This window comes from Streptomyces malachitofuscus (genome assembly GCF_055571035.1).
Window position 1 is genome coordinate 1 of the sequence record NZ_JBVIGA010000021.1, and the last position, 56,088, is coordinate 56,088.

55 protein-coding genes and 1 pseudogene are annotated in these 56,088 nt (G+C 71.9%); 33 read left to right on the forward strand and 23 right to left on the reverse strand.

Going from position 1 to position 56,088, the window contains the following annotated elements:
• The 4 genes from ACZ44S_RS27355 to ACZ44S_RS27370 form a co-directional block, all read right to left on the reverse strand.
• Positions 1-830 (reverse strand): Re/Si-specific NAD(P)(+) transhydrogenase subunit alpha (locus ACZ44S_RS27355; RefSeq protein WP_466933498.1); only part of this gene is annotated, 830 nt, incomplete at its 3' end.
• A 137-nt stretch (positions 831-967) separates the two neighbouring features.
• Positions 968-1,540 (reverse strand): TetR/AcrR family transcriptional regulator, encoded by a 573-nt coding sequence (locus tag ACZ44S_RS27360; protein WP_466933500.1) that lies wholly within the window; start codon positions 1,538-1,540, stop codon positions 968-970.
• 71 nt (positions 1,541-1,611) lie between these two features.
• Entirely contained in the window at positions 1,612-2,325 is a 714-nt protein-coding gene (locus ACZ44S_RS27365) for a metal-dependent transcriptional regulator (RefSeq protein WP_466933502.1), read from the reverse strand.
• Between the two features lie 8 nt (positions 2,326-2,333).
• Positions 2,334-2,867, reverse strand: a complete 534-nt coding sequence (locus ACZ44S_RS27370; protein WP_466933504.1) for a YbhB/YbcL family Raf kinase inhibitor-like protein — start codon at positions 2,865-2,867, stop codon at positions 2,334-2,336.
• A gap of 149 nt (positions 2,868-3,016) precedes the next feature.
• Between ACZ44S_RS27370 and ACZ44S_RS27375 the strand changes: the two genes are divergently transcribed.
• Positions 3,017-3,691, forward strand: a complete 675-nt coding sequence (locus tag ACZ44S_RS27375; protein ID WP_466933506.1) for a GntR family transcriptional regulator — start codon at positions 3,017-3,019, stop codon at positions 3,689-3,691.
• Positions 3,692-3,740: 49 nt separating this feature from the next.
• Here ACZ44S_RS27375 and ACZ44S_RS27380 read toward each other — a convergent pair whose 3' ends face one another.
• The 3 genes from ACZ44S_RS27380 to ACZ44S_RS27390 all read right to left on the reverse strand — a co-directional run bounded on the left by ACZ44S_RS27380 (position 3,741) and on the right by ACZ44S_RS27390 (position 8,004).
• Positions 3,741-6,194: a phosphocholine-specific phospholipase C gene (locus ACZ44S_RS27380; RefSeq protein WP_466933507.1), complete on the reverse strand. Its 2,454-nt coding sequence runs from the start codon at positions 6,192-6,194 to the stop codon at positions 3,741-3,743.
• A gap of 170 nt (positions 6,195-6,364) precedes the next feature.
• On the reverse strand, positions 6,365-7,402 hold the full coding sequence (locus ACZ44S_RS27385; protein WP_466933509.1) for a CU044_5270 family protein: 1,038 nt from the start codon (positions 7,400-7,402) through the stop codon (positions 6,365-6,367).
• Positions 7,399-8,004: an RNA polymerase sigma factor gene (locus tag ACZ44S_RS27390; protein ID WP_466933755.1), complete on the reverse strand. Its 606-nt coding sequence runs from the start codon at positions 8,002-8,004 to the stop codon at positions 7,399-7,401. Before ACZ44S_RS27390 ends, ACZ44S_RS27385 begins: the two co-directional genes overlap by 4 nt.
• A 74-nt stretch (positions 8,005-8,078) precedes the next feature.
• Between ACZ44S_RS27390 and ACZ44S_RS27395 the strand changes: the two are divergent.
• Positions 8,079-8,543: pseudogene (locus tag ACZ44S_RS27395) on the forward strand (KR domain-containing protein); the annotation flags it as partial.
• A 41-nt stretch (positions 8,544-8,584) separates the two neighbouring features.
• On the opposite strand, the gene ACZ44S_RS27400 reads toward ACZ44S_RS27395, so the two are convergent.
• Positions 8,585-8,824: a hypothetical protein gene (locus tag ACZ44S_RS27400; protein WP_466933511.1), complete on the reverse strand. Its 240-nt coding sequence runs from the start codon at positions 8,822-8,824 to the stop codon at positions 8,585-8,587.
• A 183-nt stretch (positions 8,825-9,007) separates the two neighbouring features.
• Between ACZ44S_RS27400 and ACZ44S_RS27405 the strand changes: the two genes are divergently transcribed.
• Entirely contained in the window at positions 9,008-10,297 is a 1,290-nt protein-coding gene (locus ACZ44S_RS27405; protein ID WP_466933513.1) for a sensor histidine kinase, read from the forward strand.
• Positions 10,285-10,941, forward strand: a complete 657-nt coding sequence (locus tag ACZ44S_RS27410; protein ID WP_466933515.1) for a response regulator — start codon at positions 10,285-10,287, stop codon at positions 10,939-10,941. The genes ACZ44S_RS27405 and ACZ44S_RS27410 overlap by 13 nt, the downstream gene beginning before the upstream one ends.
• A gap of 11 nt (positions 10,942-10,952) precedes the next feature.
• Here the strand turns inward: ACZ44S_RS27410 and ACZ44S_RS27415 are convergent, their stop codons facing one another.
• Positions 10,953-12,053 carry a YeiH family protein gene (locus ACZ44S_RS27415; protein ID WP_466933517.1) on the reverse strand — a complete coding sequence of 367 codons (1,101 nt, stop codon included), beginning with the start codon at positions 12,051-12,053 and terminating at the stop codon, positions 10,953-10,955.
• 187 nt (positions 12,054-12,240) lie between these two features.
• Between ACZ44S_RS27415 and ACZ44S_RS27420 the strand changes: the two genes are divergently transcribed.
• Positions 12,241-13,449: a DUF2235 domain-containing protein gene (locus ACZ44S_RS27420; RefSeq protein ID WP_466933519.1), complete on the forward strand. Its 1,209-nt coding sequence runs from the start codon at positions 12,241-12,243 to the stop codon at positions 13,447-13,449.
• Positions 13,450-13,668: 219 nt separating this feature from the next.
• Positions 13,669-13,746, forward strand: a complete 78-nt coding sequence (locus ACZ44S_RS27425) for a 50S ribosomal protein bL37 (RefSeq protein WP_373287922.1) — start codon at positions 13,669-13,671, stop codon at positions 13,744-13,746.
• A gap of 17 nt (positions 13,747-13,763) precedes the next feature.
• Here the strand turns inward: ACZ44S_RS27425 and ACZ44S_RS27430 are convergent, their stop codons facing one another.
• Both ACZ44S_RS27430 and ACZ44S_RS27435 read right to left on the reverse strand, forming a co-directional pair.
• Entirely contained in the window at positions 13,764-14,378 is a 615-nt protein-coding gene (locus tag ACZ44S_RS27430; RefSeq protein ID WP_466933521.1) for a dihydrofolate reductase family protein, read from the reverse strand.
• A gap of 30 nt (positions 14,379-14,408) precedes the next feature.
• On the reverse strand, positions 14,409-15,245 hold the full coding sequence (locus ACZ44S_RS27435; RefSeq protein WP_466933523.1) for an endonuclease/exonuclease/phosphatase family protein: 837 nt from the start codon (positions 15,243-15,245) through the stop codon (positions 14,409-14,411).
• A 343-nt stretch (positions 15,246-15,588) separates the two neighbouring features.
• On the opposite strand from ACZ44S_RS27435, the gene ACZ44S_RS27440 reads away from it, so the two are divergent.
• Positions 15,589-16,563, forward strand: coding sequence for an alpha/beta fold hydrolase (locus ACZ44S_RS27440; protein WP_466933525.1), 975 nt, complete (start codon positions 15,589-15,591; stop codon positions 16,561-16,563).
• 290 nt (positions 16,564-16,853) lie between these two features.
• Here the strand turns inward: ACZ44S_RS27440 and ACZ44S_RS27445 are convergent, their stop codons facing one another.
• Complete coding sequence (locus ACZ44S_RS27445) at positions 16,854-17,471, reverse strand: NUDIX hydrolase (RefSeq protein ID WP_466933526.1); 618 nt, start codon at positions 17,469-17,471, stop codon at positions 16,854-16,856.
• 261 nt (positions 17,472-17,732) lie between these two features.
• On the opposite strand from ACZ44S_RS27445, the gene ACZ44S_RS27450 reads away from it, so the two are divergent.
• The 7 genes from ACZ44S_RS27450 to ACZ44S_RS27480 all read left to right on the forward strand — a co-directional run bounded on the left by ACZ44S_RS27450 (position 17,733) and on the right by ACZ44S_RS27480 (position 24,985).
• The gene (locus ACZ44S_RS27450) at positions 17,733-18,251 is read left to right on the forward strand and encodes a lytic polysaccharide monooxygenase auxiliary activity family 9 protein (RefSeq protein WP_466933528.1); all 519 of its coding nucleotides are present in this window, start codon (positions 17,733-17,735) and stop codon (positions 18,249-18,251) included.
• 95 nt (positions 18,252-18,346) lie between these two features.
• Positions 18,347-19,246, forward strand: a complete 900-nt coding sequence (locus tag ACZ44S_RS27455; protein ID WP_466933530.1) for an NAD-dependent protein deacetylase — start codon at positions 18,347-18,349, stop codon at positions 19,244-19,246.
• A 484-nt stretch (positions 19,247-19,730) separates the two neighbouring features.
• Entirely contained in the window at positions 19,731-20,420 is a 690-nt protein-coding gene (locus ACZ44S_RS27460) for a hypothetical protein (protein WP_466933532.1), read from the forward strand.
• A gap of 17 nt (positions 20,421-20,437) precedes the next feature.
• Positions 20,438-21,013 (forward strand): toxin-antitoxin system, toxin component, encoded by a 576-nt coding sequence (locus tag ACZ44S_RS27465; RefSeq protein WP_466933534.1) that lies wholly within the window; start codon positions 20,438-20,440, stop codon positions 21,011-21,013.
• 58 nt (positions 21,014-21,071) lie between these two features.
• Positions 21,072-22,259, forward strand: coding sequence for an MAB_1171c family putative transporter (locus tag ACZ44S_RS27470; protein WP_466933535.1), 1,188 nt, complete (start codon positions 21,072-21,074; stop codon positions 22,257-22,259).
• Complete coding sequence (locus tag ACZ44S_RS27475; RefSeq protein WP_466933537.1) at positions 22,252-23,667, forward strand: NAD(P)/FAD-dependent oxidoreductase; 1,416 nt, start codon at positions 22,252-22,254, stop codon at positions 23,665-23,667. Before ACZ44S_RS27470 ends, ACZ44S_RS27475 begins: the two co-directional genes overlap by 8 nt.
• A gap of 238 nt (positions 23,668-23,905) precedes the next feature.
• Positions 23,906-24,985: an alkene reductase gene (locus tag ACZ44S_RS27480; protein ID WP_466933539.1), complete on the forward strand. Its 1,080-nt coding sequence runs from the start codon at positions 23,906-23,908 to the stop codon at positions 24,983-24,985.
• A gap of 22 nt (positions 24,986-25,007) precedes the next feature.
• Here the strand turns inward: ACZ44S_RS27480 and ACZ44S_RS27485 are convergent, their stop codons facing one another.
• Positions 25,008-25,379: a winged helix-turn-helix transcriptional regulator gene (locus ACZ44S_RS27485; RefSeq protein ID WP_466933543.1), complete on the reverse strand. Its 372-nt coding sequence runs from the start codon at positions 25,377-25,379 to the stop codon at positions 25,008-25,010.
• A gap of 80 nt (positions 25,380-25,459) precedes the next feature.
• On the opposite strand from ACZ44S_RS27485, the gene ACZ44S_RS27490 reads away from it, so the two are divergent.
• From ACZ44S_RS27490 to ACZ44S_RS27510, 5 genes are all read left to right on the forward strand, one after another.
• Positions 25,460-25,870, forward strand: coding sequence for a RidA family protein (locus ACZ44S_RS27490; RefSeq protein ID WP_466933545.1), 411 nt, complete (start codon positions 25,460-25,462; stop codon positions 25,868-25,870).
• A 121-nt stretch (positions 25,871-25,991) separates the two neighbouring features.
• Positions 25,992-26,348, forward strand: coding sequence for an LPXTG cell wall anchor domain-containing protein (locus ACZ44S_RS27495; RefSeq protein ID WP_466933548.1), 357 nt, complete (start codon positions 25,992-25,994; stop codon positions 26,346-26,348).
• Positions 26,345-26,959, forward strand: a complete 615-nt coding sequence (locus ACZ44S_RS27500) for a class F sortase (RefSeq protein WP_466933550.1) — start codon at positions 26,345-26,347, stop codon at positions 26,957-26,959. The genes ACZ44S_RS27495 and ACZ44S_RS27500 overlap by 4 nt, the downstream gene beginning before the upstream one ends.
• Before the next feature lie 102 nt (positions 26,960-27,061).
• Positions 27,062-27,553 (forward strand): RNA polymerase sigma factor, encoded by a 492-nt coding sequence (locus tag ACZ44S_RS27505; protein ID WP_190162639.1) that lies wholly within the window; start codon positions 27,062-27,064, stop codon positions 27,551-27,553.
• Positions 27,537-27,953, forward strand: coding sequence for a hypothetical protein (locus ACZ44S_RS27510; protein ID WP_466933552.1), 417 nt, complete (start codon positions 27,537-27,539; stop codon positions 27,951-27,953). Before ACZ44S_RS27505 ends, ACZ44S_RS27510 begins: the two co-directional genes overlap by 17 nt.
• Positions 27,954-28,095: 142 nt before the next feature.
• On the opposite strand, the gene ACZ44S_RS27515 is transcribed toward ACZ44S_RS27510, so the two are convergent.
• From ACZ44S_RS27515 to ACZ44S_RS27530, 4 genes are all read right to left on the reverse strand, one after another.
• Positions 28,096-29,532, reverse strand: a complete 1,437-nt coding sequence (locus ACZ44S_RS27515) for a GH1 family beta-glucosidase (RefSeq protein WP_466933553.1) — start codon at positions 29,530-29,532, stop codon at positions 28,096-28,098.
• An 83-nt stretch (positions 29,533-29,615) separates the two neighbouring features.
• A complete protein-coding gene (locus ACZ44S_RS27520; RefSeq protein ID WP_190162636.1) occupies positions 29,616-30,539 on the reverse strand; it encodes a carbohydrate ABC transporter permease in 924 nt (307 codons plus the stop codon).
• A 12-nt stretch (positions 30,540-30,551) separates the two neighbouring features.
• Positions 30,552-31,547 (reverse strand): carbohydrate ABC transporter permease, encoded by a 996-nt coding sequence (locus ACZ44S_RS27525; RefSeq protein WP_466933556.1) that lies wholly within the window; start codon positions 31,545-31,547, stop codon positions 30,552-30,554.
• A gap of 91 nt (positions 31,548-31,638) precedes the next feature.
• Positions 31,639-32,946: an ABC transporter substrate-binding protein gene (locus ACZ44S_RS27530; RefSeq protein WP_466933558.1), complete on the reverse strand. Its 1,308-nt coding sequence runs from the start codon at positions 32,944-32,946 to the stop codon at positions 31,639-31,641.
• 302 nt (positions 32,947-33,248) lie between these two features.
• Here ACZ44S_RS27530 and ACZ44S_RS27535 point away from each other — a divergent pair, with 302 nt between their 5' ends.
• From ACZ44S_RS27535 to ACZ44S_RS27590, 12 genes are all read left to right on the forward strand, one after another.
• Entirely contained in the window at positions 33,249-34,262 is a 1,014-nt protein-coding gene (locus ACZ44S_RS27535) for a LacI family DNA-binding transcriptional regulator (RefSeq protein ID WP_466933560.1), read from the forward strand.
• A gap of 216 nt (positions 34,263-34,478) precedes the next feature.
• Positions 34,479-35,714, forward strand: a complete 1,236-nt coding sequence (rgt, locus tag ACZ44S_RS27540) for a rifamycin-inactivating glycosyltransferase Rgt (protein ID WP_466933563.1) — start codon at positions 34,479-34,481, stop codon at positions 35,712-35,714.
• 326 nt (positions 35,715-36,040) lie between these two features.
• Positions 36,041-36,391, forward strand: a complete 351-nt coding sequence (locus ACZ44S_RS27545; RefSeq protein ID WP_466933565.1) for a hypothetical protein — start codon at positions 36,041-36,043, stop codon at positions 36,389-36,391.
• A gap of 133 nt (positions 36,392-36,524) precedes the next feature.
• Positions 36,525-37,766: a PP2C family protein-serine/threonine phosphatase gene (locus ACZ44S_RS27550; protein ID WP_466933567.1), complete on the forward strand. Its 1,242-nt coding sequence runs from the start codon at positions 36,525-36,527 to the stop codon at positions 37,764-37,766.
• Between the two features lie 310 nt (positions 37,767-38,076).
• On the forward strand, positions 38,077-38,799 hold the full coding sequence (locus ACZ44S_RS27555) for a S1 family peptidase (protein ID WP_466933568.1): 723 nt from the start codon (positions 38,077-38,079) through the stop codon (positions 38,797-38,799).
• A 164-nt stretch (positions 38,800-38,963) separates the two neighbouring features.
• A complete protein-coding gene (locus tag ACZ44S_RS27560; RefSeq protein WP_466933570.1) occupies positions 38,964-39,266 on the forward strand; it encodes an ArsR/SmtB family transcription factor in 303 nt (100 codons plus the stop codon).
• Complete coding sequence (locus ACZ44S_RS27565; protein WP_466933571.1) at positions 39,263-39,655, forward strand: VOC family protein; 393 nt, start codon at positions 39,263-39,265, stop codon at positions 39,653-39,655. The genes ACZ44S_RS27560 and ACZ44S_RS27565 overlap by 4 nt, the downstream gene beginning before the upstream one ends.
• A 471-nt stretch (positions 39,656-40,126) precedes the next feature.
• Positions 40,127-41,149, forward strand: a complete 1,023-nt coding sequence (locus ACZ44S_RS27570) for a LacI family DNA-binding transcriptional regulator (RefSeq protein ID WP_466933573.1) — start codon at positions 40,127-40,129, stop codon at positions 41,147-41,149.
• A gap of 274 nt (positions 41,150-41,423) precedes the next feature.
• Positions 41,424-42,551: a glycoside hydrolase family 12 protein gene (locus ACZ44S_RS27575; protein WP_466933575.1), complete on the forward strand. Its 1,128-nt coding sequence runs from the start codon at positions 41,424-41,426 to the stop codon at positions 42,549-42,551.
• A 178-nt stretch (positions 42,552-42,729) separates the two neighbouring features.
• On the forward strand, positions 42,730-43,803 hold the full coding sequence (locus tag ACZ44S_RS27580) for a lytic polysaccharide monooxygenase auxiliary activity family 9 protein (protein WP_466933577.1): 1,074 nt from the start codon (positions 42,730-42,732) through the stop codon (positions 43,801-43,803).
• Between the two features lie 277 nt (positions 43,804-44,080).
• Complete coding sequence (locus ACZ44S_RS27585; RefSeq protein WP_466933579.1) at positions 44,081-45,634, forward strand: vWA domain-containing protein; 1,554 nt, start codon at positions 44,081-44,083, stop codon at positions 45,632-45,634.
• A 102-nt stretch (positions 45,635-45,736) separates the two neighbouring features.
• Positions 45,737-47,653 (forward strand): AMP-dependent synthetase/ligase, encoded by a 1,917-nt coding sequence (locus ACZ44S_RS27590; RefSeq protein ID WP_466933581.1) that lies wholly within the window; start codon positions 45,737-45,739, stop codon positions 47,651-47,653.
• Positions 47,654-47,675: 22 nt separating this feature from the next.
• On the opposite strand, the gene ACZ44S_RS27595 is transcribed toward ACZ44S_RS27590, so the two are convergent.
• Genes ACZ44S_RS27595 through ACZ44S_RS27610 form a run of 4 tightly spaced genes read right to left on the reverse strand, consistent with a single transcriptional unit; the run spans position 47,676 to position 51,180 of the window.
• On the reverse strand, positions 47,676-48,248 hold the full coding sequence (locus ACZ44S_RS27595; RefSeq protein WP_466933583.1) for a GNAT family N-acetyltransferase: 573 nt from the start codon (positions 48,246-48,248) through the stop codon (positions 47,676-47,678).
• A 49-nt stretch (positions 48,249-48,297) separates the two neighbouring features.
• Positions 48,298-48,822 carry a DUF1990 family protein gene (locus tag ACZ44S_RS27600; RefSeq protein WP_466933586.1) on the reverse strand — a complete coding sequence of 175 codons (525 nt, stop codon included), beginning with the start codon at positions 48,820-48,822 and terminating at the stop codon, positions 48,298-48,300.
• Entirely contained in the window at positions 48,815-50,038 is a 1,224-nt protein-coding gene (locus ACZ44S_RS27605) for a cysteine desulfurase-like protein (protein WP_466933588.1), read from the reverse strand. The genes ACZ44S_RS27600 and ACZ44S_RS27605 overlap by 8 nt, the downstream gene beginning before the upstream one ends.
• Before the next feature lie 44 nt (positions 50,039-50,082).
• Positions 50,083-51,180 (reverse strand): AI-2E family transporter, encoded by a 1,098-nt coding sequence (locus ACZ44S_RS27610; protein ID WP_466933590.1) that lies wholly within the window; start codon positions 51,178-51,180, stop codon positions 50,083-50,085.
• Between the two features lie 282 nt (positions 51,181-51,462).
• Here ACZ44S_RS27610 and ACZ44S_RS27615 point away from each other — a divergent pair, with 282 nt between their 5' ends.
• The gene (locus ACZ44S_RS27615) at positions 51,463-51,999 is read left to right on the forward strand and encodes an ATP-binding protein (RefSeq protein ID WP_466933592.1); all 537 of its coding nucleotides are present in this window, start codon (positions 51,463-51,465) and stop codon (positions 51,997-51,999) included.
• Here ACZ44S_RS27615 and ACZ44S_RS27620 read toward each other — a convergent pair.
• Positions 51,992-53,197, reverse strand: coding sequence for a glycoside hydrolase family 64 protein (locus ACZ44S_RS27620; RefSeq protein ID WP_466933593.1), 1,206 nt, complete (start codon positions 53,195-53,197; stop codon positions 51,992-51,994). The genes ACZ44S_RS27615 and ACZ44S_RS27620 overlap by 8 nt on opposite strands.
• Positions 53,198-53,323: 126 nt before the next feature.
• Positions 53,324-54,172 carry a GntR family transcriptional regulator gene (locus ACZ44S_RS27625; protein ID WP_466933595.1) on the reverse strand — a complete coding sequence of 283 codons (849 nt, stop codon included), beginning with the start codon at positions 54,170-54,172 and terminating at the stop codon, positions 53,324-53,326.
• Positions 54,173-54,476: 304 nt separating this feature from the next.
• On the opposite strand from ACZ44S_RS27625, the gene ACZ44S_RS27630 reads away from it, so the two are divergent.
• Positions 54,477-55,907, forward strand: a complete 1,431-nt coding sequence (locus ACZ44S_RS27630) for a cellulose binding domain-containing protein (protein WP_466933597.1) — start codon at positions 54,477-54,479, stop codon at positions 55,905-55,907.
• Positions 55,908-56,088: the final 181 nt, after the last annotated feature.

Genomic DNA, 56,088 nt, shown 5'->3' on the forward strand with positions numbered 1-56,088 from the left:
GCGGTCAGCAGGCGCGGCGCGGGGCGGCCGGGGATCAGGGCCGTGGTGATGACGATGTCCACCTCCCGGGCCTGCTCGTGGTAGAGCTCGGCCGCGGCCCGGTCGTAGTCGGCGGTGGTTTCCCTGGCGTAGCCGTCGGTGCTCGTCTCGTGGGCCGTGTTCACCGCGAGGTATTCGCCGCCCAGGGATTTCACCTGGTCGGCGACCTCGGGCCGCGGGTCGGTGGCGCGGACGACGGCCCCGAGGCTGGATGCGGCCCCGATGGCGGCGAGTCCGGCGACGCCGGCTCCGGCGACGAGAACCTTCGCCGGGGGAACCTTGCCCGCGGCGGTGACCTGCCCGGTGAAGAAGCGTCCGAAGACGTGGGCGGCCTCGATCACCGCGCGGTAGCCCGCGATGTTCGCCATCGAGCTGAGTACGTCCATCGACTGCGCCCGCGAGATGCGGGGCACCGCGTCGAGGGCGAGCACCGTCACCCCGCGCGCGGCGAGTTCCTCCAGCAGCTCCGGCCGCTGGGCCGGGGAGATCAGGGACACCAGGGTCGCGCCACTGCGCAGTCCGGCGATCTCCTCGGTGGACGGCGCGTTGATCTTCAGCACGACATCCGCGTTCCAGGCCTCGCCGATGCTCGCCCCCGCCTGTGCGTAGGCTTCGTCGCCGTAGCCGGCGGCGGCACCGGCTCCCGACTCGACGACGGTCTCGTATCCGAGGCCGTGCAGCAGGCGTACGGTCGCGGGGGTCGCGGCGACGCGCGTCTCCCCGGGGGTGGATTCGGTGACGACACCGATGCGTCGGGGCGGATGCGGGTGCGCGGGGTGTTGCGCAGACATATGTGGTCCCCTCGTAAAGGCGTTGGTGGACACGGTGATACGGGATATGCCGACCCCTGGGAAGGGTGGGGCGGGAAGGCGCCCGTATGCAGGCCGTACCCGGCCACCGCGGCGTCACGCTTCGGGGGTGCGGCCGGTCAGGAGGTGGTCGGCCAGGTGCGCAGGAGGGTGTCCAGCGCGTCGAGGATCTCGGTCCAGCTCTCCTGCGAGTCGGGGGAACTGTGGCTGAACGCTCCGGCACCTTCCAGGCCGACGAAACCGCTGAACACGCTGCCCAGAAGGCGCACGGCGTGGGTCTGGTGCGGTTCGGCCAGATGGTATCCGCGCAGGATCGCCCGTGACATCCGGGCGTGCCGCACACCGGCGCTGGAGGCGGCCGCCTCCGGGCTGAGCGGGAACCGGGTGGCGGCGAAGCGGCCCGGGTGCTTGTGGGCGTAGTCGCGGTAGGCGTTCGCGAACGCGGTCAGCGCGTCCTTGCCTGCCCGGCCGGCCACCGCGGCGGACACCAGGTCGGCCAGTTCCTCCAGGGCGAGCAGCGCGATCCTGGTCTTCAGGTCGTGGGCGTTCCTCACGTGCGAGTACAGGCTCGCGGTCCTGACGCCGAAGCGCCGGGCCAGCTCCGAGGGGGTGGTCTGCTCGAAACCGATCTCGTCGGCCATCTCCGCCCCCGCCTTGACCAGGCGTTCCGTGGTCAGCCCCGCGCGTGCCACACCCGTTTCCTCCGCGTCGTTGTTCGAGTCATCCCTGGGACATCATGCGCTTTCCTAATCCGTTTAGGCAATTACCGTGCGGGGTGTGACGGGGAGCGCCGCGCCACGAAGACGTGCGCCGCGGTCCTCGGTGACAGTTCGGCGGGTTCTCCTCCGTCGCCGACCCGCACGCCGTCCGGGGCGCGCGTCACCTGCACGGCCGCGCCGGGCCGCACTCCGGCGTGCCACAGGGTACGCATCAGCCGCGGGTCGGTCTGGATCGGCTCGCCGATGCGCCGAACGACGGCTCTCGCGCCGTCCGGCCCCGGGTCCAGCCGGGTGAGGCTGACGGTACCCTCGCCGGGGAGCGGATCCGCGGGTGCCTTCCCACCGAGCTCCTCAAGTGCGGGGATCGGGTTGCCGTAGGGGGACCGGGTCGGGTTCCGCAGGAGTTCCAGGACGCGGCGCTCGACGGCCTCGCTCATCACGTGCTCCCAGCGGCAGGCCTCCGCGTGGGCCTGCGCCCACTCCAGGCCGATCACATCGACCAGGAGGCACTCCGCCAGCCGGTGCTTGCGCATCACGCGCGCGGCCAAGAGGCGGCCCTCCTCGGTCAGTTCGAGATGCCGGTCGGCGGCGACCCGCAGCAGACCGTCGCGCTCCATGCGCGCGACGGTCTGGCTGACGGTGGGACCGCTCTGGTCCAGGCTCTCGGCGATCCGGGCCCGCAGCGGGGTCACGCCTTCCTCCTCCAGCTCGAGGACGGTGCGGAGATACATCTCCGTGGTGTCGATCAGGCGTGACATGGCGCTCGTCAGGCCGGGGTTTCGGCTGTGGCGGTCAGGACCGCGCGGCCGAGGATGTGGCCGGTCATCGTGAAGCCGAGGACGGCGGGGGTGGTGTCGGCGGGTATGCCGACGGTCTCGACATCGAGGGCGTGCACGACGACGAAGTAGCGGTGACGGCCGTGGCCCGCGGGCGGGGCCGCGCCGAGGTAGCGGGCGGCGCGGGCGTCGTTGGGCAGTTGGAAGGCGCCCTCGGGCAGACCGGAGCCGGTGTCGTCGCCGGCGCCTTCGGGGAGCGAGGTGACGGTGGCGGGGATGTCGGCGACCGCCCAGTGCCAGAACCCGGAGCCGGTGGGGGCGTCGGGGTCGTAGACGGTGACGGCGTAGCTCTTCGTGCCGTCCGGGGCGCCGCTCCAGGAGAGCTGCGGGGAGATGTCCGCGCCGCCGGGGACGCCGGAGGCGAACTGCGCGGGCGGCCAGGGGTCGCCGTCGGTGACCGTGGTGCTCGTGACGGTGAAGGGGGCCGCCTCGGGGAGGCGGGCGAAGGGGTTGTTCGCGGTCATCGCGTCGTTCCTTTCATGACGGTGCCGGAGTGGCACTGCGCGTGGGCCGATGGAGGAACGCGGCGTGCTGCGGGCGCCGTTCGCCGTCGACCTGCAATCGACCATAACACTGATAATCGATTATCAAAGGAATCGTCTATGCTGCCTCCATGACTGACACGGCCTCCACCCCGGCCCCGACGGGCAAGCGGATGCTCTCCGAGCAGGTCCACGCGCAACTGCGGGACGCGATCATGCGGGGGGACCACTCCCCCGGCGACGCCCTGAAACCGCAGGACCTCGCGAAGGAGCGGGGCGTGAGCCTGGCCGTCGTGCGCGAGGCGCTCGTGCGACTGGTCGGTGAGGGCCTCGCCGACCGGCTGCCCAACCGCGGTTTCGCCGTTCCGGACTTCTCCGACCGGCGCTGGCAGGAGATCGCGGAGGCCCGCCGCACGATCGAACCGGTGGTGCTGCGCCTGTCCGTCGAGCGCGGTGACGTCGACTGGGAGGCGCGCGTACGGGCCGCCCATCACCGTCTCGCCCGGACACCGGCGTACGAACCGGAAGAGGGCGAGCACTACAGCGAGGCCTGGGCCGAGGCACACCGGGTCTTCCACCGGACGCTGCTGGAAGGGTGCGGCAACCCCGTGCTGCTGGAGACCTTCGACCGGATGTGGACCGCCGGCGAACTGGCGCGCCGCTGGTCGGCACAGCGCACCCCCGGCCGCGACGGGACCGGCGAACACCGCCGCCTGGAGGAGGCCGCGCTGGCCCGCGACGCCGATGCCGCCGCCGAGTTGCTGGTCCGGCACCTCACGCTGACCGCGGAGGGCCTGACCGGCTGAGAGCACTCCCTGCCGGTACGGCCGGGCGGGCCCGCCGGACCGGCCGGCGTCAGGTCACGGCAGGGGTGACCTCGGTGTGCACGCGTGTGTCGGCGAGCCGGAGCAGCCCGCCGCCCCGCGCGTATGCGGTGACGACCAGCCGGCCTGCGGTGGCGTCGCGGGAGGGGGTGACGGTGAAGCGCACGTCGGCCGCGGCTCCGGCCGCGAGCGTCGCGGGGGTCGTACCGGTCCGTTCGACGGTCCAGCCGGGCGGGGCGGTCAGCGCGGCGGTGAGGCCGTCGAGCCGGTCGCGGCTCCCGTTCCGCAGGGTGATCACGACCTCGGCCCGGTGGCCCTGGAGGAACGGCGTGTTCCGGGTGGGCGAGGGCTCGGGCAGGCCGATGGCCGCGGCGAGTGCGGGGGGTGCGCCGGTCGCCGGGTCGCTCACGCCGGGACCGTCGTGGGGCAGGCGGCCGGTCATGCGGCGCAGGAAGGCCGGGTCGTCGCGGTCGACGACCACGATGTCGTACCAGCCGTGGTCCGCCGGGCGCAGCCGCACCGTGCGGGACGCGCCGGGCCGGAGGGTGACGCTGTGCACGTGGTCGCCGTCGCCGCGGGAGTGGGCCGACTCGCCGACCAGGAGTCTTCGGGTGGTGGCGGACGGGTTGGAGCACACGATCCGCACATGGCGTGCGGTCGGGCGGCCGGCGAGGTGTGCCTCGGCGCCCACGCCGGTGCCGCGCAGCTCCCAGACGGACCAGCCGGGAGCGTGCACCTGGAGGTCGTATCCGGCGTCGCCGTACTCGACCGTGTGGTCGGCTCTGTCGCGGGCGGGCACGGTCCAGGTGCGCGGGGCGGTGCCGTCACCGGGACAGGCGGTGAACCAGGCACCGGCGGAGCCGTCGTTGCCGAGCCGGAGGCGGACACCGGCGGGGGTGACGTCCGGGCGCAGGAACAGCCGGTACGGCAGGGGGCGGGTCCGTCGCGTGCCGGGCTCCTGCTCGGGGAGCGCCTGGTCCGGGGGCGGAACGGGGTTCCAGCGGCCGACCGGCGCCGGTACCGGTCCGGGCTGCTCGACCTCGGGTCGGCGGTGGCCCCGGTGGAAGTCGAAGGCGGAGGTCAGGTCGCCGAACACGCTGCGGCGCCAGGCGCTGATGTTGGGCTCCCGGACGCCGGTCCACTTCTCCAGGAACCGGATGACCGAGGTGTGGTCGAACGCCTCGGAGCTCACGAATCCGCCCACCGTCCAGGGCGACACGATCGTCATCGGCACCCGGGGGCCGGGGCCGACCGGTCTGCCCTGGTACCAGTCCTCGTCGTTGCCGGAGGCCGGCCGGGGCGCCACCGGGGCCGGCACATGGTCGAAGTAGCCGTCGTTCTCGTCGAAGTTGATGAACAGCACCGTCCTCGACCAGGTCTCCGGGTCGCTCGCGACGGCGTCGAGGAGGTCGTACACCAGGTTGGCGCTGCCGACGGGGGTGGAGCTGCTGGGGTGCTCGGAGAGTGCGGCCGTCGGGACCACCCAGCTGACCCGCGGCAGAGTGCCCTTGTCGATGTCGGACCTGATGCGCCGGATGAGCGTGTCGGGCTCGGAGCGGTGGGCGCCGCGCAGGAAGAGCCGGCGTTCGGCCTCCGTCAGGGCGTCGATACCCCTCTGGAACCCGGCCAGTTCGGCCTCGCGCTGTTCCGGGCTCTTGCGCAGCAGGCTGTCGTAGAACTGCTCGGTGGTGGCGTACCGGCCGCCGGCCTCGGCGAGGATCTTCCGGCCGATCTCCTTCCAGGGCCGGAAGTACTCCACCGCGTTGTCCGTGAAGTTGTCCCACTCCTGGTAGATCTGCCAGGAGACGCCGGCGGCCTCCAGGCGCTCGGGGTACGTCGTCCAGGTGTAGCCGGCGTGGCCGGGGTCGTAGGCGGCGTTGGTGACGGCCCGCCCGCCGCCGTCCGGTTCGTCGCCGGTGGTACCGGTCCACAGGTAGTTGCGGTTGGGGTTGGTCGAGCCGTACACGGAGCAGAAGTAGGCGTCGCAGAGGGTGAAGCGGTCGGCGAGCTCGTACTGCAGCGGGATGTCGCGCCGGTCGTAGAAGGCCATGGTGCTCTGCGTCTTGGCGGCCACCCAGTCGTTCCACCAGCCGTTCGCCCGGGCCTGGCCGGCGTCGTCGAAGCCGTGTGCGAGCGCGCCCAGGTACTGGATGTCGCTCTCCGGGCGGCCCGCGTCGACCGCCGCCCGGCGGGCGGAGAACGGCAGGACCGCGCCGCCCGCGGGCCGCGGCTGCTCGAAGACGCCGGCCCCCGAGGGCAGACGCAGCGGGGTACGGTCGCGGAAGCCGCGCACTCCCCGCAGGGTGCCGAAGTAGTGGTCGAAGGAGCGGTTCTCCTGCATCAGGACGATCACATGCTCGACGGCGCGCAGACCACCGCGCGGCATCGGCGCGGCCATCGCCTCGTGCAGCGACGGGGGCAGGAAGGAGCCCGCGGCCCCAACGGCGAGCGTGCCGAGAACCGTGCGGCGGGAAACGTCAGCCATGCGGGGGACGCTACGGCGCGTGCGCCGCACGACGGAACCCCGTACCCCGCCATTTCGCCGGCCGTTCACCGGACGGCATCGGCTGTTCCGCCGCCGGTGCGGGCCGCCGTGGAGGGTGGTCGCCGGCGACGGCGTCGCGACCACACTCCACGGCGACGACCGGTCGGCCGCTATGCCTTCGTGCCGTCAGGCCGCCGGCCGGCCTCGTCGACGACGGCGCTCTGCAGCAGGGCCGAACTGTCCAGGAGCGTTCCGGCCTTGCCGTACGGAGTGTCCTTCGTGAGTCGGCTGCGGTGGCCCAGGTAGGAGAAGTCCCGCCGGTCGAAGACCCACTCGGTGTACACACCGTTCCGCTCGTCGCTCCGGGCGATGCCCAGGCCCCGGCGGCCGAGGGCGTCCTCGGCCTGCGGGGCCTCGGTGACACCGGGGATCTTCGCCGCCGCCCGGTAGAGGGCGGCGGCCGTACGCGGCGGCATCACCTGGCCGAGGAGGTCTCCGATCTGCTCGAAGACGGCCTGGTCGCGTTGCCTGCCCTCGATCCGAGGGGTCTTGGCGTACAGGTGGTCCAGCAGCCGGTCGGGGTCCGTCGGCAGGGAGCTGAGCCACTGGTAGGTGGGACGGCTGAACCCGGCCGGCGTGCCGCCCGTGTCGCCGAGTTCGGCGTTGAGAGGCATGGTCTCGCCGCCGCTCCGGATGAGGCCGAGCTTCTTGAGGGGGCCGGGTTCCTGGGAGAGCCACAGCTCATGGTCCTCCAGCGGGCCGACGACGGCCTTTCCACTGCTCAGGTCCGCGGCGCGGATCCTGGTCGCCGAGTAGGAGAACTGGTCGTCGCGCACAGTGGGGGCCTCACGCCTGCCCGCGGCCTCGGAGATCTGCCGGAGCAGGGCGGCGGCGGGCCGCATGTCCGCGGCCGCGCCGGCATCCGTTCCGGCGGGCGGCTCGCCGTCGTTCAGGGCTATCCCCGCGGTGAGCAGGCCGGCCAGGGCCAGCGCGGTCACCGGTCCGAGGAGCACGGGGCGGAGCAGCCGGCGGGGCGGCCGGGTGGGGTTGGCGGCCTGGTCGCGGTCGATCTGTCGCATCAAGAGGTCCTTGTGACGGAGGTACGTCGCGCTCGGAAGGTCCCAGTCGGCCGGGGCCGGCAGCAGACGGGCGATCTCGTCACGCTCGTCGGACGGCTCGGGGGAAGCGGAGTTCGTCCTGCCGTTCATGTGAGTTCCTTCCGCGCGGGCACGGTCGCGATCGCGGCCGCACTTGTCATCTCTCCGCGGGCGGTGGGCGGTTCCATGTTCTCCTCGGCGAGCCGGGCGAGCTTCTTGCGGGCGCGGGAGAGCCGGGACCGTACGGTGCCGACGGAGACGCCGAGCGCCTGTGCCGTCTGCCGGTAGTCCAGGCCGGACCAGACGCACAGGGCGAGCACCTCCCGTTCGTGACGGCGCAGCCGGTCCAGGGACGCCTGGACGGCGCGCAGCCGGCGCACGTCGTCGAGGCGCCCGGCCGCCTGCGGGGCGAAGTCCTCCATGGGGGCGGGCTGCGGCTGGCGTGCCAGGAAGAGCTGTCGTCGCCGGATGCTGCGCCGGGCGTTGTCCGCCTTGTGGGTGGCGATGCCGAGCAGCCACGGCAGCAGGGTGCCGCCGTCCTCCTGGACCTTGGCGCGGTTGCGCCACGCGGCCAGGAACGTCTCGGACATGATGTCCTCGGCCGTCGACCAGTCACCGGTCAGCCGCAGACCGTGGTTGTACACGGGGCCGGCGCAATCCTCGTACAGCTGGGCGAACGCCTCGCGGTCGCCTTCACGCACACGCCGCCGCAGCTCGTTGTCTGAGTCCCTCACACTTCGTTCTCTCCGTGACACCGGCGGCGTTCCGGTGACCCGCGTCACGCGGCGTGGGCGCCGGGGGCGCACGCCGCGGGCGTACGGACCTGCCGGGGGCCGTCCGGAGGCGTCTCGGCACCCTCTCACGAGGTCGTCGGCCGGATGCCGGACGCACCCCGAGGGCACGGACTCGCCGCCGAACCCGGCGAGTCGGGTGCGCGGGTCACGTCCGGACCGCGGACGTCGGCGACCGGGCGACGCGACGCTCGCCGCGCTGCTCGGTCCCGGTATCGGCGGCCCACCCGCCGGCCGGGGCGGCGCACAGCGCGGCGGTGGTGGACGACGGCATCGTCCCGGCGCTCAAGGCGCACCCGCTGGGGCGGATGCTGCGCCCCAGGGCGGACGCCGCTCTCGCGCTGCACGAGCCGGCCCGCGATCGCGATCCGGTGACGTTCGCGCTGTTCTGCCCGGTGGCGGGCGTCTTCGGCTCCGCCGGTCAGGCCGACCACGCGGCGGCCAACTGCGTGGTGGACGGATCACGCCCGCACCACCGCCCTCGCCGTCCGGCGAGGGCGGTTCACCGGCCGCCGCGCATGCGCCGTACGACGAGCAGCGTGACGCACAGTGCGGTGACCGCTCCGGCGGCCAGGTGCACGCCGATGTCGGCCCCGGTGTACGAGGCCACCGTGTTGCCGAGCACGCTGATGACGAGGACGGCCCAGAGCAGCGTGTGGGCCACTCCCCCGTCACCGGCGCCCGCCGGTGCGGTGCGGCGGCCGGGGGCCGGCGGGAGGTGGGAGGGGTCGGTGTGCGTCATGGCTGCTCCTTCGGGCGACGTGTGCGATCTCCTCGACGCTACGGAGCGGTACCGTGCGTGCCGATCCCTCGGGCCGCCGGATCGGCGGTACAGCAGGCTGTACTCTTCCTCGCTCGCGCTCGGCCCGCGGCACCTGCGGGCTTAGGGTGACTGGCGTATCGGCAGGCCGGCGAAAGGTGAGAGGTGGCCACCCGGCACAACGACAGTTCGGACGGCCGCTCCGGGCCCGGTGCGAGGGAGTCCTTCAAGGAGACCGTCGCGGGCGCCGCGTCCGCCGCGCTGGCCGCGCTCGGGCAACTCGTGGGTGGTCTCGGCACCGCGCTGCTCGCCCTGGTCCTCCTCGGCTTCCTCGTGGTGACGGCGGCGGCCTGCCTGGTGGGCGTGGGGCTGCTGATCGCTCCCGCCGTGCTGCGCGCCCTGCACGCGCTCGCCGGGCGGGAACGGGCCCGGCTCGCCCGCCACGGTGTGGACGTCGTCCCCCCGGAACCGTCGCCGACGCGGCTGCGGCCCGCCCTGGCCGACGCCGCCACCCGCCGTACGGCGGGCTGGCTGGCGGTGCATGCCACCTTCGGCCTGCTCCTCGGCCTCTGCGGACTGCTGCTGCCCATCGCCGCGGTCCGCGACACCGCCTTCCCGCTGCTGTGGCCGCTCGTCCCCGAGGACGCCACCAGCACCTCACTGGGTTTCGGTACCGCCGACTCCTGGGCGGAGGCGTCCGTGGTGCCCCTGCTCGGAGTGGGGTGGATCGCCATCATCCTCGGCCTGACGCCCCGCATGGCCCGCCTCCAGGCCCGGCCCGCGCTGCGCCTCCTGGCGGCGGGAGCCGACGCCGATCTTTCGCTGCGCATCGCCGAGTTGACCGCGACACGGGCCGCCGCGCTGGACGCGCACGCTGTCGAGCTTCGCCGGATCGAGCGCTCCCTGCACGACGGCACGCAGAACCGCCTCGTCACCGTGACCGTGCTGCTCGGCGCGGCGCGCCGCATGGTGGCCCGTGACCCCGCCGGTGCCGACGAGGTCCTCGAACGTGCCCAGTCCGCGGCCGAGCAGGCGCTGGCGGAACTGAGAGCCGTCGCGCGCGGCATCCTGCCGCCCGTGCTCGCCGACCGCGGGCTGGCGGGAGCGCTGTCCGGACTCGCCGCCCACTGCGCGGTTCCGTGCCGGACCGATGTCGAGCTGCCGGAGCGGTGCGCGGCGTCGGTCGAGGCGACCGCCTATTTCGTGGTGGCCGAGGCGCTCACCAACATCGCCAAGCACAGCGGCGCCACCCGGGCCACCGTCACCGTGCGCAGCCGGGGCGGCCGGCTCCTGCTGCGCGTCGAGGACGACGGCCGGGGCGGCGCCGACGAGACGGGCGGTTCCGGCCTGGCCGGCATCCGCCGCCGTATCGCGGCACACGACGGTGTGCTGCGCCTGACCAGTCCGCCCGGCGGACCGACAATCCTCGAGGTGGATGTTCCATGCGGATCGTGATGGCGGAGGACGACCCGTTGCTGCGGGAGGGGCTGGCCCTGTTGCTGCGGGCCGAGTCGCTGGACGTGGTCGCCAAGGTGGGCACGGCGCAGGAGGTCCTGGCCGCCATCGACACCCACCGGCCCGACGTCGCCATCCTCGACGTACGGATGCCGCCCACCCACACCGACGAGGGCATCCGCGCCGCCGTCGAGGCCCGGCGCCGTCACCCCCGGCTCGCCGTCCTGGTCCTGTCCGCCTACGTCGAGCAGAGCTTCGCCACCGATCTGCTCAGCGGCGGGGTCGGCGGGCTCGGCTATCTGCTCAAGGAGCGGGTCGGGCGGGTGGAGGAGTTCCTCGACGCCCTGCGGCGGGTGGCGGACGGGGGCACGGCCATCGACCCCGAGGTGGTCGCCCAGTTGTTCACCCGCTCGCGCCAGGACACCCGGCTGGAACGCCTCAGCCCGCGTGAGCGGGACGTACTGGCCCTGATGGCCGAGGGGTTGGGCAACACCGCCATCGCCGAGCGGCTCGTCGTCACCGACGGCGCCATCCACAAACACATCCGCAACATCTTCGCCAAACTGGACCTGGCACCCACCCAGCAGGTCGACCGCCGGGTCGCCGCGGTCCTGCACTACCTGGAGAACGCCCGGCGCGCCTGACGGCGCCCGCGTCACCGGGAGCCGGTCAGGTACTGCAGCAGAAGGCTGGTGGCGCAGACCACGGTCCACAGGCACGCTCCCAGCAGCAAGGGCCTGGCTCCCGCGCGGCGCAGCCCGCGCAGGTCGGTCATCAGGCCGATCGCGGAGAGGGCCACCGTGATGAGGAGGACGGCGAGCGTACCGAGGGCGGGGCGCAGCTGGTCGGGTACGAGTCCGAGGGTGCTGCCCAGCGCGGTGAGCAGGAACCCGACGAGGAACCAGGGCACCGACCCGGCGGCGTTCTTGAGGGTGGCGCGGCGGGAGCGGGCGACGCCGCCCGCGGCGGCGGTGCGGCGTCTGGCCAGTGCGGCCAGCCACAGGCAGACCGGAATGATCAGAAGGGTGCGGGTGAGCTTGACGACGACCGCGTACTGGCCGGCCTCGTCGCCGTAGGCGGCGGACGCGGCGACGACGGAGGACATGTCGTTGACGGCGGTACCGGCGAAAAGCCCGAAGCCCTGCTGGCTCAGGTCCAGCAGATGCCCCAGGAAGGGGAGGACGAGCACGGCCGCGATGTTGAACAGGAAGATCGTCGACACCGCGTAGGCGACCTCGGCGCTCGCGGCTCCGATGACCGGTGTGACCGCCGCTATCGCGGAAGCACCGCAGATGCCGGTGCCCACACCGATGAGGGTGCGCAGGTCACGCCCCATGCCCAGCAGACGTCCGACGAGGCAGGCGGCCACCAGGCAGGACGCCAGCGAGCCCAGCATGACCGGCAGGGAGCTGCCGCCGACCCGCACGACCTGGGTCAGCGACAGCTGACACCCGAGCAGCACGACCGCCGGTTGCAGTACGGATCGGCCGGCCGTGGCGAGACCGGGCTGGAGGCACCTGCCGGGACGGCGCACCGCCGCCAGCACGACACCGATGACCATGCCCGCCACCGGGCCCCCGACCAGGGGGAACCATGTCCCGGCGACGGTCGCCACCACCGCCACGGCCCCGGCGAGCACCAGCCCCGGCACGCGCCCGCCCCATCGCGGCGGCTTTGTCGTCCGGAGCGCGCCGGTCGTGCGCACCGGGGCCGCCCCGGACCGGACGGAAACCGCACTGCTCGTGTCGTGACTCATGGCGCCCACTGTTTCGGCCCTCCGACCGGGCCGGTAGCCCTGTCCTGGTGAGGAGCTCATAAGCCGAGGCAATGACCGGGCGGACCCAGCCGCCGCGCGGAGCCGCCGCGTTGGCGTGGTGTGCCCGGGGGTGCCACGCTGGAAGTGGTGCTGTGGGCCGCTCCGCTCTCGCCAGGAGGGATGGATCATGGCCAAGCGTCTGGTCGTCTGCTGCGACGGCACCTGGAACTTCGCGGACCAACCGAGCAAGACCAACGTCGCGAAGATCGCCCTGTCCGTGCGCCCGGGAACCGTCGCCGGGAAGGAGCAGCGCGTCTACTACCACAGCGGTGTCGGTACCCACCGGTGGGAGCGTCTGCGCGGCGGGGCGTTCGGGGTGGGGCTGTCCCGGAACGTGGTGGACGCCTACCGGTTCCTCGTCGAGACGTACGAGCCCGACGACGACCTGTTCCTCTTCGGTTTCAGCCGCGGTGCGTACACCGCCCGCAGCCTGGCCGGGCTGGTGCGCAACAGCGGCATTCTGCGCAGGGATCACGCCGACCGGATCCCGGAGGCATGGGCTCTCTACCGTGACCGGATCGAGCAGCCGAACGGCGCGGCCGCCACGCTGTTCCGCCGCTCCTACGCTCGTGAATCGGAGATCGGGTTCATCGGGGTGTGGGACACGGTCGGCGCCCTGGGCATCCCCGTTCCGGGCACCGTCCGGCTGCAGCCGGCGGCGCGGCGGTTCAACCACCGGTGGTCGTTCCACGACACCGAGCTGAGCAGCTGGGTCCGCGCGGCCTTCCACGCTTTGGCCGTGGACGAGCAGCGCTCGGCGTTCCGCCCGGCCCTGTGGCACCAGCATCCGGGCGCCGACGCGCAGGGCCAGGAGCTGAAGCAGGTGTGGTTCGCCGGGGTCCACTGCGATGTGGGGGGCGGCTATGCGCAGACGGGGCTGTCCGACATCACGCTGCTGTGGATGGTCGACCAGGCCCGCCGGCACGGGTTGAAGTTCGACGCCGATGTGCTCGGCCCGGAGGGGCCCCGGGTGATGGCGCCTCAGGAACGTGTCGACTTCCGCGTGCGGCCGGACGGTTCGGGCCCGGTCCATGCCTCGCGGAAGGGGATGTACCGGCTGTCCCCGCCGCTGCACCGGCCCCTCGGGGAGGCGGTGAACGACAAGGGTGAACCCGACGGGAACGAGTATCTGGCCGTGCCCGCCAAGGAACGCCACGACCGGGACACCGGTTACCGGCCGCCGGGGCTGGAGCGCTACCTGGGCAGGCAGGACCGGGTCCGGCTGGAGCCCGTGCTGCTGCCTGGCCTCTTAGCGAGCCTGCCGCCCCTGCCTCCGGCCGCGTCCGGCCCGGAAGCGGCGGCCGACGACCACGACCGGCTCCACCGGGCCCCGTGAGTGCGCTGCGGATACCTTTGCGCAGCGTTCTGCCGGCATGGCCGGTTCACGCTCATGAACTGGCTCGCCCGTGCCTGCGTCCCTCCCCTCCATGTCGGCATTCTCGGCGGCCGAGGCCCGGGTCGACGCCGTGATCTCATGGTGGCCCGTGAGTCGCGACGTCCGCGGCCCGGGGGAACAATGGGCCGTGGTTCCATCGCCGAGACAAGGGAGACGCGGATGTCCTCGAAGAGGCGCCGGAAGAAGAAGTCGCGCCGCAAGCACGCGGCGAACCACGGTAAGCGGCCGCAGTCCTGATCCACCCCGCGCCGGCGTCAGCGGACGTCGTACGTGAGGTGGGTGACGGTGCTGGTGGGCGTCACGGCATGTTGCACCAGCGTGCGCGGAGCGGTGCCGGTGAACAGCGGTGTCCCGGAGCCCAGGACCACCGGCGCCAGGTGCAGCGTCAGTTCGTCGACCAGCCCCGCGGCCAGTGCCGAGCCGACGGTGGCGCCGCCGCCCATGAGCACCACGTCGAGGTCCTCGCCACGGTCCGCAGAGGCCGCTTCCGCCATCGCCCGTGCGGTGGTGACGGCGTCGGTCGGCCCGGTCGTGACGAAGGTCCAGTCGAGGCCGGTGAGGCGCACGGACCGTGGCGGCTCACTCGTCATGACGACGAACGCCGGTTTTCCGACCTCGCCGGCCCCGTAGCCGGTCGTGTCGTCCCAGCCGTGCGGCCCGTCGACCACGTCGAAGAGGCGACGGCCGAGGACGACGGCCCCTGAACGGGCGGTCGCCTCGCGCAGGACGCGGCGGTCCTCGGGGTCGTCGGAGAAGGCCCAGGTGTGCAGGGCCTCGCCACCGGTGCCCAGGCCGTTGTCCGGGCCTGCGTCCGGGCCGGTGACGAAGCCGTCGAGTGAGACGGAGATGTCTGCGATGATGCGTGTCATACCTGTGCAGACTCCCCGGCGCACCTCAGTTCATCGGTCGTGAGTGGATTCCGTCGCGGCTTCCTGCTGCCGCTCCGGCACCCGGGCCAGGTCGAGGTCGGTGTGCAGCGGGTGGTGGTCCGAGTAGGGCGTGGGCTGCACGTGGTGCTCGAGCGGGCTGATGCCCCGCAGGAAGACGTAGTCGAACTTGCTCTGCCAGTCGGTGGTCGGCAGGCAGGTGCCGGTCGGTGAGGGCCGGCACTCGGGGTCGGTGTCCCCGGCCAGTCCCCACATCGGGGCGAGCTCGGGGGCGTCCGGCACGGCGTTGAAGTCGCCGAGCACGATGGCCCGGTCGTGCCGGGCGACCTCCTCGGCGAGTGCGGCGACCTGGTCCGTCCGGAACGTCTCCTGGCGGCGTTGCGCCAGGTGCGTGTTGAACACCCGGACCTCCTGGCCGTCCACGGTGGTGGTGACCGCCATGTATCCGCGGTCCTCGGAGCCCCCGTCCCGGTACTCGACGTTGACGCGGTCCTTCATCGGCGCCGCCGACAGGATCGCCTGACCGTAGCCTCCGGGGTTCCACGGCAGTCCTCCGCAGCGGCCCCAGTTCCGGAGCACCGTCCCGTACTCGACGTGGTAGACCAGCCCGTACAGGTTCTTCAGATGGTTCCGGATCCGCGCGACGTCACGCGCACACGCTTCCTGCAGGCCGATGACCTGGGGCGCGTAGGCGGCGATCTCGGCCGCCCGGTCGACGTCGCTCGTCCCGCAGGGGTTGCAGATGTTCCACGTCATGACCCGGTTCGGTACGACGTCCCTGACGGCGTCGGCGGACAGTGGTCCGGCGAAGGGGACTCCGCCCGGTGCACTGGGACCGAGGAGCATCATGCACGTCACGATCACCGCGCCCGCGAGCAACCGTGGGCCCCTTCCGAACACCGTGGCCTCCCCGTTGTCGACACCTGTGGCGGATGACGTCTCTCGGCACGAGGTTAAGTGACAGTCGTTGACGGCAGCACGTGTTTCCCCGTCAGGGAGGCGGAGTTCCTGACCTCGGCGAGGGCATGACACCGCGGTCACCGCTCCTCCCCTGCCCTTGCCGAGCGGGCACGGGAGGTGGCCGCACCCGCCGATGCGACGTTCACTCCGAAGGAGCAACTGGTGGTGCCGGGGCTGTCTGTGACGTGCAGATTCGTCTCAGCAGTGACTCCCCTCCACCGAAAGAGTGGTCATGAAGCGAATACGGCACGTCGCCGCCCGGCGAGCACTCCCCCTTGCGGTCCTCCTCCCCGCCACCGCCCTGATCGCCGCCGGCCCGTCGCCGGCGTCCGGGAGCGGGAACGACGCCGAGCCCGGCGAGGAGACCAAGCCCACCGTCGTGCTGGTGCACGGGTACTGGGCGGACGGCTCGGGGTGGCACGAGGTCGTACGGAGCCTCCAGGCCGAGGGATATCCGGTGGTCGCCACCGCGAACCCGCTGCGCAGCCTCTCCGGCGACGCCGACCACCTCGCCGCCCGGCTCAGGTCGATCGAGGGGCCCATCGTCCTCGTGGGCCACTCCTACGGCGGCGCCGTCATCACCAACGCGGCGGCCGGCAACCCGAACGTCGAGTCCCTCGTCTACATCGCCGGGTTCGCTCCGGACAAGGGCGAGACCGCCTTCCAGCTGGCCGCGAAGTACCCGGGCAGTCGCGTGACGGACGATCCCACCGCGCCCGTACCCACGGCCCTGAACGCGGTTCCGCTCGGCGGTGGCCCCACCGACGTCGATCTGTACCTCAAGCCGGACAAGTTCAGCGACGTCTTCCTCAGCGACCGTCTGGAGGCCGGCCGCGCCGACGTGCTGGCGGCCTCGCAGCGGCCGGCGACCGCCGCCTCGGGGAACGAGCCGAGCGCGGCCGCCGCGTGGAAGGAGATTCCGTCCTGGTATCTCGTCCCCACCGACGACCGCACGATCGGCACCGACAACCTGCGCTTCATGGCCGAGCGGGCCGGATCCACCACCGTCGAGGTCGACGCCCCGCACGCCGTCATGGAGACGCATCCCGACGAGGTCACCGACCTGATCCTGCGGGCGGCGCACGACGACGCACGCCCCGCCCTCGCCGCCACGGGCACGACCGGGCGGACCGCGGTGCTGGGCGGAGCGGCGGTCCTCGCCGTCGTCGCGGGCGCGACCCTCATGAGGCGCTCCCGCCGGCCCTGAACCGGTGCGCTGTCAGTGGCACGGTGCAGATGCCGGCATGGGACCTTCAGAGACGGTGCGGCTGCTGCGGGATTGGATGCGGCAGCGGGACCGGGCGGGCGTCGGCGAGCTGCCGGCGGACGACGTCGTCGTGGAGTGGCCGGTCAGCGGCGAACGGGGTGTCGGCCGCGAGAACTACGCACGCATGCCGTCGTCGCACGGGCCGCGAGTACGGGACCGAGCTCGGCGCGGATCCCTCTCCCGCCTGGCGGGCTCCGTACGTCCTGCGCCTCTGACGCCGCCCGGTCCGCTCACCGCTGCCCGCCGGTTCGGGTGTGCCGCAGTTTCCGGGTGAAGCGGTGCATGTGGGGGTCGAGCGACGCGGCGGGCTCCTCGAGCACCTCCTCGGCGGTCAGCCAGCGGATGGCGCCGAACTCTCCTTCGTCGTAGGAGGTGACGGTGCGCGCGTCGACGTCGAGGAGGTACCAGAGTGAGACGTCGGTGTGCGGGCCCTCACCCCTGGTCCGGGTGACGGTGAGGAAGAAGGGGTGCTCGCCGGTGAGCGGTGACGCCACGGCTTCGACGTCCAGTTCCTCACGGCATTCGCGGACCACGGCGGCCCATGGGTGCTCGTCCGGCTCGACATGTCCGCCCGGCGGCAGCCACAGGCCCGCCTTGCGGTGCGCGACGAGGAGCAACTGTCCGCGCCGGTGGTCGAGGACGACGAAGTAGCTCACCAGATGCGTCGCCGGCACGTCCGGCTTGCGCATCCGGTAGAGCGGTGCCCCGTTGCCGATCCACTGCGCGGCGGTCTCCAGGTGGGTGCGTTCCAGGGCGTCCCACGGTTCGATGGCTCCGATCGTCTCCAGCAGCCGCGAACGCGGTGACGGCAAGTCAGGAGTGGTGGGCGGGCGCGTTGTCGAGGTCATCCGTGCATCCTCGCAGGGCTCTCGGGCTCACCCTTGACACGGTCATGCTCGTCACTTGTATGGTCTAGGCCAACAGAACTCACCGCTCCGCTTCGGGAGTTGATCCTGCGCGGGCCCCGACCGTTTCCCCCGCGAGGACGGTGAGAGCGCGCACCTTCGCGCCTCCTGGCCCCACCCACGAGCGGTCATCCCCTCGCCTGCGGTCTCCCCCACTCATGACCGCACGCGCCCCCGGGGACGATCCGATGTGAAGGAGTTCCCATGCGTACCGACAAGAAGAAGGCCGCGCTGATCGGCGCGGCCCTCGCCCCCGTCGTCGCCGTCGGCCTCCCCGCCTCGTCGGCGAGCGCACACGGCTACATCTCCGATCCGCCCAGCCGCCAGGCCCAGTGCGCCGCGGGCACGGTGTCCTGCGGGGACATCACCTACGAACCGCAGAGTGTCGAAGGGCCCAAGGGCCTGACCAGCTGCAGCGGCGGCAACAGCCGATTCGCCGAGCTGGACGACGACGGCAAGGGCTGGGCCGTCACCCCGGTCCCGAAGAACGCGACCTTCTCCTGGCGCCTCACCGCACAGCACGCGACGAGCACCTGGGAGTACTACGTCGGCGGTCGGCGGATCGCGCTGTTCGACGACGGCGGGGCCAAGCCCGGCGAGGTGGTGAACCACCGGGTCGACTTCGGCGGCCTCACCGGACAGCAGAAGGTCCTCGCCGTGTGGAACGTCGCGGACACCGCCAACGCGTTCTACGCCTGCATCGACGTCAACGTCGGCGGCTGAGCACCGGACGGAGCCGGTCCCGGGAGCGAGCTCCTTGTTCCCGGGACCGCGGCCGGTCCCGCCCCGGCCCGCGACCGGTTTCGTACCCTTGCGCTATGCGCATGCGCCCCACCTTGAGCTGGACCCCCGCCGAGGACCTGCCGCCCGGTACCACCGACACGGCGCCGGTCGCCGATGCGCTGCGCGCCGGGGGTGTGCTGGTGCTCAGCGGGGCGGGCCTCTCCACGGAGTCGGGCATCCCCGACTACCGCGGCGAGGGCGGGAGCCTGAGCCGGCACACCCCGATGACCTACCAGGACTTCCTCGCGAGCACCGGTGCCCGGCGCCGGTACTGGGCGCGCAGCCATCTGGGTCGGCGCGCCTTCGCCCGCGCCCTGCCCAACGCCGGGCACCGGGCCGTGGCGGCGTTCGGACGGCACGGTCTGCTCTCGGGCGTGATCACTCAGAACGTCGACGGTCTGCACCAGGCCGCCGGCAGCGAGGGCGTCGTGGAGCTGCACGGAGGGCTGGAACGGGTGGTCTGCCTCTCCTGCGGCACGTTCAGCCCGCGCGGCGAACTCGCGGCCCGGCTGGAAGAGGCCAACCCGGGCTTCGACCCCGTGGCCGCGGGCATCAACCCCGACGGCGACGCCGATCTCACCGAGGCGCAGGTGGCGGACTTCCGTGTGCTGCCCTGCACGGTGTGCGGCGGCATCCTCAAGCCCGACGTGGTGTTCTTCGGCGAGAACGTGCCGCCCCGGCGGGTCGAGCACTGCCGCACGCTGGTCCGCGAGGCGTCCGCGCTGCTCGTCCTGGGCTCCTCGCTGACGGTGATGTCGGGCCTGCGCTTCGTCCGCCAGGCCGCCCAGGCAGGCACACCGGTGCTGATCGTCAACCGGGACCCCACCCGTGGCGACCGGCACGCCCTCACCCGGGTCGCGCTCCCGCTGGGCACCGCCCTGACCGCCGTGGCCGACGAGCTGGATGTGTCCGTCGACGGCGGGAAGGCGGCCTGAGCGGGTGGACGACGACGAGATACGCGCCTGCTTCGACGGCCGGCCCCGCGTCGTGCTCCGACCGGGCCGGTACACGGCGTCCGTGCGGCGCCTGACCGACGAGGTGGCCCACGCGCTCGGATACCGGTACGTCGAGACGTACCGGCACTGGCCCACGGGATTCTCGCTGGTCTACGAGCGCGACGACGGCCCTCGGGCACGTGACCGCAACCGGCTGACCATCGCCCGGCTGCGTGCGGGTGGCCCGGTGCTGCCGGAGATCGAGCCGCCTCCTCCGCCGCCACCGGGCCCTCCGCCGCCCGCACCGTCAGGGCCTCCACGGCCGCCGCGCCGGCGCCCCGGGGAACCACCGCCGCCGCCACCCGTCGCACCGGCCGCGCGCCGGATACCGCCGATGCCGCCCTGTCCCCCGCCTCCGGCTCCCCCTCCACCGGCGCGTCAACGATCGTTTCCGGCCAACAACGATCGTTGAGAAGTGCCGCCCATGGTGCGTAGGCTGCGAGGCGCACGGCATCTGTCGGTCCTCAACGCCTGGAGTACGTCGGTGGAGCCACCCACGCATCTCCCCGAGACGCTGCGCCGGCTCGACTCACTCATCGCGGAGCGGGGATCGAGCCGGCGGGACCTGCTCGACGTGCCGGGCCTCGCGCGCAGGACGCTGCTGTCCGAACAGGCCGTCCGCACGCTGCTGAACGGCGGCACCCTCCCCGCCGACTCGGTCAACGAGCGGGTCCGTACGCGGATCAGGGCGCTGACGGACGCCCGTCTCGCGCAGACCGGTGAGCGTATGTCGGACCTGGCCGGCGCCATCTCCCGCCGGCTCGGGGTCTCGGCGTACTGGGCACGGCAGGTGTGTTCCGGCGACAAGATGCCCAGCGTGGAACTTCTGCACGGACTGGTGGGCTTCTTCCGGGTCGAGGGAGGCGAGGCCGCGTTCACCGCCGCGGCGCCCGAGGCCCTGAACCGTGCCCTGCTGCCCCTCCTCGCCGAACTGGAGCCGCCGCCGGAGAGCACAACGGGGGCCGCGCCGACGGCAGTCGGTGCGGCGGGGCACGACGACGTCCGCGGCATCGCGCTCCGACAGGCGCGTGATCTGCCGCCGGAGCGGTGGGCCGTGCTCAACGCGACGCTGAACGCGCTGCTGGAGCTCGACAACCAGGAAGAGGACCGATGACCAGGGGAACAAGGGCGATGCGAAAGCTCAGCGCCCGACTCGTCAGCGGCTTACGGCCGCTCACCGGCGACGCCGACGTCGTCCCGGCGATGGGCCGGGCCCTGAGCCAGGTGCGGGGCCGGCCCGTCCGGCTCCGCAGCGCGGTTTTCCCGCCCGCCACAGCCAGCGGTGTGTGGGTCGACCGCACCGACCACGATCTGATCGTCTATGAGGAGAACACCAGCCCCGAGCACCAGCTCGTGATCATCGGTCATGAGGCCTGGCACATGTTCGCGGGCCACGGCACTTACCACGGTGCCGCCACCCGGGCCGTCGGCACGGAGGCCGGACAGGGGCTGACCGGCTTCGTGGCCGCCGTCGCCGAGGCCGCGCGGACCGACCTGTCGCCCGTACAACCCATGGACGCGGGGCTCCACTTCGCCGCGCGCACCGACGGCCACGAGCTCCGGGAGGAGCTGGAGGCGGAACACTTCGGATTCCGTTTCGCCACGGATGTGCGCGCCGCCCTCGACGAGGCACGGGCCGCCGAGGACCCCCACGACCTCACGGGGCGGATCCAGGCGTCCATGGCGCACCGCTTCCGCCCCGGCTGATCGCGCGCACGAGCCCCATCACGTCCGTGCCGAAGAAATCGAAGAAAGAGACAGTCCGGTGACAGCCGAACCGAGCAGCGTCGGATTCTACGTCTACGGGATCATGCTCCTGCTCGTCTGCGCCATGAAGGTCCCCGCGCTGCTCCGCAGACGCCACGACACGCTGCTGCGCATCGCCTGCCTGCTGCTGTTCGCGGCCGGCTGCATGATGCTGTTCGCCGCCCCCGCGTCCATCACCGCGCTCAACCGGCTCACCGGCATCACCAACTTCGCCGCCCCCGTGGTCTACGCGACGACGACCGCGTTCTCCGGGGCGAGCCTGCTGCTGATGGTGAACTGGAAGCCCGCGCCGCCCGAGCGGACACGGCGGGTGTCCCGGCTGTGTGTGACCGTCTACGGACTCGCGATGCTGGCCGTCGTCGTCCTGTTCCGGGCCGGGTCGACGCCCACGGAGCAGCCCACGCTGTTCGACGTCCACTACGCCACCACGCCCTTCATCCGGGAGATGATCGTCCTCTACCTGGTCGCGCAGGGAGTGGCCATGGCGATCGCGGGCGCGCTGTGCCTGCGCTGGTCCCGGGAGGTCCGCGGCTCGTTGCGGGTGGGACTGCGCATCCTCGCTCCCGCCTACCTCCTCGTCGTGTGCTACGTCGTGCTCAGGCTGACCGCGGTGACCGCGCGGTGGACCGGTCACGATCTCGACTTCCTGGTGGACGAGGTCTCACCCCTGTTCTCCGCGCCCTCCGCGGTGCTCGGCGCCCTCGGTTTCGTCATCCCACTCGCCGGACCGCGCGCCGCACAGACCACGCGCGCCCTGCGGCACCTGCGGCAACTGGGCCCGCTCTGGAGGGAGTTCAAGGACATCCCCACGCCCAACGCCGTCCGCGCCCCCCTGCCCTGGTGGCGGACTCCCCCGGCGGTGCTGCTCACCGGACGGAAGACGGCCCTGTACGACGCCGTCCTCGCGCTGACCCCCTACTGCGACCCCGACGTGCGTGAGGCGGCCCTGCGCGCCGCGCTGCGCCACGGTGACGACGAGGCCCGGGCGGCCGCCACCGCGGACGCGGCGATGATCCTCGTCGCCCGGGAGAGGCAGCGCACCGAGCCCGGTCACCCCCCGACGACGGAAGGTGCGGCACCGCGGACCCGGGACCTGCTGTCGCTGTCCCGGTCACTCGCCTCGCCCGTCGTCCAAGACCTGCGTGACCGTCATGTGCCCCTGCAGAAAGCAGCCCACCATGAGTGAATCCCCGCGCCGCGCTCCCGTCCGTGCCGTCGTCATCGGGGGCAGCATCGCCGGCATGCTCGCCGCGGCCGCCGTCAAGGAGCACGTCGACTCCGTCGAGATCATCGAGGCGCACGAGCTGCCCGAGGGCCCCGCGCCGCGCACCGGGGTGCCGCAGGCCGTGCACATCCACTTCCTGCAGACCGGAGGGGCCGAGGCCGTCGAGACGCTGCTGCCCGGCACGATCGATCTGCTCCTGGCGGCGGGCGCCCACCGCATACCGGTGACCACCAACATGGTCATCCACTCGGCCGAGGGCTGGTACCGCCGCTGGAAACGCACCACCCACTACGTCATCACCGCCAGCCGGGACCTCACCGACTCCGTCGTACGGGCACAGGTCCTCAAGGACCCCCGGGTCGGCGGGCGCGCACACACCAGGGCCGTGGCGCTGCTCGGCGGGCGTGGCCGCGTCACGGGCGTCCGGGTGCGTGACGCCGACGGCGCGGAGCACGAACTGCGCGCCGATCTGGTCATCGACGCGTCCGGCCGGGCCTCCCGTACGCCGCAGTGGCTCGCGCGGCTCGGGATCACCGGTCTCGCGCAGGACCACGTCGACTCCGGTCTCGCCTACGCCAGTCGCTTCTACCGCGCCCCGGTGCCCACCGCCGGCTGGCCGGTGATCGGTGTGCAGGCCGACCCGGGTCTCCCGCGGCCGGCCAACGCGGGCGGCATCCTGCCGGTCGAAGGGGATCGCTGGCACGTCAGCCTGATGGGCGCTCCGGGCGCCCATCCCACCGCCGATCCGGACGCCTTCGAAGCCTACGCGCGCACGCTGCGCCACCCGGTGATGGCCGATCTCCTCAGGCACGCCGAGCCGCTGACCGACGTCAGCGTCACGCACAGCACCGCCAACCGGCGCCACTATTACGAGCGGCTCACCCCGTGGCCGGAGGGCCTGGTGGTCCTGGGGGATGCCGTCGCGGCCTTCAACCCGCTCTACGGACAGGGCATGTCGGCGGCCGCGCAAGGGGCCGTCGCCCTGCGCGACCTGTGCTCGCGGGGCACGGCTCCCGGGTTCGCGCGGCGTGCCCAGCGCGCCATCGGCAAGTGCGTCGACACCGCGTGGACACTCGCCGTGGGAACGGACATCCACTACGCGACGACCAGGGGCAGGACCCCCACCGTCGCCGATCGTCTGCTGCACCGCTATGTCAGCCGGCTGTCGCGCACCGCGACCGGCTCGTTCCACGCCGCCACCGCCCTGACGGACGTACTGGCCCTGCGGGCGGCGCCCGCCTCCCTGGTCAAGCCGGGTGTGCTGCTGACCGCGCTCGTCGGGCCGCTGCGTCCGGAGCCCGGCGGCCCTCCGTTCACACCGGCCGAGATGAGACTCCTGCGGGACCTCGGGGAAGCGGCCGCCGAATAGCCGGCGCCCGGCGGCGCGCGGGGCGGTTCGGCACGGTCGTCGGACCGTGCCGCATGCCCCTCGCCCGACCAGCACCCGGAGCAGCGGGGTGATCCCACCCTCGTCCGGGGCTTCTCGTACGGGCCGACTCTGTCGGGTCTGTGAGCTGCGGCACAGCGCTTGCCTCTGACATCAATGTGAGGTTTTAGCGTGAGGGCGTGTCCGTTTCAAGGACCGAGCGCACAGAGGGAGTTCCGACATGACTAACCTGTTCGACAGCCATCGGCTCGGCGACCTGAGGCTGCCCAACCGTGTGGTGATGGCCCCGATGAGCCGGGTCAGGGCGGCCGCCGGTGGTCTGGCGACACGGTCGATGGCGATCTACTACGCCCAGCGGGCGACGGCCGGCCTGATCGTGAGCGAGGGGGTGCAGCCGAGCCCGGTCGGGCAGTCCAATCCGGGCACGCCGGGACTGCACGACGACCGGCAGGTCGCCTCGTGGCGCCAGGTGACCGGCGCCGTGCACGCCAACGGCGGCCGGATCTTCGCCCAGCTCATGCACGGGGGACGTGTGTCGCATCCCGACACCATCGGGGTGCGGCCCGTCGGGCCCTCGGCCGTCCCCGCCGTCGGCGAGGTGTTCACCCCGTCCGGCCCGCAGCCCGCGCCGACGCCGCGCGCCCTGGAGACCGCCGAAGTGCCCGAGCACGCCCACTCGTACGCCGACGCCGCGCGCCGCGCCGTCGACGCCGGTTTCGACGGCGTGGAACTGCACGGCGCCAATGGCTACCTCATCTCGCAGTTCCTGTCGTCCAACGCCAACCTGCGCACCGACCGCTACGGCGGTTCCGTGAGCGGACGGATCCGTTTCGCCGTCGAGGCGGTGTCCGCCACGGTCGAGGCCGTGGGCGCGGACAGGACCGGCATCCGCCTGTCTCCCGGCGGCACGTTCTGGGGAGTGCGGGAGAGCGACGTCCCCGAGCTCTATACCGCGCTCCTGGCCGAGCTGGCCCGCCTGGACGTGGCCTATGTCCATCTCGAGGCCACCGCGGACGAGGACGTACTGATCGCCCTGCGCCGCCTCTGGCCGGGCACGCTCATCATGAACCCGGTGCTCCCGATGGGGCCCAAGCACACCGACCGTGCCCGCGCCGACCACTGGCTCGGACTGGGAGCCGAACTCATCAGCTTCGGGCGTGACTTCATATCCAACCCCGACCTGGTCGAACGGCTGCGTGCCGGTCTGCCGATCGCCCCGGCCGACGAGGCCACGTACTACCAGGGCGGTGACGCCGGCTATCTGACGTACCCCGCCTACCAGCACACCGCCGCGGCCTGACCGGTCCCCGGGTTCCGCGCGCTCATTCGAGGTCGAAGGCGCGACGCGCGCGCTCGACGTCGGGCATGTGCGCCGTGACCCACTCCAGGAGGACCTCGATCGGGTGCCGCATGGTCTTGCCCAGCGGCGTGATGCGGTACTCGACGGCGACGGGGCGGGAGCTGAGGAGCACACGCTCGACGATGCCGTTGCGCTCCAGCCGGCGCAGTGTCGCGGTGAGCGACTTCTGGGTCACCGAAGGGATGGCGCGGCGCAGGTCGTTGAATCGGCAGGGCCGTTCGCAGAGTTCGTTGAGAACGCTCAGCGACCACTTGTCCAGCACCTGATCGAGGAACTCCCGGTGCGGGTGCTCGATCCTGAGTTCGCCGTCGTTGATGTCCGCGGTATCCGGCACGATACGTGGTCTCCTTGAAGTGTCCTTCGTCCACCAGGTAGCAAAGGTATACCTACTTGGTCCGAAGTGAGGAGACCTCGATGTCCGTCCGTCGTTTCACACCCGAGGGCATGCTGCAGCCCACCCCGTACGAGCATGTCGCCGTCGGCACCGGCACGCGTCACGTGCATGTCAGCGGCCAGGTCGCCCGGTCTGCGGACGGAGCCCCCGTCGCCCCGGGCGACCTCGCCGGGCAGGTCGCCCACGCCCTGCGGAACACCGCGCGCGGTCTGGCCGGCGCGGGCGCGTCGTTCGACGACGTCCTGCGGCTGACGTTCTACGTCACCGACTGGGCGCCCGAGAAGATCGGCGCGTTCATGGCCGGGGTCGAGCAGGTCGCGGAGGAGGTCGGACTGCCGATGCCCCTTCCGCCCTCCTCGCTGATCGGCGTCGACCACCTCTTCGAGCCCGATGTCCTGGTCGAGGTGGAGGCGACCGCGCTCCTGGACTGAGTCCGCACGCGTCTTTACCTTCTCTTTGCAACCCGCGTCGGTGCTGCCTCGTCTCTCCGCACGATCCATGACCCAGCCCGCCCGGTCACCGTGCGGGCGGACCGAGGAAAGAGAGCGTTCCATGCGCCGAACCGTCCTGAGCGCCACGGCACTCGCCTGCACCGCCGTGCTGGCGAGTGCCGTGCCCGCCTTCGCCGACGCCCCCTCCCCCGTTCCGGACAGCGCAGCCACCCCCAGCGCGTCGCCGGCCCCGGCCGAGGACACGGGAGCGTCCCCGGTCCCGGCCGAGAGCGGTGCGCCGGCTCCGGCCGAGGATGCCGGCGGGGTCACCGTCGTGCCCAGCGGTGCGCCCGACACCGGTGCCGCCCCGGCGCCGTCCGACGGCAACGGCACCCTGATCGGCGCCGGTGCCGCCGCGGCGCTCGCCGCCGGGGGCGCGGTCTTCGTCGTACGGCGCCGGCGGGCCACCGCGGAATGACATCGTTCTCCAGGCGTGCCTTCGCCGCCGCCGCGACGGCGTCCCTCCTCGCCGCCTGCGGCGGCGGTCACGGAAGCGCCCGGCCCACCGCCGGACGCCCGGAGGGCACCACCCCCGCCACGCGGCCGTCCGTGAAACCGGCGCGGGCCCTCGAGCGCTCGGTTCCGGTCGGGCTCGAGATCCCGGCCATCGGAGTCGACACCCCGGTCATACGGCTGGGGCTGGCGCCGGACCGCACGGTCGAGGTGCCTCCGGTCCGGGCGGACGACCCCGCGGGCTGGTACCGGCACTCGCCGACACCCGGCCAGACCGGCCCGTCGGTGATCCTCGGCCATGTCACGGTGGGCGCCCACGGGGACGGAGTCTTCCGTCATCTCGCGCGGTTGCGCCGGGGCGAGAGGATCGTGGCACGCCTGGAGAACGGCACCGCGGCGGTGTTCGCCGTCGGCTCGGTGCGCACGGTCCCCAAGGCCGACTTTCCCACGGACGCGGTCTACGGGGACGTCGACCGTCCGGAGCTGCGGCTCATCACCTGCGGCGGCCCCCGCACGGGGGACGAGTACCGCGACAACGTCATCGTGTTCGCCACGCTGAGCGGCACGACCGGCTGACCCGTCACCGGGTCCCGGACCGGTGGCCGATGTGCCGACGGCCCGGGACCTCGTCCACGTGCGGACATCACCACACCGGTACCGCCACGACCATGGAGAGCATTGAAACGGTCCCGCGAGCAGGCAGCGTCGGAGCTCTTCGCTGCCCTCTATCCGCGCCTCGCCGGCTGGTGCCGCCGTCTCGTCGACGACGACGAGACGGCCCACGAGATCGCCTCGGAGGCGTTCACCCGGCTGTGGGCCCGCTGGACCTCCGTGGCGGAACCCCGAGGCTTCCTCTACGTCACCGCGGCCAATCTGGTCCGCGACCACTGGCGCAAACTGGAGCGCGAGCGCAGAGCCGTGCACCGGGTCGGTGCCGAGACGGCCGTCCGGCCGCACAGCGAACAGTCCGACCCGTCCGTACGTCTGCTCGTGCAGTCGCTGCCGGAACGGCTGCGCGTGCCGATCCTGCTGCACTACTACGCTGACATGCCGATCCGGGAGGTGTCCGCGGTGACCGGACGCAAGGAGGGAACCGTCAAGGCCGATCTGCACGCGGCCCGGGAACTGCTCCGTGCCCACCTGAGGAGAAGCCTTGATCACACACGCTGACGAGGGTCCGGAGTTCGAACCCGACGACCCGCTCGCCGTCATCCTGAGGCCCCCGTCCGACCGCCTCGGCCCGCCGGCCGGCCGGTTCGAGGCGATCCGCCGCGGGGCGGCGCGCCGCCGGCTGGTCCGCACCGTGGCCGGCGTCGGACTGACGTGCGCCGCCGTCGCCCTCGTCGCCGTGCCCCTCCAGCAGGCCGCGACGGCCGACAGGCCCGCGTCCCCCACGGTTCCGCTCGCGCCGCCGCCCGTGAGCGACTCCCCCTCCGCGAAGCCGCATCCGTCGGCGTCACCGCAGCCCGCCGAGTCCCCCTCCGTGCCGCGGGAGGGGACCGACGCCCCCGCCCCGGCGACGGACGGGTCCACCCCCACTCCCGCTCCCCTGGTGACGGGCTCCCCTTAGGGTCTGTCGTTCGGATCACGCCGCAGACGCGGGGCCTGACACCGTCGGTTCCCTGCGACATGATCCGAACGACAGATCCTGGCCCGGGTCCGGAACCGGCCCCTCCCGCGTCCGGCGTCCGGACGCGGGAGGGGCGGGGTGGTCACGCGCCGGGCAGGATCCCGGTGCGGGCGACCTCGGCGTACCAGCGGGCGCTGGCCTTGGGGATACGGGTGCCGGTCGGGTAGTCGACGTAGACGGTGCCGAAACGCTTGCTGTAGCCGTGCGCCCACTCGAAGTTGTCCAGCAGCGACCACAGGAAGTAGCCGCGCACGTCGGCGCCGTCCAGGATGGCCTGGTGGACCGCGGCCAGGTGGTCGCGCACATAGGCGATCCGGGCGGGGTCGTTGACCCGGCCCTCCGGGTCGGCGTAGTCGTCGAACGCCGCGCCGTTCTCGGTGATGACCAGCGGCAGCCTCGGGAAGTCGGAGGACAGCCGGTTCAGGAGGTCGTGGAGACCGGTGGCGTCGACGGCCCAGCCCATGGCGGTGGTCTCGCCGGGCGGCTGGTGGAAGGCGACCTGGTCCGCGCCCGGCCAGGGGCTGTGGGTGCTCCTGCCGTGTCCGTCGGAGGTGTGGGTCCCGCTGCCGTCCGCCTCGGAGACGACGGTGGGCGTGTAGTAGTTGACGCCGAGGAAGTCCAGCGGCTGGTGGATCTGCGTGAGGTCTCCGTCGCGTACGAAGGACCAGTCGGTCAGCGCGGCGGTGTCCTTGAGCAGGTCCTCCGGGTAGGCGCCCTGCAGCATCGGGCCGGAGAAGACCCGGTTGGCGAGCGCGTCGATCCGGCGCACCGCGTCTGCGTCGGCGTCGCTGCCGGTGAGCGGGCGGACGTGATGGATGTTGAGGGTGACCGAGCACTGGGCGGCGGCGGGGAGGCGGTCGCGCAGGGCCTGGACGGCGAGCCCGTGGCCGAGGTTGAGGTGGTGGGCGGCGCGCAGGGCGGCGACCGGGTCGGTGCGGCCGGGGGCGTGCACACCGGAGCCGTAGCCGAGGAAGGCGCTGCACCAGGGCTCGTTGAGGGTGGTCCAGGTCTTCACCCGGTCACCGAGGGCGTCCGCGGCGAGCGCGGCGTACTCGGCGAACCGCTCGGCGGTCGCCCGCTCGGGCCAGCCTCCGGCGTCCTCCAGCTCCTGGGGCAGGTCCCAGTGGTACAGGGTGGCGACCGGCTGAATGCCCTTCTCCAGCAGCTCGTCCACCAGGCGCCGGTAGAAGTCCAGACCCTTCTGGACGGCGGGACCCCGGCCGGTGGGCTGGATCCGGGGCCACGCCAGCGAGAAGCGGTAGGCGCCCAGGCCGAGTTCGGCCATCAGGGCGACATCCTCGCGCCACCGGTGGTAGTGGTCGGTGGCGATGTCACCGGTGTCGCCGTTGCGGACCCGGCCGGGGGTGCGGGCGTAGGTGTCCCAGATGGACGGGGTGCGGCCGTCCTCGGTGGCGGCCCCCTCGATCTGATAGGAGGCGGTGGCTGAACCCCAGAGGAAGCCCTTGGGGAAGGTACGGGCGGCGTCCGGGGCGGACGCGGTCTGCTGTGCGGTGACCACGTAAGTCCTTTCGGAGTAAGGGGGGTTCCAGGCAGGCGCCTGGTGGAGGGGGGTGGTGGGTGCCGGGGCGGGGTGGCGGCGGGTCAGCCCTTGACGGCGCCGGCCATGATGCCGCTGACGATCTGGCGGCCGAAGACGACGAACATCACCAGCAGCGGCAGGGTGCCGAGCAGCGCGCCCGCCATGATGAGCGACTGGTCGCGGACGTAGCCCGCGCTCAGCTGGGTGAGGGCGACCGGGACCGTCGGGTTGGTCATGTCGAGCACCACGAACGGCCAGAAGAAGTCGTTCCAGGCGTGCACGAAGGTGATCATGAACAGGACGGCCATGGCGGGCCGCGCGATGGGCAGCACGATGCTCCAGAAGATGCGCAGCGAGTGCGCACCGTCCACGCGTCCTGCCTCGACAAGTTCGTCCGGCAGCGCCTCGGACAGGTACTGCCGCATGAAGAACACCCCGACCGCGCTCACCAGTGTGGGGAAGATGACGGCCGGCAGCTGCTGCGACCAGCCCAGCTCGGACATCATCATGAACAGCGGTACGACGCCGAGCTGCGGCGGCACCATCATGGTGCCGATCACCAGCATCAGCAGGGCGTTGCGGCCCTTGAACCGCAGTTTGGCGAAGGCGAATCCGGCGAGCGTCGCGAACATCACCGTGGACAGCGCGATCACGCCGGCCACGATCAAGCTGTTGATCATGGCCTTGCCCATGGCCGCCTCGTCCCAGGCCCGGGCGAGGTTGCTGAACAGGTTGGGGCCGGGCAGGAAGGGCGGCGGTGTCTGGCTGACCCGGGTGTTGTCGGTGGAGGCCGCCACCATCGTCCAGTACAGCGGGAAGATGGACAGCACGGCCATGATGACGAGCAGGACGTAGGCCAGGGGGCCGGCGTGGTGCTGACGGCCGGCGCGCTGGCGCAGCAGCCGGCGGCCGCCGCGGCCGGCCGGCTTCTCGGCGGGGGTCGGGTCCGGGGCGTCCGTCCGGACCGGGAGGCTGTGGATGGTCATGACGACTCCAGGTCAGGACGTGCGGGAGCGCAGCCGCTTGATCAGGCGCTGCGCCACGAAGGCGAGGACGAGCAGCAGGAACATCGCCCAGGCGACGGTGGCCGAGCGGCCCATCTGGTAGTTCTTCCAGCCCTCCTCGTACAGCAGCAGACCCAGCGTCTGGTACTGGTTGTCCGCGCCGCCGGTGATGCCGTTCGGCCCCTGGCCGAAGATCAGCGGTTCGCCGAACAGCTGGGTGGCGCCGATCGTGGAGAGCACGATGGTGAAGACGATGGTGGAGCGGATCCCGGGCACGGTGACGTGGGTGAACTGCTTCCACCGGGAGGCACCGTCGAGAGAGGCCGCCTCGTACCGTTCGGCCGGGATGGCCTGCATGGCGGCCAGGTAGAGCAGGGCGTTGTACCCGGTCCAGCGCCAGATGACGATGGTGGAGATGGCCACCTGGGCGGGCCACTTGTCGGCCTCCCAGTTGACCGGGTCGATGCCCACCGCGCCGAGCGCCCAGTTGATCATGCCGAAGTCACGCTCGAAGATCATGGTGAAGACGAGCGCGGCGGCGGCGACCGACGTGGCGTACGGAACCAGCGAGGCGACGCGGAAGAACAGCGACGCGCGCATGCGGTAGTTGAGCAGGTGGGCCAGGCCGAGGGCCATCAGCAGCTGCGGCACCGTGGAGATGACACCGATGGTGATGGTGTTCTGCAGTGCGTTCCAGAACCGTGAGTCGCCCCAGAGCTCGACGTAGTTGTCGAACGCGACCCACTCCATGACGTCGAGCGTGGCCAGTTCCACGTCGTGCAGGGAGATCCACGACGTGTAGACGAGGGGGTAGAAGCTGAACGCGAGGAAGACGATGAAGAACGGCGCGATGAACGCGAACGGCGCGCCCTTGACGTCCAGACGGTGCAGCAGCGCGCCGCGCCGTCGGGCTGTTCCCTCGCCTCCCGTCGAGCGAGGCGTGCCTGGCGGCTCCTCGCCGGCCAGGGCCTTGGTGGTGGAGGTGGCCACCGGATTTCCTTCCTGAGAGCGGATGGGTGAGCCGGGGTCCGGGCCCGCCTGCGACGGCGGGCGGGCCCGGACGACCGCGGGGACCGGCCGGTCAGCCGACCGCCTTCTCGATGCGCTCCATGGTGGTGCTCCACGCCTCGTCACGTGCCGTGCCCTGCTCGACCAGCGCCAGGCCCTGCGAGAACGTGTCCTTGATCGTGCCGTCCTTGCGGCCGAGAACCTGCTTGTCCGGGATCTCCTGGGCGGCCGCACCGAAGATCTGGCCGATCGGCGCGTCGCTGAAGTACTCGGACTTGGCGTCCTGCACCTCGGCGGTCTCCAGCGCCTTCTGCGAGGACGGGATGTTGCCGATCTCCTTGAAGATGTGGGCCTGCTGCTCGGGCGCGGTCAGCCACGCGACGAGCTTCTGGGCCTCCTCCTTCACCGGGCTCTTCTCGACCACTCCTAGGAAGGCACCGCCCCAGTTGGCACCCTTGGGCGCCCGGGCGACGTCCCACTTGCCCTTGTTGGCGTCACCGGCCTTCTCACTGATGTGGCTCAGCATCCACGCCGGGCACACCGCGGTCGCGAACGTCCCGTTGGCCAGGCCCGGGTCCCAACCCGGCTGGAACTGACGCAGCTTGGCCGTCAGGTCCTCCTCGCCGGCATCCGCGGACAGCTCCCAGGCGTCCTTGACGACCGGGTTCTTGTCGTGGATCAGGTCGCCCTTCTCGTTGTAGTACTGCTCGGAGTGGCCGTAGACCATGGCGTTGAACAGGCCGCTGGCCGAGTCCATGTACGCCACGTCACCGCCCTTGAAACCCTTCTTGAAGGTGCGGCCGACCTCGACGTACTTGTTCCAGTCGCCTTCCCACAGCTTGCCGACCTCTTCGCGGTCGGTGGGCAGGCCGGCCTTCTCGAAGTAGTCCTTGCGGTAGCAGACGGCCATCGGACCGATGTCGGTGCCCAGGCCCAGCACCTTGCCGTCGCCGGTGGTGATCTGGGACTGCTTCCAGGGCAGGAAGTGGTCGGTGCCCGCCATGCCCGCGAAGTCCGCGAACTTGTCCGCCTGGGTCTCGGTGATCTCCTTGGCCCGGCCGATCTCGATGCCCTGGATGTCCTTCAGACCGTTGCCGGCGGCCAGCCTGGTCTGCAGAGCGGTGTAGTACGTCTGCTCGTCACCGGCGATCTCGGCCTTGATGTCGACATTGGGGTTCTCCTTCTCGTACTGCTCGAGAAGTCCCGTCTCCTTGATGCCCATCACGCCGAACAGGCCCATTGTGATGGTGACCTTGTCGCCGTCCTTGCTACCGCCGGTGACCGAATCACCACTGTCGCTGCAGCCGACGACAAGTGCCAGCGCGCTGACGGCCGCGGCTGACGCCACCGCCTTCCTGCGCAACGAACCGAGAGTGCCCATGGATCTCCTCCTAGCGACAGCGCTGACACATCGGAGCGATGAGTTCTGCGATGGCTACAGCGGCTCTGATAGAAGTGGGAACGTGCCCAATGTCGGGTGGGCACGTTCCCACCGCGCCTCGAAGACTCCTTGCTCATGGATGGATCTGTCAATAACTTGAAAACAACTAGTCATCACGAACCGGACACGGCCCCCTGGGCCCGAGGCCGGAACGGTGCTCTGCCCACGGCGGCGTCTGCAAGAATTGCCGCTGGTCACCTCCGCGGCAGACATCGCCGCCGCGGCCGCCGAGGGGGGAGTACATGACCGCCAACCGCCGTCCCACGATCAAAACGGTCGCCGCCCGCGCCGGCGTGGGCCGCACCACGGTCTCCCGTGTCGTCAACGGTTCGGATCTCGTCAGTGCCGACGCACGGGCCAGGGTGCTCGCCGCGATCAAGGAATTGAACTACGTTCCCAACTCGGTCGCCCGGGGGCTGGTGACCAACCGCACCAACGCCGTGGCACTGGTGATCCCGGAGTCGGAGAGCCGGCTCGGTTCCGAGCCGTTCTTCGCCGCACTGATCCGGGGCGTCAGCGGCGCCCTCGCCGAGAGCCGCACGCAATTGCAGCTCATGCTGGTGCGTGACCAGTCCGAACGGGACCAGCTCACCGAGTCGGTGGCGACGCGCCGCGTGGACGGTGTCCTACTGGTGTCCGTCCACTCGGAGGACCGGCTGCCCTGGATGCTGGAGGAGATGGGCCTGCCCACCGTGCTCGCCGGCCGCCGTGACGCGGGCGAGCAGCTGAGCTACGTCGACTCCGACAACGCCGGCGGTGCCACCCAGGCCGTCCGGCACCTGCTGGGCAGCGGCCGGAAGAAGATCGCCACGATCACCGGCCCCCAGGACATGGACGTCGGCCGCAGCAGGCTCTCCGGGTGGCGCGTCGCCCATGAGGAGGCCGGCGTGCCGGCCGACGAACTCCTGGTCGAGGCGGGCGACTTCACCGAGGAGAGCGGCAGCCGCGCGATGCGTTCGCTTCTTGAACGCGTCCCGGATCTGGATGCCGTTTTCGCCGCCTCCGACCTCATGGCGGTGGGCGCACTGGCCGAACTGCGCCGGCAGCAGCGGCAGGTACCCGGTGATGTCGCCGTGGTGGGATTCGAGGACTCCGTCCTCGCGCGGCACACCAACCCGCCCCTGACGACGGTGCGTCAGCCGGTGGAGGAGCTGGGCCGCACGATGGCCCGGATCCTCACGGACATCACCCTGCACGGCGCACCCCGCCGCCAGATGACCCTGCCGACGGAACTGGTGGTGCGCGACTCGTCGTGACGCCGGCGTGCGGATCCCCGCGGAAGGCCACGGGCGACTGCGCACGGGCGGAAGGCGTGAACTCCGGGCACGGATGGGCCCGAACGCGGGAGAAGGCAAGGAGACCGAACTCCTTGCCACTCTCAACGTATAGCGCATGGGGGGCCTTGCGGCAACGCCCCGTCCGTGCCGCAGAATCGGCGGCCGAATGCCCGAAGCTGCACTTGGGGGTGCGCAGTGCGCATGCTGTTGACCACGTTCGGATCGCGCGGCGACGTCGAACCACTGGCGGGACTCGCAGTGAGTCTGCGGAAGTCCGGTGTGGAGGCGCAGGTGTGCGCTCCGCCGGACGAGGAGTTCGCCGCGTTGCTCGCGCGTGCGGACGTGCCGCTGATACCGCTCGGCCCGGCGGTGCGTCCGGTGGTGGCCGGTGCCGGGCCGCCGACGGCGCAGGACGCCTTCCGGCTCGCCGCCGAGTTGGTCGCCGCACGGTTCGAGACGCTCACCGAGGCGGCCGAGGGGTGTCAGGCGGTGCTGGCCACCGGGCTGATGCCGGCCGGCGTCCGGGACGTCGCGGAGAAGCTGGGCATTCCCTACGTCTTCGCCTGCTTCCACATCTTCGGACTGCCGTCGCGGCACTTCCCGCCGGGTGCGCGGCCGGGGACACCGCCCGCGCCGGCCGGGACCGGCAACAGGGAGTTGTGGGAGCAGGACGCCCGAAGCGTGAACGCGCTGTACGGCGAGGCCCTCAACCGTCACCGCACCGCGATCGGCCTGCCACCCGTGCACAACGTGCGCGACCACGTCCTCACCCGCCGGCCGTGGCTGGCGGCGGACCCGGTGCTGTGTCCGGCGGAGGGGATGACGGACCTCGACCTTCTGCAGACCGGACCGTGGTTCCTGCCGGACGAGCGTCCGCTTCCCGTCGGGCTGGAGGCGTTTCTCGACGCCGGAGCACCACCGGTGTACGTGGGCTTCGGCAGCATGGGCGCCTACGCCCCGCAGGACATCGCCCGGGTGGCCGTCGAGGCGGGCCGTGCGCAGGGCCGCCGCGTGGTCCTCGCCCGCGGCTGGGCGGGTCTGACGCCGGACGACGACAGCGACGACTGCTTCGTGGTCGGCGAGGTCAACCAGCAGGCCCTGTTCCGCCGGGTGGCCGCGGTCGTGCACCACGGCGGGGCGGGGACGACCACGACGGCCGCCCGCGCGGGTGCGCCCCAGGTGGTGGTCCCCCGGATCGCGGACCAGCCGTACTGGGCCGACAGGGTGAGGGAGCTGGGCATCGGCTCGGCTCATCCCGACCCGGTGGTGACCACGGGCTCCCTGTCCGCCGCCCTCGCGTCCGCCCTGAACCCCGAGGTCCGGGCGCGGGCGCGGACCGTGGCCGGAACCATCCGCGCCGACGGTGCCGCGGTGGCCGCGGAACTCCTCGTCGAGACCGCCGTCCGGGCGGAATCGCCCGCGTCCTCGTGACAACCGGCCTCGCCGGGCCGACGGCGGACGGCGGACGGACTGCCCGCCCCCCTGGGCGCGGGCACACCTCAGCGGCCTCATCTCCGGCACGCGAACCGCCCCGCCCCTCCCCCTTGGCGTACCTCACCCACCGACAGCGGACGAGCGCGCCGATCGGCCCCGCGCACGACTCACCTCACCGGGGCGGTTCCCAGCCGGGACGGCGCAGCGACGCGGCAGCGCGGCGCACGCATCACTCTGCCTGCTTCCGGCAACGTGGGGGCCCACAAGGCTGCCGACCTGCGGACCGGTCGTGGCCCGGTGGAACTGCCTATGGTCGCGTCTGTGTGCCGGGAATTCCGGGCGACGTCCGGTTCGTCCGTCCGGAGGACTTCGGTTGCCCCCGCGCGGGCCGGTCGCACGACGAGAAGGCCGCGTCGTGCGTCGGCGCGGCACACACCGCCCTGCCGCCCGTCCCCGGATACCCGCCCATGCCGCACCTGCACGAGTCCCGTGAGCCCTCTCCCCCGACACAGGAGCTGATCGACGAGGTGGTCGTCCGCTTCGACGCCTACGCCCGTGCCCGGGCGGCGCGCGACAGCCTCTTGCCGACGGTGCGGGCGACCCCGCGCCAGGAGCAGCAGGCTTTCGACGCCCTGCAGGCCGCCGTCGTACGCCTGCGCAACAGGCTCGGCTGAGCGGTCGGCGTGAGCCGCCCGTGACGCGTGACCGGCCGGTGTCCGTGGCGAGCCGGACGGTCCGCCGCCCGGAACCCGCCGCGTGGTCGAATACTGGAAGCAGGAGGGTCTGCGGACGGACAGGGGAGCGCACGTGAGCACACCGCGGGTCGACTACCGGACGTTGTTCGCCGCGACGCCCAGCCCTTATCTGGTGCTGGCGCCGGACCTGGTGATCGTCGAGGTCAACGACGCGTATCTGAAGGTCACCGGACGGACGAGGGACGAGCTCGTCGGCCGGTATCTCTTCGAGGCCCACCCGGACAATCCGTCGGACGCGTCCGCCGACGGCGTGCGCAACCTGGCCGCCTCGCTCAACCGCGTGCTGCGCTCCAAGGAGCCGGACACGATGGCCGTGCAGAGGTACGACCTCGCCGTCGCCGGGCGCCCGGAGGTGTTCCAGCCGAGGTGGTGGTCCCCCGTCAACACACCCGTCCTGGGGCCCGACGGCGAGGTGCAGTGGATCATCCACCGGGTGGAGGATCTGACGGATTTCATGGAGTCCCGCCCGCTGCGCGGTGAACCGGGACTCACGGGCGGCACCGAGGACGGACTGGAGGCGGAGCTGTTCACCCGGGCGCAGGACCTCCAGGTCCTCAACGAGGAACTGCGCGGCGCCCACGCATGGGAACGCCGTACCGCGCTGACGTTGCAGGACGCGATGCTGCACTCGCCCGACCTCGCGAGTCATCCCGAGATCGCCGTGCGCTACATGCCCGCCACCCGGTCGCTCAACGTCTGCGGCGACTGGTATGACGTGGTAGATCTCACCGAGGGCAAGTTCACCATCGCGGTCGGTGACGTGGTGGGCCACGGTCTGGAGGCCGCCGCCGTGATGGGCATGCTCCGCAGCGCCCTGTCCGCGGCCGTCCGCGCGATTCCCGAACCCGGCAAGGCCATGGACGTCCTCAGCGGGTACGCCCGGACGTTCGAGGGTGCGCTGGCGACGACCGCGGCCAAGGCCGTGGTCGACCCCCGCAAGCGCCGGATCACCTACACCTGCGCCGGCCATCTCCCGCCCGTCCTGGCCCGCCCCGACGGCCCGGCCGTCCTTCTCGACCAGGCGACCGATCCTCCCCTGGGCGTTCTGACCGACCAGGGACCGCGGCCGCAGGCCACGGTCCCGTTCACGCCGGGCGACACCCTGGTGCTCTACACCGACGGTCTCGTCGAGCGCCGTGGCGAGGACATCGACACCGGGCTGCTCCGGCTCACCGATACCGTGGTCGAGCACGCCCGGCTGAGTCCCGACGACTTGGCCGACACCCTTCTCACCCGCCTCGGCGTGGCCGACGGCGGGACCGACGACATCGCCCTGATCGTCGTCCGGCTCTGACGCGAGGGCTGTGACGCGGGGGTCTTCTTCCACCGCCGGTGGCACCCGCGGCCGGTCGCGGCCTCGCGCCGGTCAACACCGCCCGCCTGCACGGAGGCGCCAGGTGACACCGCCTCCGCCCCGCCGTTGGGGATAGCACCGCGTTATCGCCAGATGTGAGTACCGCCGTTCAACGATTCTCCGGGATTCTGGGCCGAGCCCGTTCCGAACTCACTTGTCCGACGGGTGAGTTCGGGAGGGGCGCGGCCCTCGGGGCCGTCAACCCCCACACCCGCACGCCCCTTCGGCGTGTCCGAGGAATCGAGGAACCTTGCGCATATCACGGCTCTTCCCCGCTCTCACCGCGGCAGCGGTGACCGTCCTCGCGCTTCTCGCTCCCCACGCCGCCGCGGCCGAGGCCCCGGCACCTCCCGTCACCAAGACTCCCCAGCCCATCATCGGCGGCGGGTACGCCAACAGCGGTCCGTGGGCCGCCCGGCTGTTCTCCAACGGCAGAGAGACCTGTTCGGCGACCATCATCGCCCCGACCTGGATCCTCACCGCCAAGCACTGCGTCACCGGCGGCGGGCTGTCGTTCCGCATCGGCAGCCTGGACCAGCACAGCGGCGGCACCGTCGCCAACGGCGTCCAGACCTACACCCACGGGTCGGACCTGGCGCTCGTCCGCCTCGACCGGTCCGTCTCGGCGACGTACGCCCGTCTCGGCCAGCCCGGCTCGGTGCGGGTCGGCCAGAGCGTGCAGGTGTACGGCTGGGGGGCCACCTCGCGGTGCGGGTCCGAGGCCAACTGCCAGTCCCGCTATCTGAAGGTCGCCAACGTGACGGTCACCGGCGGGTGCAGCGACGCCTACGGCGGTTCGGCCATCTGCGCCCGGCGCGGCGACGGCATCACCGCGGGCGGCGACTCGGGCGGCCCGATGATGGCGAACGGCATTCAGGTCGGGGTCGCTTCCACCAGCGACCGCCAGACGACCACGGCGTACACCAACGTGACGGCCTACCGCTCCTGGATCCAGTCGATCGCCGGCGTCTGAACCGCGCGCGCCGGCCGTCCGCCGGCCACCGGGCCCCTCACCACCACACGGTGCGGGGCCCTTCGCCATGACCACGGGGGGGTCGGCCACCCGGCGTGCGCGGCACACACCACGTCGGACGGCAGGGCTTGATAGGCAAGTGCTCACTTGCCTATGGTGGGGGTGTGGCCGACGACCTGTTCAAAGCCTTGGCCGACCCCACCCGTCGCACGATCCTCGACGAGCTCACGGAGACATCCGGACAGACCCTGTTCGAAATATGCTCACGGCTCGCCATGAAGCACCGGCTCGGCATCTCACGCCAGGCGGTGTCCCAGCATCTCGCTGTGCTGGAGGCCGCCGGGCTCGTCGAGACCAGGCGGGAGGGCCGTTACAAGTTCCACGACCTCAACACGGCCCCGCTGCGGCAGATCACCGAGCGATGGCTGACCACCGACCCGTCCGGACCGGAGAAGGGCACCCCATGAAGATCCATCTGACCAGTGTTTTCGTCGACGACCAGGCAAAAGCCCTGCGTTTCTACACCGAGATCCTCGGCTTCGTGAAGAAGCACGATGTTCCGGTGGGCGAGAAGGACCGGTGGCTGACCGTCGTCTCGCCCGACGACCCCGGCGGCACCGAACTCCTCCTGGAACCGGCCGGCCACCCGGCCGCCAAGACCTACCGCGACGCACTCGTCGAGGACGGCATCCCGCTCGCCCAGTTCGCCGTCGACAACGTCACGGCGGAGTACGAGCGCCTGCGCGGCCTCGGCGTCCGCTTCACCCAGGAGCCGCTGGAGATGGGCCCGGTCACCACCGCCGTCTTCGACGACACCTGCGGCAATCTGATCCAGATCGCCACGCAGGCACCGTAGGCGACCGCCGGCAGACTCCCCGATGAGGCCCGCGGCCTCGAGTTCCCTCATCTCCAGACGATGCCCGGGCGCCGACAGCGGCAGCGACGGCGCCCGGCCGGGTCCTGGTGCAGCTGCGTTCGCTCGGCGGGGCGGTCGACGACACGGGCCCGGCGGACACCGCGTACGCCCACCGCCGTCGGAGGACCCTGGCCGTCGCGTCGGCGTTCGCTCCGCTCGGCCGGCCCACCCCCACCGCGGCCTGGGACGGCATCGCCGCCCACCCGGAGGGGGCGTACGTGAACTTCGGGAGCGAGCCCGACGACGCGGCTTTCGCACGTGCCCCCGGCACCGACCGGAACCCGTGTCGCCGAACTGTGGAAGCGGTACGCCCCCGACGGCGCCGGCCGCCGGGATCGTGACACCTGGTGCACCACCGGCCGTCGCGGGCACCGTGGGCCGTAAGATCTACTGATCTCGTGGGGGGTGGTCATGAGCAGGCAGCGTCCCGGCACACCGACGCTCGAGGAGGTGGCCGCGCTCGCCGGTGTGGGGCGGGGCACCGTCTCCCGCGTCGTCAACAACGCGGCGGGCGTGAAGGATTCGACCCGTCGTGCCGTGCAGCGCGCCATCGCCGAGCTGGGATACGTCCCCAATCTGGCGGCCCGTTCATTGGCCGGCCGGCGCGCCGACGCCGTGGCGCTGGTCATGACGGAGCCGGACTGGCGGCAGTTCGGCGAACCGTTCTTCTCGGAGATCGTCCGGTCCGTCGGTGACGCGCTGACGGACACCGAGATCCAGTTGCTGCTCACCCTGGTCCGCACGGACGCCGAACGGCGGCGTCTCGTGGAGTACGCGCGCGGCGGCCGGGTGGACGGCGTCATGCTGATGTCCGTGCACGCCGAGGACGCGCTGCCCGACATGCTGGCCGAAGTCGGACTGCCCACCGTTCTGCTGGGGCGGCGCTCGGGCGACGAGGGCGTGACCTACGTCGACGCGGACAACGCCGGCGGTGCCCGCAGCGCGGTGGCGCACCTGCTGAAAACCGGCCGTCGCTCGATCGGGACCATCACCGGGCCGCCCGACATGTACGTGGCCCGGTGCCGGCTGCGCGGCTACCGTGAGGCGCTGGAGCGTGCGGGCGTCGAGGGCAGGCCCTCCTGGATCGCGGAGGGTGACTTCTCAGCCGGCAGCGGGCACCGGGCGATGGCCGAACTCATCGAGCGCGCCCCGGAGATCGACGGCGTGTTCGCCGCGTCGGACACCATGGCAGCGGGCGCGCTCGGCGCTCTGCGCGCGGCGGGACGCCGGGTGCCCGAGGACGTCGCGGTGATCGGCTTCGACGACTTCCCGCTCGCCCAGCACACCGATCCGACACTGACGACGGTGCGTCAGCCGCTGGAGGAGATAGGCCGCACCATGGTGCGGTTGCTCCTGGAGGAGATGGAGGAGCCGGCGGTGGCCTGGCGGCACGTCATCCTCCGTACGGAACTGGTGCTCCGCGGCTCGGCCTGAACGGCCCTTCGCACCGTATACCGTCCGCCCCGGCATGCTCCGCCGGGGCCGAATGATTTCGGGAGCGCTCCCGAAGCGGGACACCCTTGTGGATCACCTCGCCGACCTGCAGCTTCGAAATCGGTTCGACAGTTCCGTGCGCACACCCTTGTCAGGGACATGTGAACCTTCTACAGTCCCGTCCCGAAACACCAATGGGAGCGCTCCCATCATATGGGGAGACGGGAGCGCTCCCTCCGTCCGGCCCCCGCACCCTCTTGGAGAGGTCCCCCAGATGCGACGGTTACGGCACCAACACCACGCCCTGCGCGGCCTGTTCGCGACACTGCTCACCGCTCTCGCCGTGGTCGCGGCGCTGGTGACCGCGACGGCACCGGCCCAGGCCGACACCACGATCTGCGAACAGTACGGATCGACCACCATCCAGGGGCGCTACGTCGTCCAGAACAACCGCTGGGGAACCAGCGCCACCCAGTGCGTCACCGCGACGGACACCGGATTCCGCCTCACCCAGGCCGACGGCTCCGTGCCCACCAACGGCGCTCCGAAGTCGTACCCGTCGGTCTTCAACGGCTGCCACTACACCAACTGCTCGCCGGGGACCCGGCTCCCGGCGCGGATCGGTGACATCTCCGACGCGCCCAGCAGCATCTCCTACGGCTACGTGAGCGACGCCGTGTACAACGCCTCGTACGACATCTGGCTGGACCCGACGCCCCGGACCGACGGCGTGAACCGGACCGAGATCATGATCTGGTTCAACAAGGTGGGCCCGATCCAGCCGATCGGCTCCCAGGTCGGCACCGCCACCGTGGGCGGGCGCACCTGGCAGGTGTGGTCGGGCGGCAACGGCACCAACGACGTGCTGTCGTTCGTCGCGCCCTCGGCCATCAGCAGCTGGAGCTTCGACGTCATGGACTTCGTCCGGGAGACCGTGAGGCGCGGAATGGCTTCGAACGACTGGTACCTGACGAGCATTCAGGCAGGGTTCGAGCCGTGGCAGAACGGCGCGGGACTCGCGGTGAACTCCTTCTCCTCCACGGTCAACACCGGCGGCGGCGCCCCCGGAGAGCCGGGTGAGCCGGCCGCGTGCACGGTGTCGTACGACACGAACGTCTGGCCCGGCGGCTTCACCGCCAACGTCACCGTGCAAAACGCCGGTTCGTCCGTCGTGGACGGCTGGGAGCTCGCCTTCGGCCTGCCCTCGGGGCAGCGCATCACCAACGCCTGGAACGCGTCCGTGACTCCTTCCTCGGGCGCCGTCACCGCCCGCCCGACGGACAGCAACGCGCGGATCGCGCCCGGCGCGAGCCAGAGCTTCGGCTTCCAGGGAACGTACAGCGGCTCCTTCGCCGAACCGAGCGGCTTCCGCCTCAACGGCACGGCCTGCACCAGCGCTTGACCCACCCGGCGGGGCACGCTCACCCGCGGTTCCGGGACCCGCTCAGGGCGGGCCCCGGCTTCCCCGCCCCCTCAGCCCCCTGCCCCTCCGGTGGACGCCCCTCCCCGGACGGGCAGGGGTTCCACCCCTTCCACCCTCCGCTTCCCACGACGGACCGAACACCGGCACAGGAGATCCCATGGCCTTACGCAGCAGATTCGTCTCCCTGGCAGCGGTTCTGGCCACCCTCCTCGGAGGGCTCGGCCTGAGCTTCCTGTGGCAGAACGACGCCGAAGCACATGGCGTGGCGATGATGCCCGGCTCGCGCACGTACCTCTGTCAGCTCGACGCCATCACCGGCACCGGCGGACTGGACCCGAGCAACCCGGCGTGCCGGGACGCACTGAACCAGAGCGGCTCCACCGCCCTGTACAACTGGTTCGCCGTGCTCGACTCCAACGCCGGTGGGCGCGGCCCCGGTTACGTCCCGGACGGCAAGCTCTGCAGCGCCGGCGACCGGTCGCCGTACGACTTCTCCGCCTACAACATGGCCCGCGACGACTGGCCCCGGACGCATCTGACGTCCGGAGCGACGATCAAGGTGCAGTACAGCAACTGGGCGGCCCACCCCGGTGACTTCCGGGTCTACCTCACCAAGCCCGGCTGGTCGCCCACCTCCGAGCTGGGCTGGGACGACCTTGAGCTCATCCAGACCGTCACGGACCCGCCCCAGCAGGGTTCGGCGGGCGCCAACGGCGGTCACTACTACTGGAATCTGAACCTGCCCTCCGGTCGTTCCGGTGACGCGCTGCTCTTCATGCAGTGGGTGCGTTCGGACAGTCAGGAGAACTTCTTCTCCTGCTCCGACATCGTCTTCGACGGCGGCAACGGCGAGGTCACCGGCATCGGCGACTCGGGCGGCACGCCGGACCCGGACCCGGACCCGACGGACCCCCCGCACACCGGTTCCTGCATGGCCGTCTACGAGGTGGTGAACTCCTGGGACGGCGGCTTCCAGGGCTCGGTCGAGGTGATGAACCACGGCACGTCGTCGCTCAACGGCTGGGCCGTGCAGTGGAAGCCCGGTGACGGGACCCGCATCGGCAGCGCGTGGAACGGCTCCCTTTCCACGGGCTCCGACGGCACGGTGACGGTCAGGAACGTCGACCACAACCGGGTGATCGCCCCTGACGGCAGCGTGACGTTCGGCTTCACGGCCACCTCATCGGGCAACAACCTCCCCGCGGGCACGATCGGCTGCGTGGCGCCGTAACCGGCCGCGTCACCACATGCCGTGCGGGCCGGGGCGCCGTACCCGGCCCGCACGGACCACACATAACACCCCCGGTCGGGCCGTCCGCCCTGGCCCGAGGCGGTTTCGGCCGCGCGGGCGGGGCGGCGCAGGTCAACGGAGGATCACCTACCGGTCTCGGCGGGCCCGCTCCGTGGCCTCTTCGAGACTCACCTGCAACCCTTCGTACCGCACGTTCCGGGCCGCCCCGCCGTCACAGTCACTGAAGTCGGCGTCGACGAACGAGGGGGCACGGACGATGAAGTGGCACGGAGCACGACGGCCGGTAGGGGCGCTGCTCGCGCTCACGGCGGCGAGCGGTCTGCTGCTCAGCGGATGCAGCGGGGGCAGCGACAGCGGCAGCAAGAGTGACGCCTCGTACGACCGCGGGGGCGGCCATTCGGCACCGCGCCCCGACCGCGGCAACGGCGCGGGCGGGCAGTACGACGGCGAACGGCGCGAGGGCGAGCAGGACCCCCGCGAGGTCGCGCCCGAACCCGACTACCTGTCGACCTTCGCCCTGGACGTCGACACGGCCTCCTACGGCTACGCCCGGCGCACCCTTGCCGAGGGCAGGCTGCCCGACCCGTCGACCGTCCGGCCCGAGGAGTTCGTCAACAGCTTCCGGCAGGACTACGCACGGCCCGACGGCGACGGGTTCACGGTCACCGTGGACGGCGCCCGCACCGACGAGGAGGACTGGTCCCTGGTCCGCGTGGGCCTGGCCACCAGGCCCGCCGAGGACGGCGGTGAACGGCCGCCCGCCGCGCTCACGTTCGTCATCGACATCTCGGGCTCGATGGCCGAGCCGGGCCGTCTCGATCTCGCCCAGGAGTCCCTCGGCACGATGACGGACCAGCTCCGCGACGACGACTCGGTCGCCCTCGTCACGTTCAGCGACGAGGCGGAGACCGTCCTGCCGATGACCCGGCTCGGCGGCAACCGGGGCGAGATCCACGACGCCGTCGACAGTCTGCGGCCGACCGACTCCACCAACCTCGGTGCCGGTGTGGAGAACGGGTACGAGACCGCCGTGGAGGGGCTGCGCGAGGGCGCCACCAACCGTGTCGTCCTGGTCTCGGACGCCCTCGCCAACACCGGGGAGACCGAGGCCGACGCGATCCTGGAACGCATCGCCGAGTCCCGCCGCGAGCACGGCATCACCCTGTTCGGCGTGGGCGTCGGCAGCGACTACGGCGACGCGCTGATGGAGCGGCTCGCGGACAAGGGCGACGGCCACACGGTGTACGTGTCCCACCGCGAGGACGCCCGTGAGGTGTTCTGCGAACAGCTCCCCCGCAACATCGAACTGACGGCCCGGGACGCCAAGGCGCAGGTCGCCTTCGACCCGGAGACGGTCGCCGAGTTCCGTCTCGTCGGCTACGACAACCGTCGCGTCGCCGACGAGGACTTCCGCGACGACCGCGTCGACGGCGGCGAGGTCGGCCCCGGCCACACCGTGACCGCCCTGTACGCGGTGCGCACCCGCCCGGGTGCCGAGGGGCACCTCGCGACGGCGACCGTGCGCTGGCTCGACCCCGACAGCCGCACGCCGCACGAGGAGACGGGCGACGTGGAGACCGGCGGTCTCGCCGGCTCCGTCTGGCGCGCGCGGCCCGGTCTGACGGTCGCCGCGACGGCCGCCTACTTCGCCGACGCGCTGCGCTCCGCCGACCACCGCTACAGCGCCCTGCCCGGCGCCCCCGGTCTCGGCGAACTCTCCGAGCGCGCCGGTTCCCTCGCGGACCGGACCGAGGACGAGGACATCCGCGACCTGGCCGGGGCCATCCGCGACGCGGACCGTCTGGACTGACCCACCCCATTGACTGATCCTTACGCACGGGTAAGTTGACTCTCGAGTAAGTAAGTACGGCAGCAACCAGCACGAGAGCATCAGCCGCGACCGGGAGCCGTCATGGGCGTACGCAAGGATCTGAAACGGGCGAAACGACGCACCGATCTGGGCGGGCGGACCAGAGTCGAGACCGTCAAGGACGGACGGGGCGTCGTCCGTGAGGCCCGTACGGCGGCTCTCGCCGCGCCGCAGACCACCGGCAGCACCGCCGACATCCCGTTCACCAACGCCGCCGAGGCGCCCGACGCGGTGGTCGTGCGGCGCGAACGGCACGGCACCTGGCACCCGGTCACGGCGGCGGCCTTCGCCCATGAGGTCACCGCCGTGGCCAAGGGGCTGATCGCCGCCGGTCTCGAGCCGGGCGACCGGGTCGCGGTGATGTCCCGCACCCGTTACGAGTGGTCGGTCCTGGACTTCGCGATCTGGTCCGCCGGCGGGCAGAGCGTGCCGGTCTACGCCACCTCCTCCGCCGACCAGGTGGAGTGGATCGTCCGTGACTCCGGCGCCCGGTACGTCGTCACGGAGACCGCGGACAACACCGCCACCGTCCGGGCGGGCACCGCCGGCCATGCCGCGCCCCCGCGGCTGTGGGAACTGGACGCGGACGCCCTCGCCGACCTCACGGCTCTCGGCGAGAACGTCCCCGACGAGGAGGTCACCAAGCGGCGCACCGCCCTGACCCCCGACACCGTCGCGACCGTCTGCTACACCTCCGGCACCACGGGACGGCCCAAGGGCTGCGTCCTCACCCACGCCAACCTGTACGCCGAGGCCGCCAACACCGTCGAGCTGCTGCACCCGATCTTCAAGGAGGTGACGGACCAGGTCGCCTCCACCCTGCTGTTCCTCCCGCTGGCCCACATCCTCGGCCGCACCCTGCAGATCTCCTGTCTGACGGCCCGCATCGAGATCGGCCACTGCCCGAGCATCAAACCCGACGAACTGCGGCCCAAGCTCAAGGCGTTCCGTCCCACGTTCCTGGTCGGCGTCCCCTACCTGTTCGAGAAGATCCACGACACCGGCCGGGCCACCGCGGAGAAGATCGGGCGCGGTGCCTCCTTCGAGCGCGCCCACCGCGTCGCGGTCCGCTTCGGCGAGGCCCATCTGAACCGCTTCCTGGGCCGCGGCAAAGGACCCGGCCCGGGACTGTACGCCGCCTGGGCGCTGTACGACCTGCTGGTCTACCGCCGGGTCCGCAAGGAACTCGGCGGACGCGTGCGGTACGCCATCAGCGGCGGCTCCCCCCTGGAGCGGGACCTCAGCCTCTTCTTCTACGCGGCCGGAATCATGATCTACGAGGGCTACGGCCTGACCGAGACCACCGCCGCCGCGACCATCGTCCCGCCGCTGGGCCCGCGCCCCGGGACCGTCGGGCTGCCGGTGCCCGGCACCTCGGTGCGGATCGCCGACGACGGGGAGGTGTGCATCAACGGCGGCATCGTCTTCGGGGCGTACCGCAACAACCCGGCCGCCACGGACGAGGTGCTCGACGACGGCTGGTTCACCACCGGCGACCTCGGCTCCCTCGACGAGGACGGCTATCTCACCATCACCGGCCGCAAGAAGGACATCATCGTCACCTCCGGCGGCAAGAACGTCTCCCCGGCCGTCCTGGAGGACCGGCTGCGCAGCCGTCCGCCGGTCGGCCAGTGCCTCGTCGTCGGCGACAACCGGCCCTTCGTGGCCGCGCTGATCACCCTCGACCCCGAGACGGTCGCCCACTGGCTGGCGGTGCGCAAGCTGCCCGCCGACACCCCGATGTCCGAGGTCGTGCGCGACCCGAGGATGCGCGCCGACGTGCAGAAGGCCGTGGACTACGCCAACGAGGCCGTCTCCCGCGCGGAGTCCATCCGCGCCTTCACGCTGATCGACGGCGAGTTCACCGAGGAGAACGGACTGCTGACCCCCTCGCTCAAGGTCAAGCGGCGGGCGGCGCAGGACGCGTACGCGGCGGAGATCGAGGCGCTGTACTCGTGACGCCGGGTTTCCGCGGGCCCGGTCAGCGCAGGTCGAGCCGCATCAGGACGCGGGGGTGGCCGGCCAGGACCGAGGTCGTGTCGGCTGCGTGGGTGAAACCGGCCCGCTCGAAGTTCTTCCGGAGCCCGGCGTACGCCATCGTCAGGTCGACGCGTGCGTCGCCGTTGTCGAGGGGGTACGCCTCGACCGCCGGGGCACCGTGGGCGCGGGCGAACTCGACCGCGCCGGCGATGAGGGCGTGCGAGATGCCCTGCTTGCGGTGACCGGGGCGCACACGGATGCACCACAGCGACCAGACCGGCAGGTCGTCGATGTGCGGGATCTTGCGGTTGCGTGCGAAGGAGGTGTCCGCGCGCGGTGCGACGGCGGCCCAGCCGACCGGCTCGTCGCCGTCGTGGGCGAGGACCCCGATGGGCGTGCCCGCACGGCACAGCTCGGCGACGTACTCGCCCCTGGCCGGGCCGCGCAGTTCCTTGTTGAGCTTCGACGGGATGCGGTAGCTCAGACACCAGCAGACGTTCGCCCCGGGGGACTTCGGGCCGAGCACGGCGCGGACGTCCTCGAAGACGGAGGCGGGGCGGACTTCGACGGTCATACCGCCCACGATGCCACGCCGTGCGGGCCGGTGCCGCGCCGTGCGGGCGTCACGGCAGCGCGCGAAGGTACCGGGCGCGGGCGCCGAGTTGGGCGAGCAGCAGCACCGGAAAGAGGAACCGCCATCGGCCGGCCGGCGCGGCCCGGGTCAGTGAGCGGAGGGTCAGCAGGACCCGCCCGTCGGCGTCCCGGTGCACGACGAAGGCCTCCTCCCCGCTGACCGGGTGCCCCCAGCGGGTGCCGTAGGCGAAACCGCGCCGGTCCTGGGTATCCACCACGGCGACGACCTCGACGGGTTCCCGGACGACGAACGGGCCGCGGCCCGCCGTGATGGTGTACCGGCCGCCCTCGCGCACCCCGATGCCGCCCCCGTCGGCCGGCGTGACGGTGAAGCCGCTGCGCCGCTTGACCTCCCACTGGAGCACTGCCTGTCCGGCCGCCGCCCAGGCGTCCTCGCCACGGCCGACGGTCACGGTGCGCTCGAACCGGCGGAACCCGGGCGGGGACGCGGGCCAGGGCCGGGATTCCGGGGCGGTCGCGCCGCGCGCGCAGTAGCTCAGGCCGTCGTCACCCATCGGTCCGCGCCGTGCCCTCCAGGAAGTCCGCCAGGCCCGCCAGGAGACGGTCGACGTCCTGGTCGTCGGTGTACGGGGCCAGGCCGACGCGGAGGCCTCCGGTGTCCCCGAGACCGAGGTGGCGGGACGCCTCCAGGGCGTAGAAACTGCCGGAGGGCGCGTGGACGTTCCGGCCGGCGAGGAAGCGGCAGGCGTCCTGGGTGCGGTGGCCCTCGAGGGTGACCAGCAGGGTCGGAGTGCGGCGGGCGGCACGGGAGCGGACCGTGACTCCGTCGAGGGCCGACAGGCCCTTCTCCAGCCGGGCCCGGAGCGAGGCCTCGTGTTCCTCGATCAGCTCGAACGCCCTGCCGAGCCGTGCCCTGCGGTCGCCGCCCTGCTGCCCGGCCAGTCCGGCCAGGAAGTCGATGGCCGCGCGGGTGCCCGCGAGGAGTTCGTAGGGCAGCGTGCCGAGCTCGAACCGCTCGGGAACGGCGTCCGTGGAGGGCAGGAGCTTGTCCGGACGCAGGGTCTCCAGGAGCTCCGGGCGGGCGGCCAGTACCCCGTGGTGCGGGCCGAGGAACTTGTACGGGGAGCAGACGAAGAAGTCCGCGCCGAGTGCCTCGACGTCGACCGGGGCGTGCGCGGTGCGGTGCACGCCGTCGACGTACAGCAGGGCGCCGGCCTCGTGCACGATCCGCGCGATCTCGGCGACCGGGGGGATGGTGCCGATCAGGTTCGACGCGGCGGTGACCGCGACGAGCCGGGTGCGTCCGGACAACTGCGCCCGGATGTGCTCGGCGGTGAGTTCACCGGTGTCCGGGTCGAAGTCCGCGCGGCGGACGGTGGCACCGGCCCGTTCGGCCGCCTGCACCCAGGGGCGGATGTTGGCGTCGTGGTCCAGCCGCGTGACGACCACTTCGTCGCCGGGTGACCAGCCGGCGGCGAGGGTGCGGGCGAAGTCGTAGGTGAGCTGGGTGGCGCTGCGGCCGAAGACGATGCCCTCCGGGCGGGCGCCCAGGAGGTCCGCCATGGCGCGGCGTGCCTCGACGACGAGCGTGTCGGCGTTGCGCTCACCGGGCAGTCCGTCGCCCCGGTTCGACAGCGGACGGGACAGCGCGGCGGCGATCGCCTCGATGACGGGCAGCGGGGTCTGGGTGCCGCCGGGGCCGTCGAAGTGGGCGGTGCCGGCGGCCAGTGCGGGCACCTGGGCGCGCAGTGCGGCGAGGTCGTAGGTCACGGGAGGCTTCCTCTCGGTGCGGAACCGTGGGCGCGGTGTGCCGGTCAGGTGGGGGTGCCCGCCGCCTCGGGTTCCCGCGGCGGGTCCGTGAGCTGCTCGCGCAGATAGTTCCAGACCACCGCTATCAGGGCGGCGACGGGTACGGCGAGGAGGCTGCCGACGATGCCGGCCAGACTGCCGCCCAGGGTCACCGCCAGCAGCACGACGGCCGCGTGCAGTCCGAGCCCGCGACTCTGGATCATGGGCTGGAACACGTTGCCCTCGAGTTGCTGCACCACGACGATCACGGCCAGCACGAGCAGCGCGTCCATCAGCCCGTTGGACACCAGCGCGATCAGCACCGCGACGAGCCCGGCGAACAGGGCGCCGATGATGGGCACGAACGCGGACACGAAGGTCAGCACCGCCAGCGGGAGCACCAGCGGGACGTCGAGGACCCACAGACCCAGGCCGATCAGTACGGCGTCGATCAGCCCGACGAGCGCCTGCGACCGCACGAACGAGCCCAGGGTGAGCCAGCACCGCTCGGCCACCACGGGAATGTCGGTGGCGAGCCGGCCGGGGAGCTGGCGGCGCAGCCAGGGCAGGAAGCGCGGGCCGTCCTTGAGGAAGAAGAACATCAGGAACAGCGCCAGGACGGCCGTGACCACACCGCTGAAGACGGTGCTCACGCCGGTGACGGCAGTGGTGGCGATGGACCCGGCGCTGTCCTGCAGACGGGCGGTCGCGGCGTCGAAGGCCTCCGCGATCTGCGCGTCGTCGATGTTCAGCGGCGGCCCGGCGGCCCATTCGCGCAGCCTCTCGACGCCTTCGACGACACCGTCGCCCAGCTCGCGGGACTCCGCCGCGACCGGCATCGCGATCAGTGTCACGGTGCCCGCGCCCACCAGCAGGAACAGCACGGTGACCAGGGACGCGGCGAACGCCGGCGGCATGCCGCGCCGGCGCAGGAAGCGGGCCGGGGGCCACGTCAGGGTGGTGAGGAGCAGACCGACCACGAGGGGCCAGACCACCGACCACATCCGGCCCAGTGCCCACACCACCACAGCGGCGGCCGCCAGAACCAGCAGCAGTTCGACGGAGACGCGCGCCGAAGTGCGCAGTGCGGCGCGGGTTCTTCCCGTGTTCAGCGTGGCAGACATGAAGGCACCCTAAAGGGCGGGCCGGTTGATGTGATCACCCGGGGATGCCCGGGCGTCCGTCGCCCGCCGCTGCCGTGTCGGCCCGCCGGGGGCCGGGCCACGTGGGGCAGACTTGAGTCATGGCCGACCTCCATGCCCGTGGGACGCCGTCGCGCCGGTTCCCTCCGGCGCCGGGGAGCGTGACGGAGGCCCGCCGGTTCGTATGCGATGTCCTCGGCGATGTCGCGCCGGAGCTCATGGACACCGCCCAGCTGCTGGTCAGCGAGTTGGTCACCAAACGCGGTGCTGCACGCCCGCACGGAGTCGGAAGTCACCGTCCGCGCCGCCGCGGGCACGGTCCATCTGCGGGTGAGCGACCGACGGCCGGACCGCGGGCCGGTCCGGCACGGGTCGCCGTATTCCGGGACGGGCCAGGGCCTGCCGCTGGTCGCACGGCTGTCGTCCCGCCACGGGGTGGAGACGGGCGACGACGGCAAGACCGTGTGGTGCGAGCTGCGGCCCGGGGGACCGCCCCGGCACCCGGACGCGTGGGAGTGTGCCGTGGCACTCCCCGGCGCCGGCGGTGGGACGGTGACACTGCTCGATGTGCCGACGGCGCTCTACGCGGCGTCCCAGCAGCACCGGCACGCCCTGCCGCGCGAGCTGACCGTGCCCGCCGGACCCCATCCCGGTGTGCCGCCGGAGGACCTCGCCGTCGCCCAGGACACGAGCAACCTGATCACCGCCGCGGCCCGGGCGTACGGCGGATCGTCACCGGTGGCGGCTCCCGCGCCGCGGGGGCCGCCACCGGTACCGTGTCCGCCGGGTGCGGTCAGTTGAACGGGGCGAGCGTCATGGACGCCTGGCGCGGGTTGCCGTCGTGGACGAGCGACTCGTGGTGGCCGACGTCGTCGAAGGCGAAGCCGTAGGCCTTCCCGTCGACCATGTGCGCGTGGATGATGCGCGAGTAGTGGTTGGTGACGGGATCCTGGTAGAAGCCGGCCGCGCTGGAGTCGGGCTGGTTGGGGTTGGTGAGCAGGGTCGTGCGGTGGAATCCGGCGCACAGGGTGCGCGAGATCGGGCCGCGCACCTGGTCGTTGGGCGCGTCGAGTTTGCGGTGACAGCCGAAGACCGACGAGGAGTCCGGCTTCTCGAAGCTGGTGACGACGGCGCCCGAGCCGTTGGTGAAGTTCATGACCGAGCCGGAGACCCGTCCGAAGTACTTGGTGTCGGGCCGGTCGGCGAAGGGCGTGACGGTCAGGGTCGAGCCGGAGTACTTCTGCCAGACCCGGTTGATGTAGTCGTCCATGACCGACGCCGGCAGGGCGCCCGTCTCCACCCCGTACAGCGGGGACAGGGCGCGCAGCACGGTACCGTCGGACCGGGTCTGGATCAGGTTGCCCCAGCCTCCCGACTGCGCCCTCAGGGCGTTGAGGACCCCGTTGTAGCCACCGGGCTTGAGTCGGCCGGCGGTCGCCGTGCTGCCGTCGCCACGCTGCACTCCCACCGAGTAGGGCGCGGAGAACATGTCGACCTGGGTGCTGTTGAGCCACAGGCCGTCGTTGTTGAGCGTGTACTCCGACCAGTTGAACAGGATGTTCCGGTTGGGGTCCGTCGGGTTCTGCACGGCGGGCTGCACCAGTCCGCCGGTGGTCAGCTTGAACACCATCTTCTGGCCGTAGGAGAAGTAGATACGGCCGGAGAACTTGGGGACGCGGATGGTCGTGGTCTGCCCCGCGGCCGGGCCCGGTATCGAGGCGTCGGGGGCCGGCGTCGGCGGGTTGCCGCCCGCGGGCCAGGGGTGGAACGTGCCGTTCGCATCGGCCCAGCCCTGCCGGCCGGTCGACAGCTGGGTGCCGAGATTGTAGACGTACACCTGCTCGCCGCGGCCCGAGTTGTTGGTGATCGTCAAGGGGATGGTGTCGGGGACCGCGGCCTGGGCGGGGGACGGCACTCCGGCGGCGAGCAGCGAGCCGCCGAGCACCGTGGCGATGCTCAGCCCCGCCGCCATGCACCGGCGTTTGAGTGTGCGCAGCATGCTCCTTCTCCGTTCAACTGTGGCCGGGAAGCGTTCTGAGAGCGCTCTCATGAGCGTCCCGCCCTGGTATGGACCTGTCAACGGTTTGGGAGCTTGTGGTTCCGGATTCACCCAACGCGACGGCCCTCAGGCCTCGTTCGGCTGCACGACTCCCCGGGTCGAAAGGGTGACGGGCGCGCCGGAGGCGAAGTCGCCCGGCGGGATGCCCGGGTGGTGCTCCTCGGGCCGGCCCGGACGGGCGGCCGTCGGCCCCAGCGTCAACCGCGAGACGATGCGATAGCGGTCACCCCGGTAGACGGAGTGCACATACTCGACCGGACGGCCCCCGGTGTCGGTGGTGAGACGCTCGAACAGCAGGGCCGGCGACAGCTCGGGGACATCGAGCAGATCCGCCTCCGCGCGGGTCACCACGGTGGGCTCGATGGACTGCACCGCCTCACCGACCTGGACCCTGTGCCGGTCCCGGAAGTGCTCGTACAGATCGCCCTGTTCCAGTTCCTCGCCGGTCAGGTCCGGCACCAGGTCCGCCGGGACGTGCAGATGCTCGATGGCCATGGGCGCGCCGTCGACCAACCGGAGGCGGGCCGCATAGCGGACGCGCGCCGCGGGCGACATCCTCAGCCTCCGGCCCACCCGGGCACCGGCCGGCAGGGTGCGGAACTCCAGGATCCTGCTGGTCCATGCCCCGCCCGCCCGGGGCAGGGTGAAGGAGTTCCGCTCCGAGACCAGTTCCTGAGTGATCTTCTCCTCGGCCACGAACATGCCGCGGCCGTGCTCGCGCACCAGCAGTCCCGCGACGACGAGTTCGTCCACCGCGGCACGCAGCGTGGGGCGCGAGACACCGAGTCGGGCACACAGACTGCGCTCCGAGGGGATGGCGTCGCCGGGGCGGCGGACCTCGATGAGCTCGAGGATCGCGTCGCGTACACGTTCCCGCTTGAGCACGGCGCCTGATGCGGCGGCATCGATCTCCATGAAGGGCTCTCGTTCGTCGTCGGGCACGGGGAGGGACGTCGGGCCACTGGTATGACCTCGACCATAACTGGTCTGCCCGCTGGAGGCGCCGGCCCATGAGCCCTCAACACCCGTGTATGCGAGGAGGGTTGACGCACACATTGGTCTATGCCACCTTCTCTCGACATCAACTGGTAAAGCTCGACGGGCAACTGGTCAATCCGGAGGGCCGGGCCGCCCCCGTGAGCTCCCCGTCGTGCGGCACCCCCACGCATGCCGCACCGGCGATCATCCGCGCGCCACCCCCACCGCGAAAGGATTCCGGATGAACACTCGCCCCACCGGCCGCCGCCTCCACGCGGCACTCGCCCTGACCGCCCTGCTGGGCAGCGCCTCCCTGGCCGGCCTCACCGGCACCACCGCCGCCGCGGCGGCCGACGGCTCCGTCCGTGTGCAGTACCGCACCGGCTCCGGCGGCGCCACCGCCGATCAGAGCGAGCCCTGGTTCAAGGTCCGCAACACAGGCTCCTCCCCTGTCGAGCTGAGCCAGGTCAAGATCCGCTACTACTTCAAGGCCGACGCCGCCAACGCCACGTACCGCTTCGCCTGCTCCTGGGCGGTCCGGGGCTGTTCCTCCATCACCGGCACGTTCGGGACGCTCGCCCAGCCCACCACGACGGCCGACCGCTACCTCGAGATCGGCTTCACCCAGTCCGCCGGTTCGCTGGCCCCGGGCGCCGACACGGGGGACATGCAGCTCCGCTTCCACCGGTCCGACTGGCAGACGCTGAGGCAGAGCGACGACTACTCCTTCAGCGGCTCCCAGACCTCGTACGCCGACTGGGACAAGGTCACCGCCCGGCTCGCCGGCGCCACGGTCTGGGGCACCGCCCCCGAGGGCAACGACCCGACCGACCCCACGGATCCGACCGACCCGCCCGGCGAGGGCGGCCAGACCCTGTTCGACGACTTCGACTACACCTCGCACACGGACCCCGCGATCGCCGCACACGGCTGGAGCGTGCGCTCCAACTCCGGCGGCCCCGGGGTGCCCGGCGCGACCTGGGATCCGTCCAAGGTCACTTTCAGCTCGTCGGACGGCAACTCGTTGATGAACCTGGAGAGCTCCACCGCCGGCACCGGCGCCTCCACCACGCACACCGAAGTCCTCACCCGGAGCATGAAGTTCAAGAACGGCACCTACGCCGCCCGGGTCAGGTTCTCCGACGCCCCCGCGTACGGGCCCGACGGCGACCATGTCGTCCAGACCTTCTTCACCATCAACGACCTCAAGGCCCCGATGGCCGACGACTACGCCGAGTACGACTTCGAGTACCTGCCCAACGGGGGCTGGGGCGAGCCGGCCAACATCCTGTACACGACCTCGTGGGAGACCTACAACCCCGATCCCTGGCAGGCCGTCAACCAGCACAGCGAGAGCCGGCGGAGCTTCGCGGGCTGGCACGACCTGGTCGTCACCATCGACGACAACGCCATCACCTACTACGTCGACGGGCAGCACTTCGGTACCCACGACGCCGCGTATCTGCCGGAACGCCCCATGTCGATCAACTTCAACCAGTGGCTGATCGACCTCAACGGCCAGACGTCCACCACGCCCCGGGCCTACCACCAGCAGATCGACTACGTACTCCACGTCAAGGACCAGGTCCTGACCCCCGCACAGGTCAGCGCGAAGATCGACGCGCTCCGCGGGGCCGGCACCTCCTTCGTGGACGAGGTGCCCGCTCCCTGACCGTCAGCTCATGCGCACCGCTGCCTCAACTCCCCGGCCGGGGGCCCTGATCGCGGCCCCCGGCCCGCACTCCGGGTCCGCACTCGACTTCTCCCGGAATTCATTCAATCCTCTCCCAGGACTTCCCTCGGTGAGCCCGAGACGCTGAACTATAGGCCGCGCCCCGCAAGAGGGCCGCACT

Bases quoted from the DNA above. Each gene is read 5' to 3' on its own strand.
- ACZ44S_RS27625 (WP_466933595.1), bottom strand. From the start codon at position 54,172: ATGGAGATCGATGCCGCCGCATCAGGCGCCGTGCTCAAGCGGGAACGT.
- ACZ44S_RS27460 (WP_466933532.1), top strand. From the start codon at position 19,731: ATGGTGCGTAGGCTGCGAGGCGCACGGCATCTGTCGGTCCTCAACGCC.
- ACZ44S_RS27620 (WP_466933593.1), bottom strand. From the start codon at position 53,197: ATGCTGCGCACACTCAAACGCCGGTGCATGGCGGCGGGGCTGAGCATC.
- ACZ44S_RS27425 (WP_373287922.1), top strand. From the start codon at position 13,669: ATGTCCTCGAAGAGGCGCCGGAAGAAGAAGTCGCGCCGCAAGCACGCG.
- ACZ44S_RS27455 (WP_466933530.1), top strand. From the start codon at position 18,347: ATGCGCATGCGCCCCACCTTGAGCTGGACCCCCGCCGAGGACCTGCCG.
- ACZ44S_RS27400 (WP_466933511.1), bottom strand. From the start codon at position 8,824: ATGACGCACACCGACCCCTCCCACCTCCCGCCGGCCCCCGGCCGCCGC.
- ACZ44S_RS27585 (WP_466933579.1), top strand. From the start codon at position 44,081: ATGAAGTGGCACGGAGCACGACGGCCGGTAGGGGCGCTGCTCGCGCTC.
- ACZ44S_RS27385 (WP_466933509.1), bottom strand. From the start codon at position 7,402: ATGAACGGCAGGACGAACTCCGCTTCCCCCGAGCCGTCCGACGAGCGT.
- ACZ44S_RS27450 (WP_466933528.1), top strand. From the start codon at position 17,733: ATGCGTACCGACAAGAAGAAGGCCGCGCTGATCGGCGCGGCCCTCGCC.
- ACZ44S_RS27445 (WP_466933526.1), bottom strand. From the start codon at position 17,471: ATGACCTCGACAACGCGCCCGCCCACCACTCCTGACTTGCCGTCACCG.
- ACZ44S_RS27415 (WP_466933517.1), bottom strand. From the start codon at position 12,053: ATGAGTCACGACACGAGCAGTGCGGTTTCCGTCCGGTCCGGGGCGGCC.
- ACZ44S_RS27480 (WP_466933539.1), top strand. From the start codon at position 23,906: ATGACTAACCTGTTCGACAGCCATCGGCTCGGCGACCTGAGGCTGCCC.
- ACZ44S_RS27595 (WP_466933583.1), bottom strand. From the start codon at position 48,248: ATGACCGTCGAAGTCCGCCCCGCCTCCGTCTTCGAGGACGTCCGCGCC.
- ACZ44S_RS27530 (WP_466933558.1), bottom strand. From the start codon at position 32,946: ATGGGCACTCTCGGTTCGTTGCGCAGGAAGGCGGTGGCGTCAGCCGCG.
- ACZ44S_RS27495 (WP_466933548.1), top strand. From the start codon at position 25,992: ATGCGCCGAACCGTCCTGAGCGCCACGGCACTCGCCTGCACCGCCGTG.
- ACZ44S_RS27380 (WP_466933507.1), bottom strand. From the start codon at position 6,194: ATGGCTGACGTTTCCCGCCGCACGGTTCTCGGCACGCTCGCCGTTGGG.
- ACZ44S_RS27420 (WP_466933519.1), top strand. From the start codon at position 12,241: ATGGCCAAGCGTCTGGTCGTCTGCTGCGACGGCACCTGGAACTTCGCG.
- ACZ44S_RS27490 (WP_466933545.1), top strand. From the start codon at position 25,460: ATGTCCGTCCGTCGTTTCACACCCGAGGGCATGCTGCAGCCCACCCCG.
- ACZ44S_RS27590 (WP_466933581.1), top strand. From the start codon at position 45,737: ATGGGCGTACGCAAGGATCTGAAACGGGCGAAACGACGCACCGATCTG.
- ACZ44S_RS27375 (WP_466933506.1), top strand. From the start codon at position 3,017: ATGACTGACACGGCCTCCACCCCGGCCCCGACGGGCAAGCGGATGCTC.
- ACZ44S_RS27600 (WP_466933586.1), bottom strand. From the start codon at position 48,822: ATGGGTGACGACGGCCTGAGCTACTGCGCGCGCGGCGCGACCGCCCCG.
- ACZ44S_RS27370 (WP_466933504.1), bottom strand. From the start codon at position 2,867: ATGACCGCGAACAACCCCTTCGCCCGCCTCCCCGAGGCGGCCCCCTTC.
- ACZ44S_RS27570 (WP_466933573.1), top strand. From the start codon at position 40,127: ATGAGCAGGCAGCGTCCCGGCACACCGACGCTCGAGGAGGTGGCCGCG.
- ACZ44S_RS27365 (WP_466933502.1), bottom strand. From the start codon at position 2,325: ATGTCACGCCTGATCGACACCACGGAGATGTATCTCCGCACCGTCCTC.
- ACZ44S_RS27520 (WP_190162636.1), bottom strand. From the start codon at position 30,539: ATGACCATCCACAGCCTCCCGGTCCGGACGGACGCCCCGGACCCGACC.
- ACZ44S_RS27430 (WP_466933521.1), bottom strand. From the start codon at position 14,378: ATGACACGCATCATCGCAGACATCTCCGTCTCACTCGACGGCTTCGTC.
- ACZ44S_RS27410 (WP_466933515.1), top strand. From the start codon at position 10,285: ATGCGGATCGTGATGGCGGAGGACGACCCGTTGCTGCGGGAGGGGCTG.
- ACZ44S_RS27535 (WP_466933560.1), top strand. From the start codon at position 33,249: ATGACCGCCAACCGCCGTCCCACGATCAAAACGGTCGCCGCCCGCGCC.
- ACZ44S_RS27610 (WP_466933590.1), bottom strand. From the start codon at position 51,180: ATGTCTGCCACGCTGAACACGGGAAGAACCCGCGCCGCACTGCGCACT.
- ACZ44S_RS27565 (WP_466933571.1), top strand. From the start codon at position 39,263: ATGAAGATCCATCTGACCAGTGTTTTCGTCGACGACCAGGCAAAAGCC.
- ACZ44S_RS27500 (WP_466933550.1), top strand. From the start codon at position 26,345: ATGACATCGTTCTCCAGGCGTGCCTTCGCCGCCGCCGCGACGGCGTCC.
- ACZ44S_RS27435 (WP_466933523.1), bottom strand. From the start codon at position 15,245: ATGATGCTCCTCGGTCCCAGTGCACCGGGCGGAGTCCCCTTCGCCGGA.
- ACZ44S_RS27580 (WP_466933577.1), top strand. From the start codon at position 42,730: ATGGCCTTACGCAGCAGATTCGTCTCCCTGGCAGCGGTTCTGGCCACC.
- ACZ44S_RS27475 (WP_466933537.1), top strand. From the start codon at position 22,252: ATGAGTGAATCCCCGCGCCGCGCTCCCGTCCGTGCCGTCGTCATCGGG.
- ACZ44S_RS27440 (WP_466933525.1), top strand. From the start codon at position 15,589: ATGAAGCGAATACGGCACGTCGCCGCCCGGCGAGCACTCCCCCTTGCG.
- ACZ44S_RS27575 (WP_466933575.1), top strand. From the start codon at position 41,424: ATGCGACGGTTACGGCACCAACACCACGCCCTGCGCGGCCTGTTCGCG.
- ACZ44S_RS27465 (WP_466933534.1), top strand. From the start codon at position 20,438: ATGCGAAAGCTCAGCGCCCGACTCGTCAGCGGCTTACGGCCGCTCACC.
- ACZ44S_RS27630 (WP_466933597.1), top strand. From the start codon at position 54,477: ATGAACACTCGCCCCACCGGCCGCCGCCTCCACGCGGCACTCGCCCTG.